Below are 48062 nucleotides of genomic sequence, written 5' to 3' on the forward strand. Positions count from 1 at the left end.
GTTGTCGACGGAACCCGCGGGCAGCGAATCCGCCGAGAGACCGATGGACACGTCGGACATGAAAACTCCTGCCCCTTTCGCTAAGGCCAGGTCGGGTGCTCACTTCTACGACCGTTAACCGGTCGTGTGCTCGGTGCCGACCGCCGTCGGAAGCCGGTGCCGAGCCTAGTCTTACCCAGTACCCGATGGGTGCCAAACCAAACGCTGGTGGGCTGCGAATTCGGGGTCAGGTGTGCTCGTCGCGGGTTTCCGGTCTGCGGTGATGGGCCAGCAGTGTGTCGTAGATATCTGCCAGCGCCGTGAGCTGGCCACGATCGAGCACATCCACCATGTGACGCCGCACACTCTCGACATGCGAGGGTGCGGCGGAATCGAGCACCTGCGCGCCCTTTTCGGTGAGGACCGCGGCGGTGCGGCGGGCGTCGTCGGGAATGGATTCGCGGGCGACCAGGCCGCGCTTCTCCATCCGGGTGATCTGATGCGAGAGCCGACTCTGCGACCACTCCAGCACGGCCGCGAGTTCGGCGAAACTGCGCCGGTGGTCCGGGGCGTCGGCGAGCCGGGCCAGCACGGTGTATTCCACGTACGTCAGATTGGATTCGCGGAGGGAGTCCCGCCCGACCGCGGCGGCGATGAGGTCGCGGGTGAATACGAATCCCAGCCAGGCGCGCATCTCGACATCATCGAGCCAGCGGGGTTCGGCCACAGTTCCACTCCCGGGTTCCGTTGTCATGCTAAATCCTCCCCGCCGCCGACAAGCGCATCATGCACAGGTAACACCTGCTCGGTTGAAGGTGCAACATGTACCTGTTCGCGGCATCCTGTCGCGGATTGCGGTGTCGTCGACCACGACCCATGGTGCTCGTCGCCGCGTCGTGCGCAGCATCGAACGCGCTTGCAAACGAGCGAACATGGCCGGGCCTGGTCATCGGCGGGTACGCACGGGTCGGTACAGTCACTCTGCTTGAACCGTCGGCTGACCAGCCCCCAGCCCTGCTCGAGGAGTCCGATTCGTGACCGCGCCTGATTTCCTGTACTCGGATCTGCTGCCCATCGGTACGGACGAGACGCCGTACCGGCTGCTCACCACCGAGGGCGTGAGCACGTTCGAGGCGGGTGGGCGGACCTTCCTGCAGGTGGAGCCCGAGGTGCTGCGCATGCTCACCGCGGAGGCGATGCACGACATCAGCCACTACCTGCGGCCGGCGCATCTGGCGCAGCTGCGCAAGATCATCGACGACCCGGAGTCCAGCGGCAACGACCGGTTCGTGGCACTGGACCTGCTCAAGAACGTCAATATCTCCGCGGGCGGCATCCTGCCCATGTGCCAGGACACCGGCACCGCCATCGTGATGGGCAAGAAGTCCGAGGGCGTGCTCACCGGAGCCGATGACGCGGAATGGATTTCGCGCGGCGTGTTCGACGCGTACACCAAGCTGAACCTGCGCTACTCGCAGCTCGCCCCGATCACCATGTGGGACGAGAAGAACACCGGCAACAACCTGCCCGCGCAGGTCGAGTTGTACTCGCAGGCAGGCGATCCCGCGCATCCGTCCTACAAGTTCCTGTACATGGCCAAGGGCGGTGGCTCGGCCAACAAGTCGTTCCTGTACCAGGAGACCAAGGCGATCCTGAACCCCGATCGCATGCTGGAGTTCCTGGACGAGAAGATCCGTTCCCTCGGCACCGCGGCCTGCCCGCCGTACCATCTGGCGGTCGTCATCGGCGGCACATCGGCCGAATTCGCCCTGAAGACAGCCAAGTACGCCTCGGCGCACTACCTGGACAACATGCCGACCGAGGGTTCGATGGCCGCGCACGGCTTCCGCGACCTCGAACTGGAGGAGCAGGTCTTCAAGCTGACCCAGTCCTTCGGTATCGGTGCGCAGTTCGGCGGCAAGTACTTCTGCCACGACGTGCGCGTGATCCGCCTGCCGCGCCACGGCGCCTCCTGCCCGGTCGCCATCGCGGTGTCCTGCTCGGCCGACCGCCAGGCGCTGGCCAAGATCACCCCCGAGGGCGTGTTCCTCGAGCAGCTGGAACGTGAACCGGCGCAGTACCTTCCGGAGCAGACCGACGCCATCCTCGGCGGCGACGTCGTCGAGATCGACCTGAACCGGCCGATGTCGGAGATCCGCAACGAGCTGTCGAAGTACCCGGTGAAGACCCGGCTCTCGCTGACCGGCCCGCTGGTGGTGGCGCGCGACATCGCGCACGCCAAGATCAAGGAGCGCCTCGACGCGGGCGAGCCGATGCCGCAGTACATGCGCGACATGGCCGTCTACTACGCCGGTCCCGCCAAGACGCCCGACGGCTACGCCTCGGGCTCCTTCGGTCCCACCACCGCCGGTCGCATGGACTCCTACGTCGACCAGTTCCAGGCGGCGGGCGGCTCACACGTCATGCTGGCCAAGGGCAACCGCTCCGCACAGGTCACCAAGGCGTGCAAGGAGCACGGCGGCTTCTACCTCGGGTCGATCGGCGGTCCCGCCGCGCGACTCGCGCTGGACTGCATCAAGTCCGTGGAGGTCCTCGAATACCCTGAGCTCGGCATGGAAGCCGTGTGGAAGATCGAGGTCGAGGACTTCCCCGCCTTCATCGTCGTCGACGACAAGGGCAACGACTTCTTCGCCGAGACCTCGAAGCCGATCGCCCTGCGCGTGCGCGAGCGGTCCAAGGAACGCGTCTGACGCCAGGAGGCATGCGAATGCGGAGGGCCCACCGGATCGAAATTCGGCACCACCCCGATCCGGTGCCTTCCGCCCGGCGTCGCGGCGGCCGCTACGCGGTTCTCGCGCTGGCCGCCGGGGCCGGAATGCTCTGCGGCGCACTGCCCCTCGCGCACGCCGCACCCGCGCCCGCCGTGAGCAGCGGCCCGCTCGCCACCCCGGTCGCGAGCGAAACCGATGGCCTGGACCCGTGGCTGGCGCTGGCCTACAAATTCGCGCTCGCCGAGGCGCAGGGTCAGGGTGTGCCGCTGTGGATCGTCTCCGGCTACCGCACCCCCGCCGAGCAGCAAGCCCTGTGGGAGGACGGAATTCGCACCTACGGGAGCCCCGGCGCCGCCCGTCGCTGGGTGCTGCCGCCCAGCGAATCCACCCATGTCACGGGCCGGGCCATCGACGTCGGCCCGCGTGAGGGCGCGGCCTGGCTCGAGGCGACCGGCAACCGGTGGGGCCTGTGCCGCATGTACGACAACGAATGGTGGCACTTCGAACTGGCCACCCTCCCGGGCTTCGCCTGCCCGGCCCGCCTGCCCGACGCGAGCAGCCGGCGACCATGACCGTCGAGCCAGGAGACAAGTGGATGCGTGCGCGGAGCCCTGACCTCTCGACCGCCCGGCGGCGACCGCCGGGAACCCGCAGGGCGGCCGCCGTGGCCGTCCTGGCCAGCGCCGGTCTGATGGGCGGCTCACTCACCGCGGCACACGCTGCCGCCCAACAGCTTTCGGACTCGGCACCCACCGCCGATGGCCTGCCCGCCGCCAAAGCCGTCGCCGCCGGCACCGACGGCCTGGACCCCCGCCTCGCCGCCGCCTACAACGACGCCGCCACCGAAGCCCACAATGCCGGCGTCTCCCTCTGGATCACCTCCGGCTACCGCAGCCCCGCCGAACAGGAAGCCCTCTGGGAGGACGGCCTCCAGACCTACGGCAGCCCCGAGGCCGCCCGCCGCTGGGTGCTCCCCCCTAACGAATCCACCCACGTCACCGGCGAAGCCATCGACGTGGGCCCCCGCGAGGGCGCACAGTGGCTGGAGGACAACGGCTCCCACTGGGGTCTGTGCCGCATGTACGACAACGAATGGTGGCACTACGAACTCGCCACCAACCCCGACGGCCCCTGCCCCGCCCGCCTCCCCGACGCCAGCGACCGCTGACCCCCTCGTCCCATGGATCGTGGGCGCACTGCCGCCGACGGGTGAGACCGACGCCCTTCCACCAGCTTTCGACTGTGCGAAAACCAACTTCGCTGTGCCCGTGGATTATTTCGCACGACACGGCTCGGCCCGGGTGCGCAGCAGCGTCCACACACCACACGCCACCCGCCAGCACTCCGGGCGGCATGAGGGTGGCCCGGCGGGTGAAGGATGGGTTGGGGCCCGCGAAGGGTGTGGGCAATGGGCAACCGTCTATAGATTGCAGTAATCGGCAGGATCGATATCAAGTCTTGGACACTATAGCTAGAGCTCAGGCAAGGTGGAGCAGGTCGGCCCACAGGGGTCGTCGAGCCTCGGAGAGGAGTTCCCATGCCGAATCTCGCAGCCGGTCTCGGGCGGTTCCAGCGCGATGTCTTCCCCGCCAAGGCCGGGCTGTTCGCCCGCCTCGCCGGTGATCACCGGCCGGGCGCGCTGTTCGTCGGGTGCTCCGATGCCCGCGTGGTGCCGGAACTGATCACCTCCGCCGAGGCCGGGGAACTCTTCGTCATCCGCACCGCCGGCAATCTGGTGCCGCCGCACACCCCGGGCGCGACGGACGGTGTGGTGGCGAGCATCGAGTACGCGGTGGGTGTCCTCGGCGTCACCGACATCGTGGTGTGCGGGCACTCGGCCTGCGGCGCCATGACCGCGCTGTCCGAGGGGCAGGACCTGTCGACGCTGCCCGCGGTCGCGGGCTGGCTGGGGCACGCCGACGCCGCCCGGGCGCTGGTCGACCCCGACATCACCGGCGCCGCAGCGGTATCCGCGCTGGTTCGCCACAATGTGGTGGCACAGCTGGCCAACCTCGCCACCCATCCCGCGGTGGCCCGGGCGCGGCGCTGTCCCGGCGGACCCTCACCCTGCACGGCTGGGTGTACGACATCGGCACCGGCCGCGTCGAGGCGCTCGGTGCCGGGGGCGAGTTCAGCACTCTCGCCGCCTGATTCCCCGCTCTCTCCGAAATCCGACCTCCGATTTCGCTTCCGCGAAACGGCTTCCCGAAAGGAGGCACCGCCATGGTGCACGCACAGTTCGATCCGACCGCCCGCGAGGCGCTGGCCGATGCGGCCGTCGCCGCCAAGATCGCCAAGGACCTGACCTGGCAGCAGATCGCCGACGCGGCCGGCCTGTCGGTCGCCTTCGTCACCGCCGCGGTGCTGGGCCAGCACCCGCTGCCGGAGAAGTCCGCGCTCGCGGTGGCCGAACTGCTCGAGCTCGACGACGACGCCGCCCGGCTACTGCAGACCATCCCGCTGCGCGGCTCGATTCCCGGTGGCGTGCCGACCGATCCGACCATCTACCGCTTCTACGAGATGCTGCAGGTCTACGGCACCACGCTGAAGGCCCTGGTGCACGAGCAGTTCGGGGACGGCATCATCTCCGCCATCAACTTCAAGCTCGACGTCAAGAAGGTCGCCGATCCGGAGGGCGGCGAGCGCGCGGTCATCACGCTGGACGGAAAGTACCTGCCGACCAAGCCGTTCTGAGGCCTGGCCGCCCGGAGATGACCTGAATGTCCGGAACCGGAAGCTGATCGGTCATGTCCGGGCACCTGGCGGTTCAACTGGCGACCGTACCGTCGCGGCTGAGGGATCACGGCGGACGGAGATGTGATGCTGGAACCGCGACTTCGGACCATGTGGCTGGCCAATGCGGCGAGCGGGGCGGCGGCTGTCGCCGTGCGCACGCCGCGCCCGGTGTTCGCCGCCCAGGCGCGGCGGGCGCAGCGCGAGGCCGTGGTGGCCTCGGATCTGGAAGTCGTGACGGTGACCGATCATTCGGCCGTCATCACCTGGACGACCCGGACATGGAACCGGGCGGGGCGACTGCGGCCCGCGCCCGCCGACACCGAGTTGCGCATCGTCCCCGCCGACGGGCGCGGGCGGCCCCGTGTCCTGGTCTTCGAGGGCATGCGAACGGCGTACCACTACGCCGAGGTCCGGGATCTGGAACCGGGGCGCGCCTATCGATTCGAGGCGTACTCCGACGGGCAGCGCGCGGTGCCCGCCCGGACGCTGGTGACGCGACGGTCCGGAACACCTGAATCCACCGGCGTTTTCACCACCTTGACGCCGCCGCCGGGGCGACTGCTGCGGACCCTCGCCCTGGCCAACGACCTGCACTACGGCGAACCGGCCAGTGGGCTGTTCGCGGGACTCTTCGACGGACTGCGGCACAGCACCGACGAGTATCCGGAGTTCATGCTGCAGGCCATGCTGGAGGATCTGCGCCTGCCGGATCGCGGGGCGGACCATTTGGTGGTCGCGGGCGATCTGACCGATTCGGGAACGGCCGAGCAGTCGCGTGGAGTCCGGGACAGTCTGGACCAGTGGGGCAATCTGGGCCGGGATTACTTCGTGTGCAGGGGAAATCACGATGTCCGGCCGCCGGAGGAGACCGACCACTGGGGTCAGGTGTTCCATGCCCGGGACCGGCTCGTCGAATACTTCGTGGGCGGCCTGCGGCTCATCGGGCTCGACACCACCCGGGTGCGCGGCGCCGGCGGCACCCTCGACCCGGCGCAGCTGGCCCACCTGCGCGAACTGCTGCGCGGCGAACCCGACCGGCCGACACTGATCTTCGGTCACCACCCGGTGACCAGGCATGCGGCGGTGAGCAATCCGGGTGGGCCCGGCTTCGTGCTGGACAGGTTCAACGCGGCCGCGCTGCACGCCCTCTACGCCACCGCGCCCGGGGTGTTCCTGCACCACAGCGGCCACACGCACCGGAATCGGCTGAGCCGCCCCGATTCCGGGATCGGTGTGGAATTCCTCGAGGTGGGCGCGGTCAAGGAGTATCCGGGCGGGTACACCCTGGTGCGGATCTACGAGGGCGGCTACATGGTGAACTTCTGCAAGACCCGGTCCGAGGCGGCGCGGCGCTGGAGCACGCGCACCCGCAGCCAGTACCTGGGCATGCACCCCGATCACGCACTGGGCAGTTTTGTCGATCGCAATCATGTCGTCCGGCGTGATTTCTCCGGCCTGTGCGCGGAGCCCTCGGCGAGTTGACCGGCAACACACCGGTTGACGCACCGGTAGGTCCGGTCAATACGCCCACAACTCCCGCGCTGTTCGGCATACTGCCTGATGCGAGTGCGCGCCACCTCACCTGGATGACCTACCCAGGCCCGATCGGATATCGCGATGTCCCTTCGTTCACCGCTGTGGGCGCGCCGCGGGTTCGGCATCCTGGGTTCGGCACTTCTCTAGCAACGGAGGCATGGTGGGCAGGCAGGGCGGGCAGTACCGTACGAATCACGGCACACTCCAGCACCAGCGCCCACCCGTTCGCGTTACCCGGCGCCCCGCCCAACCTGCCCGAGAAGTCGTATTCGCTACCAGCTGGCTGATTTTCGAACTGCCCACCGCGGTACTGCTGGCCGTCTTCGTCGGCACCGGCTGGCTCGGCTACCTCCAGCACGCGGGCACTCCGGCCCAGCCGCGCTCTGCCGTAGTGGTGCCCGCCGATACCGCCCGCCCGGGCGCTCACTGAGCCGGTTCGGTACCAGACCCGGCGATCCGGCCGGTCGCTCGCGACCACGACGATCAACCGCGAGACCGCGGATCAGGCCCGGAAAATGACGCCACCCCGGTGCCGCTGGCTGCGGGTCACCGGGGTGCTGGCGGGCGGATCGGCCGGAGCTGGTGCAGCGGCGGCCGATTCGGCGCGGAGGGTTTCAGTCGTCGAGGGAGCTGCCGTTGCGGGAGCGCGACGCGGCGCGGGCGCGGCGGCGGGCGGCCTGCAGTTCGGCGAGTTCCTGCTCGAGGGTCTCGGCGATCCGGAACTGGCCGGTGTCATAGACATTCAGCGGCGGGACGGGATCGGTGAGATCGGCGAGCGGGGAACGGTCGTCCCCTTCTTCGGTCTTGCGGCTCTTGCCGGTGGCGGAGCGGCGCTCCTTGTCGGCGGGTTTCGCGGTGTCCGACTGGCTTTCGGCCCGGGCAGGTCGGGGCTCGACCACCTCGGCTTCGGCATCGACGGTCTTCTCGGGCTCAGCGGGAGCCGCGGGAAGGGCCGGGGTGGGAGTCGGCACCGCCGAGGGGGAAGGGCGGCCGGGCCAGGAGACGACGGTGGGCATGGAGCGGCGGATCTGTTCGCCCGGGTCCGGCAGATCCCGGATCTGGTCCGTGGCACGCACGATGGCCAGACCGTACCGACCGGCCGCGGCATTGTGGATCAGCAGCGCCACACCGATCATCACCGGTGCGATGGCGTGCACGGCCACTTCATACCAGCTGCCGTTCTTCAGGTACGGGTAGGTGTTGAGCATGACGGTCAGGCCCAGCAGCGCGAACTCGGCCACCACGACCTGGCGGCGGCTGTCGATCACGCCCCACTCGGCAACCTTGTTGGTGCCGATCATGATGATCACGAGGCAGACGCTGATCATGCCTTCGAGCAGGTAGCTGAACCAGTACAGCGGATCGCTCGCCCCGCCCGGGGCGATGTTGTGCTGCACGTTGACCGCGGACCAGAGCATGCCGGCCGCGACCACGCCGGCGAGCGCGCGCTGACTCCACGCCCGATGCTTGTACAGGGACGCCAGTTTGGCGTGCGGGCTCGATTCCCGCCGCTGAGCAGCGATCGCCTTGCGCGCCAGCAGCAAGTCGCGAATGTCGGCCTTCTCAATCTCTATGGTGGTCTGTCGGGCCCGATCGGCCGCTGATGCCGCGGCCTCGGCCTGTTTCCAGCGCTGCGCCCGCTCCTGCTCGCGGATGCGCTCGGCCAGCTCGCGCTCGGCGACGAGCTCGGTCTCCGACAGTGCATCGGTGAGAGCGGGATCGTATTGGTATGCCAGCCGCCCCCGGGCCTTCTCGACCCGTTGCGCCAGCTGGGTGACCTCGTCCTCGCGCGGATGTTCGATCGTCAATTGGTCCCCCGTCCAGGGAGTCCCGATGGCTGACAGGTGATTCCGGTAGGCACGGAGAACATTTCTAGTCGATACACGCCCAACCGCGAAACTGTTGATTTGCCGATGGTCCAATCCTTACGGCGCGCCGCGCTGCGACACGCGGAATTGAGTGGGAGTCAGGGCAGTACGGAGACGTCGTCCGATCGGCTGTCCAGAGGGGTTGCCGACCGGAGTTCGGGCACCACCATATAGGACCCGGTCGCATCGCGCAGGAACCGAGACCCGCATGCGCGAAGCTGCGTGGGCGAAGGATCGAAAGACGGGCGGACGGTGGAGGATTCGGCGTGGGGCTCGGGAGTCAGCTGATCGTCTCGAGTTCCTCGTCCATCGGGATCGCGCCCTCCAGGCCGTGGGGGAGGCGGCGGCGGTTGGGGGAGCCGAGGGCGGTGGTGAGGTCGGTGCCGTCGTGTTCGGCCAGGAGATCGTCGGAGTCCCAGACCAGCAGGGTTGCGCTGACGGTGTTCTCGGCGGCGGAGTGGGCCAGATCGTAGTGGGCGCAGGCGGGGACGTGGGGGTAGGTGATCCAGAGGTCGTAGCCGGTCATGAAGAGGTCGAGATCGAATTGGACGGACAGGCCGAGCAGTTCGCTGCGGCCGTTGTCGTCGACACCGGCGAAGGCCTCGTCCAGGGCCAGCAGGCGGGGGGCCTGCGGGTCGGCCGAATCGAGCATGACGTGGGCGGCGGCGAAGAGCGGAAGGTGCAGGGACACCGACTGTTCGCCGCCGGAGAGGGCGCTGTGCCGGGCGACGGTGAGGCGGTCCTCGGCGCCGTCGGCGGTGACGATGGTGAACGAGAAGACGCGCCAGGCGCGGTAATCGAGGGTGGCCGCGAGGATCTCGGGGAACGAGCGCTCCGGGTGGGCGGCGCGCGCGGTGCGGATCTCCGCGGCGAAATAGGCACGGATGGTGGACAGGTCCTCGGGGGTGAGCTCGGCGGAGTCGCGGTCCAGGAGCTTGCAGACCGCGCGGGCCGGCTCGGCGAGATTGTCGGCCAGCACCCAGTGCACGCCGATGGTGTTGCCGGAGGACATGCGGCGCTGCCTCATCTCCGCGCCCATGCGGGAGATGAGATCGCGGGCGTCGCAGGTGCGTTCGTGGATCTGCTGGGCCAGGCCGGTCAGCAGCGCGTCCTCCAGGATGCGGCGTTCGGCATCGGTGAGCAGCAGCTCCTGGTCGCGGCGGGCCGCGCCGATGCGCTCGGCGAAATCGGCCAGCGCGGACAGGCCGTGGTCGTCGTGCACCTGCACCACGGTGAGGCCGTCGGCGGCATCCCAGTGCAGGCGATAGTCCTGGCGGGCGGCGGTCAGCGCGGCGTCGAACTCCTGCAGGGCGGTGGTGACCGCGCTGCGGGTGGACTTGCGGGCCGCCTCGCCCGCGCGCACCGAAGCGGTTGCGGCGGCGAGATTCTCGAAAAGGGCGGACACCTCGGCGGGCAGCACCGTGGGCTCCTGCTCCGGATCGCCGTTCTCGATCCGGTACAGCAGCTGCTCCGGCGTCGACCACGCGGCATCGCTGCTGGGCCAGCGGCTGTCGACGGGGGCGCCCAGCAGGCTCAGCAGATCCGGGCGCGCGTACGGGGCCAGATGACGGACGTCGGCGAGCAATTCGGTGAGCGCGGTGCCCAGTGTGTCGTGGGCGGCGCGGTGCGCGCCCTCGGCGGTGCCCACGGCCTCGATGGCCTCGGCCGCGGCCTTGCGGGCGGCCTTCTGCTCCGCGCGCGCCGCCTCGATCTTCTCCCGGGCCGCGTCCAGCTCGCGATCGATATCCGCGGCGCCCGCGCCGAGCGCCTCACGCAGTGTCTCCAGTTTGCGCAGCTGCTCCTCGTACCCGGCGCGCGCGGCCTCGGACTCTTCCGCGAATGCCTCGGCCAGGTCCTTGGCTTCCTCGAGCCGGTCCCCGGCCTCCCGGGCCCGCTCGTGCTCGCGCTGATGATCGCCGCGCAAGCGCAGCAGCGCCGTCCCGGCGTTCTCGAAATGGCGGACAGCGGCCGCCAGCGCATCCAGCTCGGCAGGATCGCGCGGCGCGCGATGATCGGCCGCGATGGCCCGAACCTTCTTGTCCGCGTTGGTGTATTCCGCCACGGCCTGATCCAGATCCCGCTCGGCCTGGCCCGCCGCCTCCGAGCGCGAGCGCAGCATGCCCGCCGCCTCGGCGACGCTGCGCAGCGCGGCGGTGACCGCCGTGGTCCGCGGCAGTGCCTTGGCCGCCGCCGAAATCCGCCCCAGCTCCGCGGTGGCGGCCTGTTCGTCGGCTTCGGCGGTATCGGCCTCGCCCACAGCCGTTTCGATGGCAGCGGCCAGCTCAGCCAGCCGCAACTCGCGCCGGCGCGCGCGGGCGGTGGTGCCGATGAACTCGGCGTCGGATTTGACGTGCCGGCCGACCTGCACCCCCTGCCGGAACCGGCCGTCGGTGGCGATGGTGAGCTGCCCCTCCGCACCGACAGGCTGTGCCTCGGTCCCGGTGACAGTGCGCCCCTTGCCATCCGCGCCGCCGGCCATGACCGACCCGGCGACCTCGTGCAGCGCGATGGACGCCAGAATGCCGGAGACGATCCGGCGCGGCACGGTCAGCGTGTCCGAATCATCCTCGACGACAAGCACATCGGCGAGCGTGCGGCCGGTGGGGCGCAACTGCTGCGGCAGCGGCGTGAGGAACTGGTCCGAAGCATGGTCCGGCAGTTCGGCATCCGCGCACACCCAGGCGTCGAGCAGGTTGGCGGCCTGTAGCGCAGCCTCGATCCCGGCTGCCTCGTGCGCACCGACGCCGTCGGCGAAACGCACCAATCGCCACAGCGGCGCGCCCGTCCGATCCGGCCGCGCATCGGTCCGCGCGGCGAAAGCCGGTGGCGCGTCGTCGCGTTCGGCCGCGACCCGCTCCCGCTCGACGCGCAGTTCGCCCGCCCGTGCGGTCGCCTGGGCCGCCCGCGCCCGCGCCTCCTGCCGCCGCGCCCGGATCTCCTCGGTCAGCGGCTCGGTACGTTCGGCGAGCACTTCGGCCGGTGTGGCCGGAACCGAGCCGTCGTCGAACACGTCGCCCGATCCCGGGCCGGTCGCAGCCGTGTCGACCGGTCCGCCGCCATCCGGTCCTGTCGCCGAACGCTTTCCGCCCGCCTTCCCGGTCCCGTCCTGGGCCGCCGTATCGCCGCCGGTGCGAGACCCGGCCCCCATCGCGGCCTTCTTGCCGCCGCCGGCCGGGCGCGGGGCGTGCTCGGCGCCGACGTGCCCGAAGGCGTCGTCGAGCGCCTCGAACAGGCCGTTGCGAATCGGCGCATACACGTCGCGGTGCGTGTCCCACCAGTCGCGCAGGGACACAGCGGTGTTCGACCGGGCCAGGGCCACTGCGGCTTCGGCCTCGGCCAGTTCGGCGGCGGCGGATTCGCGCAGTTCGACCGCGCGCTGTGCGGCGCGTTCGGCCCGGGTGCGTTCGGTGACGGCCTGGTCGACCAGGGTGAGGGCGCGGCGGACGGCACGGACGTCGGCGTCGCGCTCCTCGGCGTGGGAGCGGACGGTGGTGGTGAGGTGCTCGGCGCGGGCCGATTCGGGCAGCGCCGACCAGCCGATGCCGGCTTCCTCTGCGGCGGTGCGGAGTTCGTCCTCGCCGCGGGACAGTGCGGAGGCGGCGTTGGTGACGGCGGCCTGGGCGCGTTCGGATTCCTCGAGCCGCTGGTCCACGGTCTGACGGGACTTGAGGGCCTTGTCGCTGTGCACGGCGGCGGAGGTTTCCAGCCGGCGGACGGCGCCGGCGAGATCGTCGAGCTGCTGCTTGCCCTCGTAAGCGCTGGAACGCTGGAGGGTTTCCCGGTCGGCGAGGGCCTGCTCGTAGGCGCGGTCGGCGTCCTCGGCGCGGGTCTCGGCGGCCGCGCGCTCGGTGTCGCGGCGCTTGCGCAGGGCGGCGGCCGCGTGCAGGGCGGTGCTGGAGTGGGTGACCGCGTCCAGACGCACCCGCACCTGGTCGATGTCCGTCTTCGCCTGCACGGCAAGGTATTTGCGGTAGACGTTGACGAAATCGCGGGTCGCGGTGTCGGCCTGGACCAGGCCCTCGAGGGTGCGCCCGACCTCCTCCATATCGCTGAAGGAGCGGGCGGCGTCCAGGATCAGCTGCTCGTCCAGCGGGCGCAGACCGTCGGTGAGCGCCTGCGAGAGGCCGCGCGGGTCCAGGTTCTTGGCCAGCTGCGGGCGGCGCAGCGTCAGGATCAGATTGATGAGCTGGTCGTAGCGCTGCTGCCCGAGCCCGAACATGCGGGCGTCGATGGCCGCCCGGTACTCGACCGGCCGGTCCACGATGGCGTCGGAGCCGATCTGCTCGGCCAGCTGCTTGCGGGTCAGCGGCCGGTCGTCGGGGCCCAGTAGCGAGAAGTCCACGCCCACCCGGCCGTCGGCGACGAAGTACCAGCGGGTCACCTTGTCGTTGGAGCGGGTGGCGCGCATGCCGATGCCGATGGTGACCGTCTCCGGCCCGGTCCAGCTGCCGCGCGCGAACTCCATCCACACGTACGAGTAGGCCGATTCCTGCTTGCGGTAGAGCAGGTTCGACTTCATGGTGCGCTCTTCACCCGCGAACGGATTGAGCCGCCGCGGCTCGATCCGACCGTCCAGCACGAAGGGGAACAGGACCTCGAGGGCCTTGGTCTTGCCCGAGCCGTTGGGCCCGCGCAGTACCAGCCGCCCGTCGGCGAAGCAGAACTCCTGGTCGCGGTAGTCCCACAGGTTGATGATGCCCGCCCGGGTGGGGACGAAGCGCACTCCACCGTGAATGTGGTCGGCCATCAGTTCCCGGATCCCTTCTCTGTCGAGCTGTCCGCGGGCGCTGTCGAGCTGTCCGCAGGCACGGCGTTCGCGCCGAGTTGTGTGGGGGAGATGAACAATTCGGTCTCCGCGCGGGTGCGGACGGTGACGATCGCGCCCCGGTACCGGGCCAGCGCGGGCAGGATGAGCAGGCCGCCGTCGACCGGCTCCACCAGCCGGAGCCGCTCCAGCAGCGAGACCGCCTCGGTGGTCAGGCCCGGCACATCGGCCTGCCACTGGGCGGCGAAGGTGTTGCCGTAGCGGTCGGTCAGCATCTGCACGGTGTCGCGGATCCAGGACGACTCGAGGAACGGGAAGTCGGGGATCTCGGGCTCGGCCGCTTCCACGTCCGAATCCTCGTGCGGCCCGAAGACATCCACCGGATCCGCGAGCGGAGCGAACACGGTATTCGACGGAATGGCGGTGTCGAGCTGCTCCACCAGATCCAGCAGCGGACGGTCCGGCCGCGGCCGGCGTTCGACCGGATTGTCGATGTCCAGCACCAGATCCGCGATCTCACCCGCCAGCAGCAGCGCCACCTGCGCGAGCGTGCCCGTGCCCGGGAACCGCACATCCGACAGCCGCCCCGAACTGTCGATCAGCGCAACGCCTTCCGCCCGTCGCTCGGCCCGCAGCCCGGTGAGGTACTCGACCTCGGCGACCAGCTTCTCCTGCCCCAGCAGCGAGCGCTGCGGCTCGGCGAGCTCGTCGGCGTAGACCACGGGCTGCTCGACCAGGGCCCGCCGGACCTCGCGTGCCGCCAACGCCAGTGCGGGGGAACGGGTATCGGATCCGCCCGCCTCCTCGCCGAGCAGTCCGGTGACGCTCTGGAGATGCTGCAGCGCCCGGGGCGGCCGGAACAGCGCGAAGACCACCGATCGGTCGATGTCGTAGAGCGCCTCACCGGCCTCCGGGTCGCTCGCCCAGCCCCCGGCATCGCCGTCGGCCAGGGTGACCGCGCCGCGCGCCGCCAGCCAGCCGACCGCGTCGACGAACGCATCCCGATCCGCGGCCCGATCCGGCGCGAGCTCGAGGCCCTCCACCCGTTCGGTGTAGGCGGCCACCTGATCGGCCAACTCCGACAACGTGATCTGATCCCCGGCGCGACCCAGCGCGGCCAGGGCCAAGGCGAGGTAGGCGTAGCGGCGGCGATCGAACAGCCGATCACCGGTGGTCCGCGCAGGCCGTCCGGCGTCGAGGCGATCCAGCACCGGGAAGAGCCGCGCCGTGGTCTCGGTGACCTCCAGCCGATACCCGAACAGCTCGGCCAGATCCTCCCGCAGCTCCGTCGCCCACCGCCGTAGCAGCGGCAGCGCAATGCGATCCGGATACGTGCGGGTGACCAGGTGATTGGCCAGAATCACCCGCGCCGCACGCTGATAACTGTCCAGCGCGAGCGAGTCGATACTTCGCGCGTGCATCAGCCCACCTCCCCGCCGCCGACAGTGCCGCCGGCGGGCGTGACCGAAGGATCCGGCCGATTCGACTGCGCGGCAGGGGATTTGCGACCGCGCAGGGCAGCGGTCTCGCGAACCTCGAGTCGCCGGTTGTTGAGGTGGAGCACGCCCTTGGACGTTCGGACGAGCGTGGACCCCTCATGCTCGGACACGGTGAGTGTCACGCCGTTGTCGGAACCGGAGGTGCCCGGAACCCGCCCGCTCACCGGCACCCACGCCGTGGACGCGGCGTCGAGCAGTTTGAGCAGCACCTCGGTCTCGCCCTCGTCCAGCTCCCGGTCGTAGAGGTCGGCGGCGGCCAGCGAGCGTGCGGCCTCGGCGCGGGCCCGCTGGGCATCGAGCTGTACCTGGCGCAGGCGGCGAATCCCCGCGTCATTGCGTTGCAGCCGGGCGGGCGCACCCGGTGTCGGTGGCCGCCCGGTCTCGGCGAGGGTGCGGGCTATCTCCAAAGGTGGTGCGTCCCACCAGGATCGGATGGCCGGAATCACATCGGCGTCCGGGTGCCGCATGGCCAGATGGCGGGGACGGCCCAATCCGAAGACGGCGTCGTAGAGTGCGTGCGCGGCCTCGGCGGTCGGGGCGGCGGTGAACCATCCGGCGAGGTGTCGCAGCGCCGATTCCCGGCTGACTCCGCCTTTGCGGGTCTCGGTGACCCGGCGCAGCAGTGAGAGCACGGCCGCAATGGCGCTCATGGTCGCTTCGCGTAGGCGCTCGCATTCGGTGAGCCCGCCCTCGTCATCACTGATGAACCAGCCTCGCAGTCCCTGCCAGCGCGCCCGCCAATCCGCTTGGCGCTCAGCGGTATCCAGCAGCACCCGCTCGTCACAGCGGGCCGCGCGTTCGATGAGATCCTCGACCCCGGTGTGCTCCACCTCGCGAATGGCGGCGGCCAGCCGCGGTGCGAAACGCGCCAGGTCCATGGAGAATTCGCGCATGTGCGCCAGCAGCGCGTCCTTGTGCGCGAGGAAGGCTTCGGGGGTGGCCTCGGTGGTCCGCACCAGATCGCCGAGCGTCAGATAGAAGTGCGCCGCTCGCTCGGCCAGATCCGACAGCGCCCGGTCCAGCCGGTTCAGTACCCGGTAGACACGCGGCGCGTCCGCGCTCTTGTTGGCCTCGGCGAGGGTGTGCAGATCCGCCAGCAGCTCCGGCAGCACCAGCCGGGAGAGCGCGGCCTCGTCCAGTCGCGCCTCCAGCACATCCGAAACCGCCCGATATGCCTGATAACCCGCCTGCGAGAACTGATAGACGAAATGCCGGTTCCGATACTCGGCCAGCGTCGCCGCCCGGGTCCCGTCGTAACTGCGTTCCAGCACACCCCACTGGTGCAACTGCTCCAGCAGCGGACCCACCTCGGTGGCGGTCAGTGCGGGCGCGCCCGGGCAACGATCGAGCGAGTCGGCGACGTCGGAGGCGTGCAACAGCACCACGTAGGCGGCGCGGGCGGCGTCGAAGGCCCGCAACACCCACAGGTAATCGGCCCGTTTCTCGGCGGTGGCGAAGGAGAACAGACGCAGTCGGTCGGCGTCGCTCCGCCTCTCCGCGCTCGGAATCTCCTCGGACCCGGCCCCCTTCGGGCCGGGCAGCAATCCGTCAGCGGACTCGGTCACCGGGAGAAGGTTAGTACTCCCTCCCGACCGGTTCGGAATCGTGCCGAGTGTCGGCGCGCCCGATCCGGCCCTCCGATGACCGATTCCTGGTCCGCGATCGCCGGTCAGTTACCGAGCGCGGCCACCCCCGCCTGCGCGAACTTCTCGTCCTGATCACCGCTCGGCGCCCCCGCGACCCCGATGCCCGCGATCGGCGCGCCACCCTTGGCGGCCACCGGGGCGCCGCCCGCGAGGAACAGGGTGCCCTGGATATCGGCCAGCTGCGGCGCACTGTCGAGGCGCTTGGCCAGCTGCGAGGTCGGCGCGTTCCAGGAGACCGCGGTGAACGCCTTCTGCTGCGCGGACGAGTAGGACTGCGGCCCGGCGCCGTCGCCGCGCAACGTGACGACGGTATTGCCGTCGCGATCCACCACGGCGACCGTCACGTGCTGGTTCTCCTTCACCGCGGCATCCAGTGCGGCCTGCGCGGCCTTGGTGGCGGCGGCAATGGTCAGATGGGTGCTCTGCTGCAGGTTGCCATTGGCGACATCGGCCGCCACCGGGGCCTTGCTGCCCGGATCCGGATCCTGTGCGTTGACCGACACCACGCCGATCACCCCGGCGGCCACGACCGCCGCGGCCGCGCCCCCGATGACGAGGCGCTTGCGGTTGGAGCTGGACTGCTGCGGGGTGGTCATGATGTCCTCCACGGATTCTCGGGTGAAAGCTGTTCGCTCTGTTCGTATTCCAGCTTGCTGCCCAGGCCGGCCGGGCACATCGACGCAGCGGCTGGGAATTCACGCGCGGTCCGGCTGATCCCCGTATCAACCGATCGGATGACCCCGGGAGCGGATGGGGCACGGCAGAATGAGGGTGTTTGTCCATGCCACCGAGTGGTTTACCCACGTCGCTGCCGCCGAGGAGGTGCCCGCATGCCGTCTCCGGAGCAGGTGAGCGTGCAGCCCCGTGACGACACCCGGTTGCTGGGCACCATCGTGCACAGCGCTTTCTACGTCCTGCTGGCCGCGTCGATGCTGCGGTTCGTGCTCCGCCACCCCGACAGCGCGCGCATGCCGTGGGTGATCGGACTCTCACTCGGACTGGCCGTGCTCTATGTGCTGAGCGAACTGCGTGCCTCCCGTCGCGTGCTGCTGTTCGCGCTGCTGGTGACCGTGTGGGCGGTATTGGTCGTCCTCGCACCGAGTTTCGCTTGGTGCGCGGTGCCGCTGCTCTACACCGGCCTGCGCATCCTCCCGCTGCGTGTCGCCCTCGCGCTGGTCGCCGGGCTGACCGCGCTCGTGGTCTTCGCTCAGTTGAAACTCGCGGGCTGGGCCGATCCCAACCTGCTGCTGGCCCCGCCCGCCGTCGCCGCCCTCAGCACCGCGCTGTTCGTCGGCCTGATCCGCCAGACCGAACGGCAGGCCGCACTCATCGACGACCTGCGCGCCACCCGGCGGGAACTCGCGGCCACCGAACGCCGCGAAGGCACCCTCGCCGAACGGCAGCGTCTCGCGATGGAGATCCACGACACCCTGGCCCAAGGACTTTCGAGCCAGCGCATGCTGCTGCAGGCGGCCGACCGGATCTGGGACAGCGAACCGGACCAGGCTCGCGAGCACGTGCACAGCGCGGCAGCCGTGGCGGAATACAACCTCGCCGAGGCGCGGCGCTTCGTGCACGACCTCGCGCCCACGGATCTGGCCGCGGCGGGATCGCTGGTCGCGGCGCTGGAGGCGATGGCCGAACGGGAGAGCGGCGACTCGCTCAGCGTGCGCATCCATGTGGAGGGCGCGCCGGTGGGACTGCCCGCGGGCGTGGCGGCGGCGGTCCTGCGAATCGCGCAGGGGGCGTTGGCGAATGCGCGCGAGCATGCGGCCGCGACCGCGGTCACCATCACCCTGACCGACCTCGGTGACCGGCTCGTCCTCGACATCGCGGATGACGGACGGGGTTTCGACCCCGCCGAGACCGCCACCACCGCCGACCGCGGCCACGGCCTGCCCGCCATGCGTGCCCGCCTGCGCCAGCTGGGCGGCACCCTCACCGTCGAATCGGCGCCCGGAGACGGCACCGTCGTCTCCGCCGAAGTCCCCCTGGAGCGTTCGTGACCGAAGCCGAAACGCCTGTCCGCCTGGTGATCTGCGACGACCACGTGGTCGTCCGCGCCGGCCTGCGCGCGCTGCTGGGCAGTACACCCGGCATCGACGTCGTCGGCGAAGCGGGCAGCGGCCCGGAGGTGGTCGCCCTCGCCGAGCGTCTCCAGCCGGACGTCGTGCTCATGGACCTCCAGCTCGGCGGCGACATGGACGGCATCGAGGCCACCCGCCGCATCACCGCGGGCGCTGGTGCGACCCCGCACGTGCTGGTGCTCACCACCTACGACACCGACGCCGACATCACCCGCGCCATCGCCGCCGGCGCGACGGGCTATCTGCTCAAGGCCGAACGCCCCGAGGAGCTGTTCGCGGCGATTCACGCGGCCGCGCAAGGGCGTACGGCACTGTCCCCGCCCATCGCGGACCGGGTGCTCAACCGCATGCGAAACCCGCAGCCCACGTTGACGGCCCGGGAACTGGATATTCTCGGCCAGCTGTCGCAGGGGCTGGGGAATCGGGAAATCGCCCGGGCGCTGCATGTCAGTGAGGCGACCGTGAAGACGCACCTGGGGCGAATCTACGACAAGCTGGGCGTCGACAATCGCGCCGCGGCGGTCGCCGTCGCGAACGAGCAACGGCTGCTGAAGTGAGTCACAGCCCCTTGGGCGCAGCCTGCCGCATGAAACCGAAGTGGTACCCGGCCACGCGCCGCATCGGAATCTCCTCGATGCCCTCGGTTATCCGATAACGCCGGTGATGCCGGTAGATGTGCTCGAACGGTGTGGCGGGAATAGCCGAGCCCGCGGTGGATTTGCATGGCGCGGTCGGCCGCTTCACAGCACAGCCGGTTGGACCATGGTCGGTGGGCATATTGAACGTCCACAGGAATTCGGCGATTCGGAAAACCGGGCGTGCCGACCGGAACGAGGAAGGGGGTGGAGCGCGGGCAGGACGGTCGTCTCCAGCAGATCCGCGAGCGCCGTCAGCAACTCCGGTGCCGTGTTGACCTGCCGAACAATGGATTTCATGCCGGAGGCACGCCATGCAGTACCGGCCCACAACCACGTCGTGCTGAAGGACGTGCGGGTGCCGGCCGACGCGATATTCGGCAAGGAGGGGCGCGGGCTGGCGGTCGTCCAGCACCGGGATGGTACGGGACCACGCGGCGCGATGGCCGTGAATTGCGGGCGTTTGCCCGCAGTTGTGGGTCGGCCCCGCCGGTCGGATTGCGAAGGATGCGTCACTTGCCGCGCTCGTCGTGTGTCGAGTATCGAACCCCGTCGCCGATTCGTGGAATGATCGCCCTTACTGATCATTTGCTGTAGTCGGACCGCGATCGCGACACCGGACAGGTGGTGACAGTGGAGAACCAACCCCAGGACAGCGGCGACACGGAACACCCGGAGCTCGACTACCGGTTCACCCTGGCGAACGAACGAACCTTTCTCGCGTGGATCCGCACCGCGCTCGGTCTGCTGGCCGCCGGTGTCGCGGTGCACACGCTGGTGCAGCCGTTCCATCACGCCGGGGTGCGGCGGCTGCTCTCGCTCAGCTGCATCGTGCTCGCGGTCGTGCTGGCCGCCGGCGCGTACACGCACTGGCGCGACGTCCAGGACCGGATGGTGCGCGGTGAGCCGCTGGGGAACACGATGCTCGTCCCGATTCTCGCGGGCGGCATCGCGATCGTCTCCATCTTCGCGGCGATCGCGACGGTGTGGCCGTGACCGCGCCGCCCGCCTACCCCGCCGAGCGCACCGCGCTGGCCTGGCGGCGCACCGCGATCGCCGCGATGGGGACCGGGGTGCTGTTCGTCAATCATGCGGCGACCAGCGGCTGGCATCCGGCGGCCATCGCGCCCGCTCTCTCGGCGGTCGGACTCATGTTCGTCGCGGGGCTCAGCTTCCTGCGCAACAACTCGCTGCATCACGGGCACTGGGCGCACGGCTCGCGGGTCATCGCCATCGCGACGGTCGCGGTACTGGTGGTGTGCGGGGTGGCGCTCGTCATCGGTCTCACCGATCCCGGTAAGCAGCAAGCCTTTTCGATCCCATCGACGTCGGAGATCCCGGCAGTGACAGGAGGCGGACAGTGAGTGCGGTCACCGAACCGAGCACGGTCATCATCGAGCAGAACCAGCGTGCCCTGAAAGAGCTTCCGTTCGACAACACCGCCGACCAGCAGGACGCCGACCGCGGCTTCATCGCCAAGCTGGAACCCGGAATCGTCAAGGACGACAAGGGGACTGTGGTCTGGGACGACGACTCCTACAGCTTCCTGCAGGGCTCCTGCCCCAGCTCGGTGCACCCGTCGCTGTGGCGGCAGTCGGGCCTGGTGATGAAACAGGGCCTGTACGAGGTGGTTCCCGGCATCTACCAGATTCGCGGCTTGGATCTGTCGAATATGACGATCATCGAGGGCGACACCGGTGTCATCGTCATCGACCCGTTGATCTCGGCGGAGACCGCGAAGGCGGGCATGGACCTGTATTTCGCGCATCGCGGCCGGAAGGCGGTGACGGGCATGATCTACACCCATTCGCACGTCGATCATTTCGGCGGTGCGATGGGTGTGATGACCGTTGAGGATGCCGAGTCCGGGCGGGTGCCGGTGGTGGCGCCGGCCGGATTCCTCGAACACGCTGTCGCCGAGAACGTCTACGCGGGCACCGCCATGGCCCGGCGCGCGGCCTACATGTACGGCGCGGCGCTGCCGCGCGGTCCGAAGGGCCAGGTCGGTGCGGGGCTGGGGCAGACCACCTCGACGGGCGCCGTCACGCTGATCGCTCCGACTCTCGACATCACCCACACCGGGCAGGAGCAGACGATCGACGGAGTGCGCATCGTCTTCCAGATCACCCCCGGCACCGAGGCGCCGTCGGAGATGAACTTCCACTTCCCGGACTTCCGCGCACTCTGCATGGCGGAGAACGCGACCCACACGCTGCACAACCTGCTGACGCTGCGCGGTGCGCTGGTGCGTGACCCGCACGTGTGGTCCACCTACCTCACCGAGTCGATCAACCTGTACGGCTGCGAGAGCGACGTCGTCTTCGCCTCGCACCACTGGCCCACCTGGGGCGCCGAGCGGCTGGTCGAGTACCTGGAGTCGCAGCGCGACCTGTACGCCTACCTGCACGATCAGACCCTGCGCCGGCTCAACCAGGGCTACGTGGGCAGCGAGATCGCCGAGATGATGGAAATGCCTCCGGCACTGGTCGATTCGTGGGCCGCGCACGGCTACTACGGGTCGGTCAGCCACAATGTGAAGGCCATCTATCAGCGGTACATGGGCTGGTTCGACGGCAATCCGGCCCATCTGTGGGAGCACCCGCCGGTCGAGGGGGCCAAGCGGCACGTGGAGTTCATGGGCGGTGCGGACGAGGTGCTGCGCAAGGCGCGCAAGTCCTTCGACGAGGGCGACTACCGGTGGGTCGTGCAGGCGGTCAACTACGTGATCTTCGCCGACCCGTCCAACCAGGCCGCCAAGGCGCTGCAGGCCGACGCCTTCGAACAGCTCGCCTTCGGCGCGGAGAACGGCCCGTGGCGCAATTTCTTCCTCTCGGGCGCCTACGAGCTCCGCAACGGCAAGTTCGGTACGCCGACCAAGGCCGGCTCGCCGTCCATGATGGCGGCGCTCACCGTGGACCAGGTCTTCGACGGCATGGCGCTGCGGCTCGACGGTCCCAGGGCCTGGCACGAAAAGACCGCCAGCGACTGGGTTTTCACCGACGAGAACCGCACCGTCCGGCTGCAGCTGCGCAACGGCGTGCTGTTGCACTGGGATCGCCGCGACGGTGACCAGCTGCCGGCCCCCGACGTCACCTTCACCCTCACCCGGCCCACCCTGATCGGCATGCTGCTCGCGGGCGAGGACCTGCAGGCGGCCGTACAGGCCGGACGGCTCAGGATCGACGGTGATGTCCAGGCCTTCGTCAAACTGGTGGGCCTCTTCGACCAGCCCGACCCGGACTTCGACATCGTGACTCCGTAGTCGCGGCGTCATCAGCAACGTAGCGGCAACGCATGAAGGTTCGCTGAGTTCCGGATCCCCGAGTCACCCGCGACGGGTGCGGCGGGGATCCGTGCTCGGCGCGGCGGTCGCCAACGGTGCTCGGCCGGTTCAGCGTTCGAGGGTGAGCATGGCGGTGAGCGCGCGGCCGACCGCCTCGGAGGCGGCGCGTTTGGACAGGCCGCGCCGGTCCATCAGGTGGTGGCGGTACGGCCAGCCCACGGTGGCGTCGACGAGATCGAGCAGCTGCTCGCCCTCGGCGTGGTCCAGTTCCGGTGCGAAGGCACGGGTGAGCGCGTCCCGAATCCGCTTGTCGGTCAACCGCATCCGGGTGTCCACCGCCGGGGTGCGCAGGGATTCGATGAGCCCGAGCACCCGGGGCTCGCGCTGCAGCGTGAAGATGGCCTCGCTCTGGCGTACCACCGCCTCGATGCGCTGGGCCAGTGGCAGTTCCGGATCGATCTCGGTCAGCAGCGCCTCGACCTGCTCGGACTGCTGATCCACCGCCGCGGTGATCAGCGCTGTCCGGGTCGGGAAGTGCACGAAGATACTGCGTTCCGACACTCCGGCGCGCTCGGCGATGCTGCGGGTGGTGGGGTCGAACTCGCCGTCGTGGACTGCCGACAGCAGGCCCTCGATGATCGCCCTGCGGGTCTGTTCCGGATTGCGCCGCCGCCGTGGGCCGTCGCCTTTGCCCTCGCTCATGACGAGAATCCGATCACATCTGGCCGGAGCGCCTGCACGCAGGTCCGGTGGAGGGTTCACGGGGTCATGGGTGGTGTCACACGGCCACTATATTGCAGCAACACTGCAATAGTGATGTACTGTGGCAGCGACGGCAGAACGGCGGCGAATGATCGGTTACTCCTGCTGTCCGGCATATCGACCGCATGGAGACAGGAGAGCGCTGATGACCGACGCGGACCTCACGAACAACGGCGACGACCGCAAGCCGGGTGGCTTCACGGTGTCGCGGCGGGGGGTGTTCGGGGTGGGCGCGGCCGCACTCGTGGCCGCCGGTGTCGGCGCCGCGGCCGCCGGGTGTGACAGCAACGGCGACAACGGTTCCGCCGCCGAGCGGATCAGCACGGATCCGGTCGATCCGAGCGGTCGCATCGTCGACCAGCAGCATCAGGCGCAATCCGCGTTGCCCTTCGGCGACAAGCAGGACTTCACCGACACCGACAGGGGCTTCATCGCTGAGCTCGACCCGGGCGTGGTGCGGGACGCCACTGGAAAAGTGGTGTGGGACAACGATTCCTACGGATTCATTCAGGGCACCTGCCCCAACTCCGTGCACCCCTCGCTGTGGCGGCAGTCGCAGCTGGTGGTGAAACAGGGCCTCTACGAAGTGGTTCCGGGCATCTACCAGATCCGCGGTCTCGACCTGTCGAACATGACGATCATCGAGGGCAGAACCGGCATCATCGTCATCGACCCGCTGATCTCGACCGAGACCGCCAAGGCGGGCATGGACCTGTACTTCGCGCACCGCGGCCAGAAGCCGGTGACCGGCATGATCTACACCCACTCCCACGTCGACCACTTCGGCGGCGCCCTGGGTGTCATCAGCCTGGAAGACGCTGCCTCGGGCCGGATTCCGGTGATCGCGCCGCAGGGCTTCGTGGAGCACGCGGTCGAGGAGAACGTCTTCGCCGGCACCGCCATGGCCCGCCGCTCGGCCTACATGTACGGCGCGGCGCTGCCGCGTGGTGTGAAGGGCCAGGTCGGCGCGGGCCTGGGCATGACCACCTCGCTCGGCACCGTGAGCCTCATCCCGCCGAACCGGGACGTCACCCACACCGGCCAGGAGGAGACCATCGACGGGATCAAGGTCGTCTTCCAGATCACCCCGGGCACCGAGGCGCCGTCGGAGATGAACTTCTACTTCCCCGACTTCCGTGCGATGTGCATGGCGGAGAACGCCACCCACACCCTGCACAACCTGGTCACCCTGCGCGGCGCGCTGGTTCGCGACGCGCACGTGTGGTCGCAGTACCTGACCGAGACCATCACCATGTTCTCCGACAAGTACGACGTCGCCTTCGCCTCGCACCACTGGCCCATGTGGGAAGCGGACAAGGTCACCGAATGGCTGTCGCTGCAACGGGATACCTACGCCTACCTGCACGACCAGACCCTGCGCATGCTGAACCAGGGCTACACCGGCATCGAGATCGCCGAGCTGATCCAGATGCCGCCGGCCATCGAGAGCAAGTGGTACAACCACGGCTACTACGGTTCGGTCAGTCACGATGTGAAGGCCATCTACCAGCGCTACATGGGCTGGTTCGACGGCAACCCGGCGCACCTGTGGGAGCACCCGCCGGTCGATTCCGGCAAGCGGCACGTGGACGCCATGGGCGGTGCGAGCGGGGCGTTGAAGGTGGCCCGCAAGGCCTACTCCGACGGCGATTACCGCTGGTGCGTCCAGGTTCTCAACTACCTGATCTTCGCCGACCCGGACAATGAGAAGGCGAAGATGCTGCAGGCCAGCGCTTTCGAGCAGCTCGGCTACGGCTCGGAGAACGCCACCTGGCGCAATTTCTTCCTCTCCGGCGCGTACGAGCTGCGCAACGGCACCTTCGGCACCCCGACCAAGGCCAACTCCGCCGGCATGATCAGCGCCCTGAGCGTGGACCAGGTCTTCGACTCCGCGGCGTTCCTGATCAACGGCCCCAAGGCGTGGGACCTGCATCTGGTCAACGACTGGATCATTACCGACCAGAACCGGATCTACCGCACCGAGCTCCGCAACGGCGTGCTCATCCACTACATGATCCCCGCCGACTTCAAGGGTCCGGCCCCGGACGCCACCTTCACCCTGTCCCGGCTGGAGCTGATCGCCACCATGACCGGAACCAAGGACATCGTGAAGGAGATCCAGGCCGGCGCGATCAAGGTCAGCGGCGACCCGGCCAAGCTGAAGCAGTTGAAGGACGTCATGGACAAGCCCGACCCGAACTTCAACATCGTCACCCCGTAGTACTCCGCGCGGTGGAATGCCGCGGCGTGACGGGAGTTACCGGGGGGCGTCACGCCGCGACACACATGAATAGATGTGGGGGTTACAGCGTTCCGGTTGCCTGGGCCGTCTTCCGCGACGAACTGATCAAATCCTGGCCCACCCTGGCCCAAGCTCGGCGTGCCCGAGTGATGCGGGCCCGGCCGGGTCAGTGTGCGCGCTGGGTGTCGATGCGTTCGGTCGGCCGCTCGGATTCGGCTGCCACGGCGGCACGTTCGACCGTCATCAAGCTCTCGGAGTGGTGTTCGGCGTAGTACTTGGCGGCACCGCCGTTGAGCCCGAACAGCGATTTGCTCCACAGCAGCCAGATCACCGCCGCCAGGTTGACGATCAGCGCCGCCGCCCGCAGGAAGGTGATCCTCTCGGTGAGCTCGTAGATCTCCAGCGGCAGGAAGATGCTGGTAGCGATGACCGCGAAGTACTCGCCCCAGCGCTTGACCAGCCAGAGGCCCACCGCCTCGGTGAGCTGGATCGCGGCATAGGCGAACAGCGCCACCGCCACCCAGGTGAGCACGGTGGGGGAGAAGGTGAACGCTTTGTCGATGCCCTTGATGATCTTGGAATGGTCAGGGTTGAAACCGATCTGGTCCGCCAGCTGGCGGATGAGCGGAAGATCCTTGTCCCAGTTGGCCTTCCAGTGCTCGCGCGAACCGCGCAGCTTCAGCACGCCCGCGCCGAGCAGGATCAGCACCAGTGCCCGGACGATCCGCTCGGCCGCCAGCAGCCGCATGATGATCCGGTCGCGCAGCAGATGCCCGCGCGGTACCTCGGGCGCGTCGTCGGCCGGACCGCTGCGACGCGGCTCGCCGGGCACGAAATCCCCGCAACGCAGGCAGCGCCAGGATTCACCCGCCGGGGTGGGGACGTGGAGGCGTGCCGCGAGCTCGGGCTCGGTGGGGGCGTAGGTCTCGTGCCCTCGGGCAGCGCAGGTCCACAGGCTGAAGTCCATGCGCGTGAGCGTAACCGGTGGGCGCGCGCCGAGGGGTGTCCCGGCGCGCTGCGAGGGATGTCTCGGCGTGCTGCGAGGGAAGTGTCAGCCCGCGGCGAGTGCGCGCAGCTGATCCAGATAGGTCCGGGTGCGCGGATCGCCGGGGAAGCGCTCGATCATCTCCCGCGCCGTCTCACCCGCGATCCAAATGAGCGAGGGCAGCGAGCGGCGTTTGCTTGCGAAGGCCCGCACGCCCTCGTCGAGGGCGAGCTCCAGATTGCGATCGCGGATGGCGACCACCGCCAGCGTCAGGTGCGCCTCGGCGACCCGCATGGGTTTGCGGATGCTGCCGTCGGGGCAGGTGGAGGTCAAGATCACCTGCCGGGCATAGTTTTCCGCCAGCCGGTCCTCCCCGGCTACCCGGCAGCAGTCCATGGCGTAGAAGTCGAACTTCTGCGGATCGACCACGAAGTGATTGTCCAGATCGGATGGATGCTCGAGGGTGTCCAGGATCGAACGGCCCTGGGCGAGCGCCTTTTCCACCTCGCGGCGGTCACCGAGCCGCGCCCACGCCTTGGCGCGCTGTGCGGCCAGCTGGACGCCGACGCCCAGGTGGTCGGTGGTGGCGTGCGCGGCCTCGGCGGTCTCGATGGCACCCCGGTAGTTGGCCTGCGTGAGTGCGAACCAGGCGGCCATTTCGGCTCCCCAGCCGATGATTTCGGCGTGCTCGGCCTCCTGGCCGAGGGAGAGCGCGGCCCGGCGGGTCGCCTCGGCGGCGGTGCGCCAGCCGAGATCGTAATCGACGCAACCGATCAGCAGGGCAACCCATCCGGCCAGCACCAGGACCTCCCGATGCTGCGCGAGAGTCAAGCGACCGTCCAGTAGCGAAGTGATGCGCCGCAGCCACGCCGTGCCCTCGGCATGCAACTCGTGCGGATCGGCGCACGGATACTCCGAACACAGCCGATCAGCGGTGATGCGAATGGCGTCGAGCGTAGAGGCGGACACATCGGACATACGTAGCCGCCCAATGAATTCCAGCGTGTCCATCCCCGTGGCCGAGAGCATCTCGTCGTCGCGATTGGGCCGCGCCTTGGGAAAGAAGGCGGCCGTCACCGTATCGAAAGCCGCCGCGATGATCGGAGCGTAGAAATCGTCCGGCCGCGATTCCCCGGACTCCCAGCGCCGCCAGTTGCGCAGAAGTGTGCTGTCCGTTGGCAGATTGTGGCTCGATTTGCCCCGCATGGCACGGATCGCGTCCGCTTGAGACCACCCCCGAGTATCACGTTCGGCACGCATTCGGACGGCCCAGACAGGTCGATCGTCAGCGGCGGACACGCTCTGTAGTATCTCACCAGTTAACGAAGGATGGACCCGGATAGGGCATCTCGATGTCAGTGGGTTGACATCTGCAATTGCATTCGTGATTACACCAAACTGTTCAACAGGGCACATTCATGACAGCGATCCCCAATCCAACGGAGGTTCGGGTGGAAGCGTTGATCTATGGGTACGTGCGTGACGATCTCGCCGACGGCCGCAGCGAAGAGCTGGAGAACGCCATGTGCGGGCTCGCTCGGTCCGCCGGCCTCTGCTTCGCCGCCACGTTCCATGAATCGACCCCCGGCGACGGCACCGCGTTCGCGGAGCTGACGGCCGAACTCAAGCGTGCCGATGCCCATCACGTGGTGGTGCCGTCGCTCGATCACCTTGCGGGGCAGACCATTCCGCGCGACCTGCTGATCGCGAAGCTGGCCCACGAGGCCTCCGTCAAGATCTGGGCCGTAGAGCACTAGCCGTCGAAACGAACGCCGCACCTGCGCGTGAACGCAGGTGCGGCAATGGTTTCGATGCCGGAAGCCCGGTCTCAGAGACCGAAGCCGCCCCGTCCGCGGCGGCGCAGATACTTCTCGAACTCGGCCGCGATGGCGTCACCGTCGATCTTGGCCATGGCGTCGTTGATGTCGACCTCGGCATCGCCGCGCTCCTCGAGCGAGCGCACGTACTCGGCGATCTCCTCGTCGCCGGCGGTCATCTCGTTGACCGCGCCCTCCCACTCCTCGGCCTGCTCGGGCAGACCGCCGAGCGGCACCTCGACATCGAGGACATCCTCGACCCGGTGTAGCAGGGCGATGATGGCCTTGGGGTTGGGCGGCTGGGAGACGTAGTGCGGCACCGCCGCCCAGAAGGAGATGGCCGGGACGCCCGCGCGCACGCACGCGTCCTGCAGCACTCCGGTAATACCGGTCGGTCCCTCGTAGCGGGTCTGCTCCAGGTTGAAGCGCTCCGCGGCTTCCTTGTTGTAAGCGGTCCCGGTGACCGGAACCGGCCGGGTGTGCGGGGTGTCGGCCAGCAGCGCGCCCAGGATCACCACCGTGGACACCCCGAGCTGCTCGACGAATTCGAGGATGTCGTTGCAGAAGCTGCGCCAGCGCATATTCGGTTCGACGCCCCGCAGGAGCACGACGTCCCGATCGCTGCCCGGGGGCGAGCAGACCGACAGCATGGCCGAGGGCCACTGGATCTCGCGGGTCACCCCGTCCACCTGCCGGACCGTCGGCCGGTTCACCTGATAGTCGTAGTAGTCCTCGGAGTCGAGCTCGGCCAGCGGCTGCGCGTCCCAGATCAGTTCCAGATGCTCGACCGCGCCACTGGCGGCATCGGCCGCATCGTTCCAGCCTTCGAAGGCGGCCACGAGCACCGGATCCCGCAGCGTAGGCAGGTCCGATTCGGGTGGCACCGGGGATTCACTGGCGTTCACCCGGTCAGCCTACGGTGTGCGTAGACGCAGTGTGCATGCGACGCGCAATGTAGGAGTTGGGGTGGCGCCCCACACCGACGCAGGGATTGTCCGCGTCTCCCACTACTCTTGAGTACATGTCTGTACGCAGCCGCGCCGAATTCGACACCACCCTCTTGGACACGCTCAGACGGCGTGTCGTGATCGGGGACGGTGCGATGGGCACGATGCTGCAGGCTGCGGATCTCACTCTCGACGATTTCCGCGGCCTCGAGGGATGCAACGAAATCCTCAACGACACCCGCCCCGACGTGCTGCGCCATATCCACCGGGCCTATTTCGAGGCCGGCGCCGACGCCGTCGAGACCAATACCTTCGGGTGCAACCTGCCCAACCTGGCCGATTACGACATCGCCGACCGCATTCGCGACCTGTCCGAGCGCGGCACCCGCCTCGCCCGCGAGGTGGCCGACGAGATGGGACCGTCCGCCGACGGGACTCCCCGGTACGTGCTGGGTTCCATGGGCCCGGGCACCAAGCTGCCCACCCTGGGCCACGCGCCCTACGCCGCCCTGCGCGACGCCTACAGCGAGGCCGCGCTCGGCATGCTCGACGGCGGCGCCGACGCCATCCTCATCGAGACCTGCCAGGACCTGCTGCAGGTCAAGGCCGCGGTCACCGGCAGTCACCGGGCCATGGACCAGGCCGGGCGCCGGATCCCGATCATCACGCACGTGACCATGGAGACCACCGGCACCATGCTGGTCGGCTCCGAGATCGGTGCGGCGCTGACCGCACTCGAGAAGCTCGGCATCGACATGATCGGCCTGAACTGCGCTACCGGCCCGGACGAGATGAGCGAGCATCTGCGGCATCTGTCCAAGCACGCGCAGCTGCCGGTGTCGGTCATGCCGAACGCCGGTCTGCCGATCCTCGGCGCGAACGGCGCGGAATACCCGCTCACGCCGGAGGAGCTCGCGGTCGCGCTCTCGCAGTTCGTCTCCGAGTTCGGTTTGTCGCTGGTCGGCGGCTGCTGTGGTACCACGCCCGAGCACATCCGGCAGGTGGCCGAGGCGGTGCGCGAGGTCCAGCAGGCCAAGCGGGATCCGGTGCACGAGCCGAGCGTGTCGTCGATCTACAGCTCGGTGCCGTTCGAGCAGGACGCCTCGGTCCTGATGATCGGTGAGCGCACGAATGCCAACGGCTCCAAGGCTTTCCGGGACGCCATGCTGGCCGGCGACTGGCAGAAGTGCCTGGACATCGCCAAGGACCAGACCCGCGACGGCGCCCACATGCTGGACCTGTGCGTGGACTACGTGGGCCGCGACGGCACCGCCGACATGACCGAGCTGGCCTCCCGGCTGGCGACCGCGTCCACCCTGCCGATCATGCTGGACTCCACCGAAACCCCGGTGCTGAAGGCCGGTTTGGAGCATCTGGGCGGGCGCTGCGCCATCAACTCGGTGAACTACGAGGACGGCGCGGGGCCGGATTCGCGGTTCCAGCAGACCATGGCGCTGGTCGCCGAACACGGTGCGGCCGTGGTGGCGCTGACCATCGACGAGGAGGGCCAGGCGCGCACCGCCGAGAAGAAGGTGGAGATCGCCGAGCGTCTGATCGCCGATATCACCGGCAACTGGGGGCTCGACGAGTCCGACATCATCATCGACACGCTGACCTTCACCCTGGGCACCGGCCAGGAGGAGTCCCGGCGCGATGGCGTCGAAACCATCGAGGCCATCCGCGAACTCAAGAAGCGGCACCCGAATGTGCAGACCACGCTGGGCCTTTCGAACATCTCCTTCGGCCTGAACGCGGCCGCGCGGCAGGTGCTCAACTCGGTATTCATGAACGAATGCGTCGAGGCGGGCCTGGATTCGGCCATCGTGCACGCCTCGAAGATCCTGCCCATGTCGCGGATTCCGGAGGAGCAGCGGCAGACGGCGCTGGATCTGGTCTACGACCGGCGCACCGAGGACTACGACCCGCTGCAGAAGCTGATGGCGCTGTTCGAGGGCGTGTCGGCGGCCTCGTCGAAGGCGTCTCGGGCCGAGGAACTCGCGGCGCTGCCGCTGTTCGAGCGGCTCGAGCGGCGCATCGTGGACGGCGAGAAGGCCGGCATGGATGCCGATCTGGATGCCGCCATGGCCGAGGTGCCGCCGCTGCAGATCATCAACGAGACGCTGCTGGCGGGCATGAAGACCGTTGGCGAGCTGTTCGGTTCGGGGCAGATGCAGCTGCCGTTCGTGCTGCAGTCGGCCGAGACCATGAAGACCGCGGTCGCCTACCTGGAACCGCACATGGAGGCCACCGACGATTCCGGCAAGGGCCGCATCGTACTGGCCACCGTCAAGGGCGACGTGCACGACATCGGCAAGAACCTGGTGGACATCATCCTGTCCAACAATGGCTACGAGGTCGTGAATCTCGGTATCAAGCAACCGATTTCGACGATCCTGGATGCCGCCGTGGACAAGAAGGCCGATGTCATCGGCATGTCCGGGCTGCTGGTGAAGTCCACCGTGGTCATGAAGGAGAACCTCGAGGAGCTCAACGGCCGCGGTGTCGCGGAACAGTTCCCGGTGCTGCTGGGCGGCGCGGCACTGACCCGCGCGTACGTGGAGAACGACCTCACCGCGGTCTACGACGGCGAGGTGCACTACGCGCGTGACGCCTTCGAGGGCCTGCGGCTCATGGACGAGATCATGACCCTCAAGCGCGGCGGCGCGGCCGACCCGGATTCTCCCGAGGCCATCGCCGCCCGCGCGAAGGCCACCGAGCGCAAGGCCCGGCACGAGCGGTCCAAGCGGATCGCCGAGCAGCGCAAGGCCGCCGAGGTGCCGGTCGAGGTGCCCGAGCGCTCGGATGTGGCCGCGGAGCTGCCGGTGCCGACGCCGCCGTTCTGGGGTTCGCGCATCGTGAAGGGCCTGTCGGTCAACGAGTACTCGAGCCTGCTCGACGAGCGGGCGCTGTTCCTGGGTCAGTGGGGCCTGCGCGGCCAGCGCGGCGGCGAGGGACCGTCGTACGAGGAGCTGGTGGAGACCGAAGGCCGTCCGCGCCTGCGGTACTGGCTGGACCGGCTGACCGCCGAGGGTGTGCTGCAGCATGCCGCGGTGGTGTACGGCTATTTCCCGGCCGTCTCCGAGGGTGACGATGTGATTGTTCTCACCGAGCCGAATCCCGATGCGCCGGAACGCTTCCGGTTCACATTCCCGCGTCAGCAACGCGACAGGTTCCTCTGCATCGCCGATTTCATTCGCTCACGCGAGTACGCGAAGCAGACCGGGCAGGTGGATGTGCTGCCCTTCCAGCTGGTCACCATGGGTAAGCCCATTGCCGACTTCGCCAATGTGCTGTTCGCGGGCGACAATTACCGCGACTATCTCGAGGTGCACGGCATCGGCGTGCAACTGACCGAGGCACTCGCCGAGTTTTGGCACCGCCGGATTCGGGAAGAGCTCACACTGGAAGGACATTCGGTCGCCGACGAGGATCCCGCCGATGTGTTGGATTACTTCAAACTCGGATACCGTGGCGCACGGTACTCGTTCGGCTACGGTGCCTGCCCGGATCTCGAGGATCGGGCCAAACTCGTGGAATTGCTGGACGCCCGTCGGATCGGAGTGATCTTGTCCGAGGAGTTGCAACTGCATCCGGAGCAGTCCACGGATGCGTTCGTGCTGCTGCATCCGGAAGCCAAGTACTTCAACGCTTAGTATCTTCACCAGATTTCCGGGCTTTCGCGCAGAGTTGCAGGGGTGCTCGGCGCGAAAGCCAGCAGGAGGGGCACAACCACATGAGCGCAGACCGGCTGATTGCGGGGCGGTACCGGCTAACGGATCCGATCGGCACCGGTGCTATGGGGGTCGTCTGGCGCGCGACCGATGTTCGGCTGCGGCGCACGGTCGCGGTCAAGCAATTGCTGCTGACACCGGGGCTGACCCGGTCGCAGGCCGTCGAGGCCAGGATGCGGGCGATGCGTGAGGGGCGCATCGCGGCGCGACTGCATCATCCCAACGCCGTCACCGTGTTCGACGTGGCGGAGGAGGACGGCCAGCCCTGGCTCGTCATGGAATACGTGGACGCCGTCAGCCTGGCGGCGCTCATGCGGGAGAAGGGGCGACTCGAGCCGGTCGAGGTGGCGCGGATCGGGGCCAAGGTGGCCGACGCGCTGGCCGCGGCACACAAGGCCGGGATCGTGCACCGGGATGTCAAGCCCGCCAATATCCTGGTGGCCGACGACGGGACGGTGAAGATCACCGACTTCGGCATCTCGCGGGCCACCGGGGACGTGACCGTCACCTCCACGGGGTTCCTGGCGGGCACGCCCGCCTACCTGTCGCCGGAGGTGGCGCGGGGCGAGAACCCGGAGCCGACCTCCGACGTGTTCGCCCTGGGCTCAACGCTTTACGCGGCGGTCGAGGGGAAGCCGCCCTTCGGTGAGGGCGACAACCCCCTGGCGGTGCTGCACTCGGTGGCGCGCGCCCAGGTGCCCCCGCCGACCCATGCCGCGGCGCTCGCGCCGGTACTGATGGACCTGCTCGCGGCCGAGGGCGCGGACCGGCCGACCATGGTGCAGGCGGCGGAACGGCTGCAGGCGGTGGCGGAGGGGCGGGCCCCGGCCGTGCCGATCCAGCAGACCAAGGTGTTGCCCGCGATGAGTGCCGCTGCCGCCGTGGACGGTTCGGCCGCCACGACGGTGATGTCGACCTCGCGCAGCGGCGCGCCCAGCAATGCCACCGACGCCACCGTGCACGTCGACATGGCCCGGGACGTGTCGCCGCTGCGCGGGACGGTGCCGGGCACGCCGCCGCCGGGCGCGACCGGGGGAGCGAAAACCGGTGGCGCGGATCGGAATCCGCGGCGGCTGGTGCTGGTGGCGGCCGGTGTGGTGGCCGCGCTCGTGGTGGCCGTCGTGATCGCCATGTCGGTCAGCCACAACAGCGGTGGCGGCAGCCAGCCGCTGGCGAACAACGGCGGCTCGGTCGGCGCGGGAGCCTCGCCGATTCCAGCGACATCCCCGGACAATATGGGCCAGGCCGACGGCGGCACCCAGCAGCCCACGCGCACCGGCGAGGCGGGTGCGGCCACCCACGCCCCGACCACCACGCCCGCGCCGACTTCGTCGCCCACCTCCTCGGCCCGGCCGAGCACGACCACCGTGCCGCCGTCCTCGACCACACCGTTCGGCCCGCCGCCGGCGACCTCGGTGGCCTCGTTCATCCAGGGCTACTACAGCATGCTCCCCGGCAATGTGAGCGGTGCGTGGTCGATGCTGTCGCCCGGCTACCAGTCCTCCACGGGCGGCTACAACGCGTACGCGCAGTTCTGGGGCGGCATCTCGTCGGTGAGCGTGGGCGCGATCACGCCCAACGGCGACAACCGGGCGGTGGTGGCGCTGACCTACGTGCTCAAGAACGGGCAGGTGTCCACCGAGAATCGGTGGATCCAGGTCGACTCCTCGACCGGGCACCTGATGATCGCGGCCTCGGGTCTGTGATCGGTCCCCGATAGGCTGAACCGGCTCCGCCCCGCGGCGGAGCCGGTTTTTGGTTCAGGTGGTGCGGAAGGAGTTCGAGTCGGTGGCGCGGTTGGACGCGGTGTTGTGGGACATGGACGGAACGCTGCTGGACTCGGAAAAGCTCTGGGACATGGCATTGCGCGAACTGGCCGGCGAGTACGGGCGAGAGCTGACCGACACGGTGCGGCACGCGCTGATCGGCGCGTCCGGTCCGAACGCCTTCCGGATTCTGTTCGAGGGCTTGGGTATCGAGCACACCTCCGAGGCCGTCGCCACGGCCTCGGACTGGATGGAGCGACGGGTCACCGAACTGTTCCACGGCCCGGTGCCCTGGCGTCCCGGCGCGCGTGAAGCGCTGGAAATGGTGCGGGCCGCAGGCATCCCGATGGCCCTGGTCACCAACACCAAGCGGTCGCTGACGGAGTACGGCCTGAACACCATCGGCCGCGAGTTCTTCGGCGCCACCGTCTGCGCCGACGAGGTGCCCCACGGCAAGCCCGCGCCGGACGTCTACCTCCGCGCCGCCGAACTCCTGGGCGTCGCACCGGAAAACGCGGTCGCCATCGAGGATTCGCCCACCGGCTCGATCGCCGCCCAGGCGGCCGGCTGCGCACTCCTGGTGGTGCCGTGCGAGGTCGCGGTCCCGGACGCCCCGGGCCGAACCTTCCGGGAGAGCCTGGTCGGGCTGACCGTGACCGACCTCGGCGATCTCGTCCCCGCCGGAATCGGCTGACTCCGAACACCATGACCCCGCCGGGGTTCCCATTCGTCCAAGGCCGCGGGTCGTTCGTCGCCTAGCCTGCGGGTATGGAGAGCATGCTGGCGTTGCTGCGGGGTGTGTGCACCGGGCTGCCCGAGGTGACCGAGCGGGTCAGTCACGGGGAGCCGTGCTGGTTCGCGGGCGGGAAGAAGATGTTCGTGATGTTCGCGGATCATCATCATGACGAGCGGGTCGGATTCTGGTGTGCGGCACCGGCGGGGGTGCAGGAGGAGTTGGTGGCCGCCGAGCCGGAGCGGTTCTTCGGGCCCCCGTATGTGGGGCATCGGGGGTGGCTCGGCGTGTATCTGGATACGCCCGTGGAGTGGGACGAGATCGGGGAGATCGTCGAGGACGCGTATCGGATGGTGGCGGCGAAACGGCTTGTGGCGGAGCTGGATCGGCGGATGGCTTCCGAATGACGTGAATCGGCCCGGCGGTATCGCCGGGCCGATTCACATTTGCCGGGGTCAGCGCAGGGGACCGAAGAAGGTCTGGAGGTCGCGGGCCAGGTCGGCGGGGGCCTCCATGGCCGGGAAGTGCAGGCCGCGTTCGAATTCGGTCCAATGGGCGTCGGCGGGGGCGGGGACGACGCGGCGGACGGTCTCGTCCGCGCCGAAGATGGCGAAGCCCTGCGGGACCGACGGGGGAGCGCCCCATTCGGTGGAGTGGGACTGCTCGTAGAGGGTGTGGGCGGCCGACGCGCCGGAGCCGGTGAACCAGTAGAGGCTGACGGTGGTGAGGAGTTGGTCGCGGTCGATGGGGAGGTCGGTCCACGCCTCGAATTTCTCGGCGATCCAGGCCAATTGGAGCAGAGGGGAGTCGACCAGGCCGTAGCCGATGGTCTGGGGGCGGGAATTCTGGATGGCCAGGTAGCCGGAACCCTCGCGGCGGAAGGAGTCCATCCGGTCCAGGATGACCTTGTCGATCGGGTCGTTGGGGTCCAGGCCGTCGGCCAGACCGGGCAGGAAGGTGGCGACATTGGCGGCGGTGAGCGGGTCGGTGACCACGTGGACGCCGGTGACGTGCTCGGGGTCCAGGGCGGCGACCAGGCCCGAGACGCCGCTGCCGACATCGCCGCCGTGCACGCCGTAGCGGTCGTAACCCAGGCGGGCCATGAGCTCGATCCACGCGCGGGCGGCGCGGGCCATGGTCCAGCCGACGGCGCTCAGCGGGGTGGACAGGGTGTAGCCGGGCAGGGACGGGGCGATCACATGGAAGGCCGGGCCCTCGGCCGGGTCGGTGAGCAGGCCGATGAGGCCCATGAACTCGGCGATCGAGCTGGGGAATCCGTGGGTGATCAGCAGCGGCCGGGCATCGGGGCGCTCGGAACGGACATGCAGGAAGTGGATGCGCTGGCCGTCGATCTCGGTGGTGAACTGGGGGAAGGCATTGAGCTCGGCTTCCTGTGCGCGCCAATCGAATTCGGTGCGCCAATAGTCGGCCAGCTCGTGCAGGGCGGTTTCGGGGATACCGCGCTCCCAGCCGGTGCCGGGCAGCTGGGCGGCCCAGCGGGCGCGGTCCAGGCGGTCGTGCAGATAGTCCAGGTCGGACTGGGGAACGTCGAGGGTGAAGGGGCGAATCTCGGTGCTCATCAGGCTGTTCCGTTCACTCGGGAGAACCTCGCCGGAGGCTCTGCATCTTCCGCTCGACACCACGGTATGAACTATTGCGGAACAGTTCGTTCCGCAATTCACGGATACCATCGAGAAATGTTGGAAACCTCCGCCCGCCTGCTGCGGCTGCTGTCGCTGCTGCAATCCCGGCGCGACTGGACCGGGGCCGAACTCGCCGCCCAGCTCGAGGTCACCCCGCGCACGATCCGCAAGGACATGGATCGGCTGCGCGAACTCGGCTATCCGATGGAGGCGCGGCCCGGCGTGGACGGGGGATACCGGCTCGGGGCCGGTGGCGCGCTGCCGCCGCTGCTGCTCGACGATGACGAGGCCGTCGCGGTGGCCGTCGGATTACGCACCGCCGCAAGCGGTTCGGTCCTCGGCATCGAGGAGACGTCCCTGCGCGCGCTCACCAAGCTGCAACAGATCCTGCCGTCACGGCTGCGGCATCGGGTCAGTGCCTTCCAGAACGCGCTGCCGGTTCCGATGCGCGGGCCCCGGGTCCGCGCCGACATGCTGACCGCCATCGCCGCCGCGTGCCGCGACCACGAACGCCTGCGGTTCGACTATCGGACCCACTCGGGCGCATCCTCCCGGCGTGCGGTCGAGCCGTACCGTCTCGTCAACCACCGCCAGCGCTGGTACCTGCTGGCGTGGGACCTCGACCGCGGCGACTGGCGCACCTTCCGCGTCGACCGCATGGACCCGCGCCCACCGGCCGGACCGCGCTTCACCCCGCGCCCCCTGCCGCCCGACCCCGAGATCGCGTCCTACGTCGAACGCGGAATCGGCTCGGCGACATGGCATTTCCGTGCCCGCGTGATCGTGCACGCCCCCGCCGCTCACGTCCGCGCCCGCATCCCGATCCCCATCGACATCGAGGAACTCGGCGACAACCGCTGCGCCTTCGAACCCGGCTCCGACCACCCGGAAATGCTCGCCCTCTACCTGGGTCTGCTGGACGCCGACTTCGACATCGTCGATTCCCCCGATCTGGTCGCCGCCCTGCGCACCCTGATCGACCGCTACCAGCGCGCCGTCACCACCGCCGGCCGAGCGACCGCCCGCGACCGTGCTGACCGCCCGCGATAGTGCTCACCGCCCGCGGTAGTGCTCGTCCAGCACGGGCACCGGATCCAGTTCCGACACCTGATGCCCCGCACTGCAGTGATCGGTGAGATCCTTCCCGTCCCGCGCCTGCACCACCCGCAGCTCATCCACGCAATCAACCAGTGACTCGGCAACTTTCGCCGCATGCCGATACCCCGGCGCATCCCGATCGGCGACCACCCACACCCGATGCGCACCGCGCAGCCATTCGGCATGCTCCCGATGCCACCCGTTCGCCCCGCCCGCATTACAGGTGGCGGTCAACCCGGCACGTGTGGCAGTGAGAACATCCGCCTCACCCTCGCAGACGACGATGTCACGGCCGTCCTCCACGGCGTCGATCACCTCCGGCAGATGGAACGGAAGCCGCTCGAATCCGCCGTACTCCCAACCGGTTTCGGTCCGGCGCTGCTGATAGAAGCTCTTCACATACCCTTGCCGATGCAGCGTCCGAACCCGGAACACACAGCCCGCCGGACTGCCATCCGGCCACCGGTAGATATACGCCGCCACCCGCCGCGACCGTCCGATCGGCGGACCGAAGTCACGCTTGTGCATCGAAAGCGCCAGCCCCGCAGCCAAAATGGCCCGATCCGCCAGGCCCGTCTCCACCGTCCCCCGCGTCAGTGGCCCCCGTCGGTCCGCCGGCGCATCGAACAGGTCCCGCACCCGCAGCCCGAGCCGCTCCAGCACCTCCTCATCCGAACACCCGGCGAAACACCGGACGACCGTCCGCTGCCGCTGCAGGTTGTACACGACCCCCAGCGAAGGCCGATGCCGCCGCCCATCCGCCTCGTGAACCGGACACAGATAGGTAGTCCACTCGGTGCCGCGTCTCCCCGGCCCGGACACCCGATTCAGCGCCCGGGTGATGGTCTCCCACGATCCCTGACTGCCCATCACGCCGGTCCTCTCACTACCGGTGTACCCCGTTGAGCAGCATTGTCAACCGTCATGAATCCGGTTGTAGCGCAACCGGAATCAACCGCCCGATGTCCGCGTCGCGCTGGCGCGGGATGGACTCGCCCGGGGCGGTGGAATCGGCTGATCCGGACGGCGTAGAGTCGCCGGAGTCGATGGCGGCCGCCACGAAGCGGACGACCGTTACCGCATGAAACCTGCTGGGGCGCAGGAATAGTGAGAATTCACAATCGGAGTGGAACTCGGGCGTGTCGGCCGTTCGGGCGGCAAGAATGGACCGCATGGTTGCGGTCGGGGGTCGGGCAGACTCGTGGGAAGCCGATGCGGCGGCGGGCGGGGGGCCGGTGCCGGGAGTGGATGTCGGGAAGTATCCGCTGGACTCGCCCGGGACTGCGGCGTGGCTGGCGGCGGTGGGCGAGGCGCGGGCCGAGCTGGCCGCGGATGGATGCTGTGTGCTGCGCGGGTTCATCAGGCCCGAGCTGCTGAATACCCTGCGTGGCGAGGGGGTGGCATTGGCTCCGCACGCGTATTACACCGTGGAGGACGTCAACGCCTACAACATTCCCCTCGATGCCGATCTGCCGCCCGACCATCCGGGGCGGATCGTGCTGCACCGCGGGAACGCGTTCGTGGCAAGGGATCTCATTCCCGCGGACGCGCTGATCCACCGGTTGTACACCGATCGCCGGTTCCAGCGGTTCGTTTCGGATTGCTTCGGCCTGGCCGAGCTGCACGAGTACACCGATCCGCTGGCGGGGTTGTGCCTCAATGTGGTCGCGCCGGGAATGTCGCATCCGTGGCATTTCGATACCAACGAGTTCACCGTCAGCATGCTCACGCAGGAGCCGGAATGCGGTGGGGTGTTCGAGTACTGCCCGAACATCCGGTCGCGGGAGGCGGAGCACCTCGCGGATGTGCGGGACGTGCTGACGGGGCAGGGGGAGCGGTTCATCCGGCGGCTGGAGTTGCGGCCGGGGGATCTGCAGCTGTTCCAGGGGAGATTCTCGTTGCACCGGGTCGCGCCCGTAGGCGGGACGGTGCAACGACATTCGGCGATCTTCGCCTACAGCGACACCCCGGGACTGATCGGCACCGCCGAGCGGACCCGGCAGCTGTTCGGGCGGGTACTGCCGGATCATCTGGCCGTCGGTGAGGTCCGCGGCGATCGACTGCTCGACTGAGAGGGAACAGCGCGTGCCGGTTTCGTTACACAGCTCCACCGGAAAAGCCTCGTTCGACCACATCTACGACCGCCCCGATCCACGCGAGTATTACGCGCGCATGGCCGAATTGGATTACCAGATACCGGAATTGGCCAAACCGCATTTCCAGCGGCTCCTCGCGGAGTATCGGTCGGCCACCGGCATCGCCACCCCCGCCGTCCTCGATATCGGCTGCTCCTACGGCGTGAACTCGGCCCTGCTGCGCCTGGACACCACCATGACCGACCTGGCCGGACGGTACCGCGGTCGCGACACCGACGACACCGCCGCGCTCATCGACCGCGACCGGCAGCTGCTGCACACCCACGATCAGCTGCCCGGCGTCCGCTTCATCGGCATGGACGCCTCCCGCCCCGCCCTCGACTACGCCGGCGCCGCCGGCTTCCTCCAGGACGCCGTGCACGCCGACCTGGAGTCGGGCGACCCGACCGAGGCCCAGCGCCGCACCCTCGCCGCCGCGGACCTGGTCATCTCCACCGGCTGCGTCGGCTACATCTCCGAACGCACCCTGTTGCGGGTGGCCCGCGCCCACGGCGGAAAACTGCCCTGGATGGCGCATTTCGTGCTGCGCATGTTCTCCTTCGACCCCATCGCCGCCCACCTGGAGACCCTCGGCTATCGCACCGAACGCGCACCCGGTGTGTTCCGCCAGCGGCGCTTCGCCTCCGCGGACGAGCAGGCACGGGTACTGAACACCCTGGCGGACAACGGAATAGACCCCGCCGGCGCCGAATCCGACGGGTGGCTCTACGCCCAGCTGTACTTGTCCCGGCCGAAAATCAGCGTCGCGACCGAACACTGAATCGCGTCGCACATCGAATTCACATCCCGGATTCACCTGAAAACTCCCCGCGATTGTTACGGTGAATCGGTGGCACCAGCGAAGATCGTAATTATCGGCGGTGGTTTCGCGGGCGTCGAGTGCGCCCGATATCTGGAACGCCGAGTGCGGCCCGATGAGGCGTTCGTCCAGCTCGTCTCGCCCGACGCCGGACTCTTGTATCTCCCGCTGCTGCCACAGGTCGCCTCCGGCACCCTCAACCCCCGGTCGGTCTCGGTATCCCTGCGCCGGATCCTGCGCCGCACCGAGGTGGTGCCGGGCATGGCGGTCGGGGTGGACCACGACACCCGGCGGGTGGTGGTGCGCCGATCCACCGGGCGCGAAACCGCCCTCGAGTACGACCATCTCGTCCTGGCCCCGGGCTCCATCACCCGGGTGCTGGACGTGCCCGGGCTCAAGGAACACGGCTTCGGCATGAAGACCCTGCCGGAGGCGATGTACCTGCGCGACCATGTGCTGCGGCAGCTGGACGTCGCCGCCCTGCGCGGCGGGCTGGCCGGGGACCGGGAACGGCTCAACTTCGTCACCATCGGCGCGGGCTACGCCGGGACCGAGACCGCCGCGGTCCTGAACAAGGTCTGCCACGCCGCCGCCAAACGCTTCTTCCCCGAGACCGAACGCGGCATGGTGCGGTGGCACCTGGTCACGCACGGCGACCGCATCATGCCGGAGCTGGGCGAGCGGCTCGGCGCGGAGGCGAAAAAGATTCTGGCCGAACGCGGAATCGAACTCATCTCCGGAGCGTCCGCGGCGGAAGTGATGGCCAACGGGGTGAAACTCACCAATGGGCGATTCATCCCCTCCCGCACCGTGCTGTGGACCGCCGGCGTCACCCCGAGCCCGCTGGCCGGGCACCTCGGCGCGGAAACCGACAAGGGACGCATCATCGCGCACGCCGACCTCTCTGTTCCCGGGCTGAAGGGCGTGTGGGCCATGGGTGACGCCGCCGCGGTCCCTGATCTGACCGACGGCGTCGACAAGGTGTGCGCGCCCACCGCCCAGCACGCCATGCGCCAGGGCCGGCACCTGGGCAAGAACCTGCTGGCGACCCTGCGTGGCGGACGATCCGAACCCTACCGGCATCCGGATCTCGGCATGGTGGTCGACCTCGGCGGCCGCGATGCGCTGGCGCGCCCACTCGGCATCGGATTGCGTGGTGTCCCAGCCCAATTCGTGGCACGCAGCTACCACCTGATGGCGCTGCGCACGGTCGTCGCCCGCGCCCGCGTGGCCTTCGACTGGACCGTGCACGGTCTCAGCGGCGACGACTTCCTGCGCATCGGCTACGGCGACTACCAGACCCACACCATCGGCGGATTCGAGCAGTCCGGCTGCTACCTGCAGGCCGACGAGGTGTCGCGGGCGCTGAAAGAGATCGGCGATCCCGGGTGAGTCCGGAACCCGCATGAAAACTATTGTGGCGCAGTAAATCCACATCTGGTCCGGACCGTGTGGTTTCAGGTGAAAGCCTGGCGCTCGGACGGTTTCGATGACAAGAATGGGTGCTGTGACCGCCAGGGGGACGGTCACGCGTGTGCAAATGCCAGGTTGCCCCTATCCGACGACCCACGAGGACACCCCTTGAGCGACAGCACCTTCGCCTTCGACGAGCAGCTGCCCCGCGTCCCGCTGCCCACCCTGGAGGAGAGCTGCACCCGCTTCCTGCACTGGTGCGCGCCCCTGCTGACCTCCGACGAGTACGCCGCCACCGCGGCCGCCGTCGAGGACCTGCTGCGCCCCGACAGCCCCGCCCGCACCCTGCACGCCGATCTGCAGCGGTTCGACGAGACCCCGGGCGTGGGCAGCTGGCTCGACGAGTTCTGGCCCTCCCGCTACCTGGGCCGCCGCGACCGGATCGCGTTGAATGCGAACTTCTTCTTCCTGTTCCGGGACGACACCGCCCTCGCCTCCTCGACCAGCGCCGACCAGAGCGAGCGCGCCGCCGCCCTCATCGCCGCGTCCGTCGGCTACAAGCTGCGCCTGGACAAGGAGGAGATCCCGCCCGCCACCCAGCGCGGCACGCGACTCAACATGGCGCAGAACAAGTTCCTGTTCTCCGAGACGCGCATACCGGACGCGCCACAGGACACCGTGCGGGTGCCCTACAGCGATGCCTGGCCCGGACCCTCGGACGCCCGCCACATCGTGGTCTTCTACCGCGGCACCATGTTCCGCATGGACGTCATCGGCCCCGGCGGCGTCCCCTACACCCCCGAGGACCTCGCCGACGGCCTGCGCGCCGTCATGAAGGCCGGTGCTCGGCGCGCCGCCACCAATACCTCGCCCGGGCACCTCACCACCCTCGCCCGCGCCGACTGGGCGCCGGTCTACGCGGCTCTGCGGCCCGCCAATGCCGCCGCCTTCGACACCATCGAGACCGCGCTGTTCTGCGTCTGCCTCGAGGACTTCGCGCCGCGCGACACCCTGCACGCCTGCGACCAGCTGCTGCACGGCGACAGCGGCAACCGCTGGTTCGACAAGTCGGTGTCGTTCATCGTCTTCGCCGACGGCGAGGCCGGCATCAATGTCGAGCACTGCGGCCTGGACGGCACCACCATCCTGTCCTTCGTCGATACCCTGCTCGAGGCGCCGGTGAGCGACCACGTCGCACAGTCGGGCGCACAGGCGCAGGGCCTGCCCGCCATCGAACCCGTCGAGTTCGTCCTCGGCCCGGAGTCCAAGACCGAGATCGCCTCCGCCGCCGCGTCTTTCGCGCAGTACGCCGCCGACAACGCCACCACCACGGTGTCGTTCGACTTCGGCACCAACCGCGCCAAGCGGCTGGGCATCTCCCCGGACGCCTTCGCGCAGCTGAGCTATCAGCTCGCCCACCGCCGCAGCAAGGGGCTCAACGGCGCCACCTACGAATCCATCGCCACCCGCCAATTCCGCAACGGCCGCACCGAGGCCATGCGCGTGATCACCCAGGAGATGCTGGACTTCGTTGCCGCCATGGAGGATCCGGCCGTGGACCGGGACCGCAAACTGGTGGCCCTGCGCACCGCCGCCGAGGCACACGTGCGCCGCGCCCAGGAATGCCAGCGCGGCGAGGCCCCCGAGCAGCACCTGTGGGAACTGCAGTGGATCCAGCGGCGCCGCGGCGAACAGCTCGGCGCGACGGCCCCGATGGCCTTCTACGACAGCCCCGGCTGGACCGTCACCCGCGACGACTACCTGAGCACCAGCTCCGCGCCGTCGGTGAACATCCAGTACTTCGGGTTCGGCTCCACCAGCCCCAAATGCATCGGCATCGCCTACGTGCTGCTGCCCGACCGCTGGAACCTCTACCTGGCCACGCCCAAGCACGTCGCCCAGCAGATGCACGACTTCGCCGAGCAGCTGCGCGGGGCGGTCACCGAACTCGCCGAACTGCTCACCGTATAACCGATTGCGGGGAGTGTGCGCCCGTCTGAAAGAATCACTCCCCGTGAAATCTTTCGAAGCCCTGTTCGCCGAGCTGCAGGATCGTGCCGCCAACCGCCCCGAGGGGTCGGGCACCGTCGCCGCCCTGGACGCCGGCGTGCATGCGCAGGGCAAGAAGGTGCTCGAGGAAGCCGGCGAGGTCTGGATCGCGGCCGAGTACCAGAGCGATGAGGAACTCTCCGAGGAGATCTCGCAGCTGCTCTACTGGGTGCAGGTGCTGATGGTGGGCCGCGGGCTGCGGCTCGAGGACGTGTACCGACATCTGTGATGCGCCGGTGCGCCGCACGCTGTGCCCATTCAAGGGCTGGGTGCGGCGCACCGTTCCGCTCAGCCCCCTGTCGACACGTCTTCCCTCCCCGTTCCGAAAGGACCTCCCAATGCTTCGCGTCGCCGTCCCCAACAAGGGCGCACTCTCCGAATCCGCCCTCGCCATCCTGTCCGAGGCGGGCTACCGCAAGCGCACCGACTCCCGTGAGCTGAGCGTGCTGGACCCGGTCAACCAGGTCGAGTTCTATTTCCTGCGGCCCAAGGACATCGCCATCTACGTCGGCTCCGGCGAGCTCGACCTCGGCATCACCGGCCGCGACCTGGCCCTGGATTCCGGTGCGCCCGTGCAGGAACGGCTCGCCCTCGGCTTCGGCCGCTCCACCTTCCGCTACGCCGCCCCGGCCGGGCGCGAATGGAAGGTCGAGGACCTCTACGACAAGCGCATCGCCACCTCCTACCCGAACCTGGTGCTGACGGACCTGGCCAGGCACGGCATCGAGGCCGAGGTCATCCGCCTCGACGGCGCGGTCGAGATCTCCATCCAGCTCGGCGTCGCCGACGCCATCGCCGACGTGGTCGGCTCCGGCCGCACCCTGCGCCAGCACAACCTGGTCGCCTTCGGCGAGTCGCTGTGCTCCTCGGAGGGCGTGCTCATCGAGGCCAAGGGCGCCGACCAGCACGACAAGGCCCGCAACCAGCTCGTCGCCCGCATCCAGGGCGTGGTCTTCGCCCAGCAGTACCTGATGCTGGACTACGACTGCCCCAAGGCGCTGCTCGAGGAGGCGGTCAAGATCACCCCCGGGCTGGAGTCGCCGACCGTGTCGCCGCTCACCGATCCCGAGTGGGTCGCGGTGCGCGCGCTGGTGCCGCGCAAGAACGGCAACGAGCTCATGGACCAGCTCGCGGACCTGGGCGCCAAGGCGATCCTGGCCACCGATATCCGGTCCTGCCGCGCCTTCTGATTCCGGTCGGGTCAGGACGGGCCGGATTCCGGTTCGTCCTCGCCGGACGGGAAAGGCGGTGGGGTGCCGCCGAATTCGGGGCATAGTCGCTTGAAATCGCAGTACTCGCACAGCCAGCTCGGGCTGGGCGGGAACTCCCCGGTCTCGGCGGCGGTCACGATGGCGGCCCACAGCGCCGACAGGATCCGCTCGAAGCGCAGCAATTCCTCCGGGTCCGGCGCGTAGGTGAGGGTGACACCGTCGGCGAGGTACATCAGCCGCAGTTCCGCCGGCGCCCGGCCCTGGGTGCGCAGCAGGACCAGGGCATAGAACTTCAGCTGGAACAGGGCCCGGGTCTCGTAGGCGAGGCCCGGGGCGCGGCCGGTCTTGTAGTCGATGACGTGCAGTTCCCCGTCGGCCGAGCGGTCGATGCGGTCCACGATGCCACGCAACGGCGTGCCGTCGGGGAGGTCGGCCTCGATGAAGGTCTCGCACGACTCCGGATCGAAGCCGGACGGATCCTCCAGCCGGAAGTACACGCCCACCAGCTTGCGTACCTCGGCCAGGAACCCGGGCAGCTCCTCGGCCGGAATCAGCGACTCCACCTCGGGCCGCGACTCGCGAACCCCCGTCCACGCGGGTTCGACGAGAGCGGCAGCGGCCTCGGCATCCCGCCCGGTGGCGGGCAGCCCGAACAGTGCCTCCAGTACGGCGTGGACCACCGTGCCGCGCACCGCCGCCCGCGAGGGCGGTTCCGGAATCTGGTCGATGACCCGCAGCCGGTATTTCAACGGGCACTGCTTGAAATCGATTGCGCGCGAGGGGGAAAGGGCGGGGCCACGGGGAGCGAACCGCTCTGTCTCCGGGGTACTGATCACGTCAACCGACATACCTGGCAGGCTAAACGCAAGCACCGACAAGGTGCGGACGAATCCGGCGCAGCGCATTCGCGGCGACGCACGACTTCACCACAACCACGCAGAACGGAGATTCATGACGGCCAGACGGACCGGCCCATTCCAGATCGGTGACCGGGTACAGCTGACCGACGCCAAGGGGCGCAAGTTCACGGTGATCCTGGAGACGGGCAAGGAATTCCACACCCACGCCGGCCACATCAACCACGACGACCTCATCGGCGCCGACGAGGGCTGCGTGGTGAACTCCGCCAAGGGCACCCCCTACCTGGCCCTGCGCCCGCTGCTGACCGACTACGTGCTGTCCATGCCGCGCGGCGCGGCGGTCATCTACCCCAAGGACTCCGCCCAGATCGTCCACGAGGGAGACATGTTCCCCGGCGCGAAGGTCCTGGAGGCCGGCGCCGGCTCGGGCGCGCTGACCTGCTCGCTGCTGCGCGCGGTCGGCCCCGAGGGCAAGGTCATCTCCTGGGAGATCCGCGACGACCACGCCGAGCACGCGGTCAAGAATGTCGAGCGCTTCTTCGGCGAACGCCCCGACAACTGGGAACTCACCCTCGGTGACGTGGCGGACTACGCCGGCGAACAGGTCGACCGCGTCGTCCTCGACATGCTCAAGCCGTGGGACGCGCTCGAGGCCGTCTCCAAGGCCCTGATCCCCGGCGGCGTCTTCCTCGCCTACGTGGCCACCACGACCCAGCTCTCCGAGGTGGTCGAGGCGCTGCGTCGCCAGGGCTGCTGGACCGAGCCCACCGCCTGGGAATCCATGGTCCGCCCCTGGCACGTGGTCGGCCTCGCGGTGCGCCCCGAACACCGCATGCAGGGCCACACCGCCTTCCTGGTCAAGGCCCGCCGCCTCGCCGACGGCGTCACCGCCCCCAAGCCGCAGCGCCGCCCGTCCAAGGGCTAGCGCGCCGGGAGGATACGTCCCGAGGCCGGATCCGGGCTCGCAACGAACGCGCCCCCGCCACGGAGGCGGATTCTGGGGGTCGTCGCAACACCGCTGCTAGTTGGTGGTGGACAAGAGCATAGCGAGACGCTCGGCTGGGTTGTCCCAGTCGAGCGTTTT

At 68.9% G+C, this 48062-nt stretch carries 40 protein-coding genes and 1 pseudogene (1 of these 41 only partly in view); 26 read left to right on the plus strand and 15 right to left on the minus strand.

Annotated features, from left to right (window positions below; translation table 11 throughout):
• A protein-coding gene (locus tag AB0L60_RS25235) for an STAS domain-containing protein (protein ID WP_354832015.1) crosses the window boundary here: on the minus strand, positions 1–60 show its 5' portion. The gene continues 834 nt to the left of window position 1, outside the view; the window shows 60 of its 894 coding nt (coding positions 1–60); its start codon is at positions 58–60; the stop codon falls past the left edge of the window.
• Between the two features lie 166 nt (positions 61–226).
• On the minus strand, positions 227–733 hold the full coding sequence (locus AB0L60_RS25240) for a MarR family winged helix-turn-helix transcriptional regulator (RefSeq protein ID WP_364618088.1): 507 nt from the start codon (positions 731–733) through the stop codon (positions 227–229).
• A gap of 280 nt (positions 734–1013) precedes the next feature.
• On the opposite strand from AB0L60_RS25240, the gene AB0L60_RS25245 reads away from it, so the two are divergent.
• The 7 genes from AB0L60_RS25245 (at position 1014) to AB0L60_RS25275 (ending at position 7413) form a co-directional block, all read left to right on the plus strand.
• The gene (locus AB0L60_RS25245) at positions 1014–2690 is read left to right on the plus strand and encodes a fumarate hydratase (RefSeq protein WP_354832019.1); all 1677 of its coding nucleotides are present in this window, start codon (positions 1014–1016) and stop codon (positions 2688–2690) included.
• A 125-nt stretch (positions 2691–2815) separates the two neighbouring features.
• Positions 2816–3283: a M15 family metallopeptidase gene (locus AB0L60_RS25250; RefSeq protein WP_364618182.1), complete on the plus strand. Its 468-nt coding sequence runs from the start codon at positions 2816–2818 to the stop codon at positions 3281–3283.
• A 23-nt stretch (positions 3284–3306) separates the two neighbouring features.
• Positions 3307–3879: a M15 family metallopeptidase gene (locus AB0L60_RS25255; protein ID WP_364618091.1), complete on the plus strand. Its 573-nt coding sequence runs from the start codon at positions 3307–3309 to the stop codon at positions 3877–3879.
• Positions 3880–4248: 369 nt separating this feature from the next.
• Entirely contained in the window at positions 4249–5016 is a 768-nt protein-coding gene (locus AB0L60_RS25260) for a carbonic anhydrase (protein ID WP_364618093.1), read from the plus strand.
• A complete protein-coding gene (cynS, locus tag AB0L60_RS25265) occupies positions 4935–5405 on the plus strand; it encodes a cyanase (protein WP_364618095.1) in 471 nt (156 codons plus the stop codon). The genes AB0L60_RS25260 and cynS overlap by 82 nt, the downstream gene beginning before the upstream one ends.
• A gap of 126 nt (positions 5406–5531) precedes the next feature.
• The gene (locus tag AB0L60_RS25270; RefSeq protein ID WP_364618097.1) at positions 5532–6929 is read left to right on the plus strand and encodes a metallophosphoesterase; all 1398 of its coding nucleotides are present in this window, start codon (positions 5532–5534) and stop codon (positions 6927–6929) included.
• Positions 6930–7140: 211 nt separating this feature from the next.
• Positions 7141–7413 carry a hypothetical protein gene (locus AB0L60_RS25275; RefSeq protein ID WP_364618099.1) on the plus strand — a complete coding sequence of 91 codons (273 nt, stop codon included), beginning with the start codon at positions 7141–7143 and terminating at the stop codon, positions 7411–7413.
• 184 nt (positions 7414–7597) lie between these two features.
• Here AB0L60_RS25275 and AB0L60_RS25280 read toward each other — a convergent pair whose 3' ends face one another.
• From AB0L60_RS25280 to AB0L60_RS25300, 5 genes are all read right to left on the minus strand, one after another.
• Entirely contained in the window at positions 7598–8791 is a 1194-nt protein-coding gene (locus AB0L60_RS25280) for a hypothetical protein (protein ID WP_364618101.1), read from the minus strand.
• Between the two features lie 340 nt (positions 8792–9131).
• A complete protein-coding gene (locus AB0L60_RS25285) occupies positions 9132–13598 on the minus strand; it encodes an SbcC/MukB-like Walker B domain-containing protein (RefSeq protein ID WP_364618103.1) in 4467 nt (1488 codons plus the stop codon).
• Positions 13598–15037, minus strand: coding sequence for a TIGR02678 family protein (locus AB0L60_RS25290; RefSeq protein ID WP_364618105.1), 1440 nt, complete (start codon positions 15035–15037; stop codon positions 13598–13600). The genes AB0L60_RS25285 and AB0L60_RS25290 overlap by 1 nt, the downstream gene beginning before the upstream one ends.
• Entirely contained in the window at positions 15037–16587 is a 1551-nt protein-coding gene (locus tag AB0L60_RS25295; RefSeq protein WP_364618185.1) for a TIGR02677 family protein, read from the minus strand. The genes AB0L60_RS25290 and AB0L60_RS25295 overlap by 1 nt, the downstream gene beginning before the upstream one ends.
• 197 nt (positions 16588–16784) lie before the next feature.
• The gene (locus AB0L60_RS25300) at positions 16785–17357 is read right to left on the minus strand and encodes a heme-binding protein (RefSeq protein WP_364618107.1); all 573 of its coding nucleotides are present in this window, start codon (positions 17355–17357) and stop codon (positions 16785–16787) included.
• A gap of 234 nt (positions 17358–17591) precedes the next feature.
• Here AB0L60_RS25300 and AB0L60_RS25305 point away from each other — a divergent pair, with 234 nt between their 5' ends.
• Both AB0L60_RS25305 and AB0L60_RS25310 read left to right on the plus strand, forming a co-directional pair.
• Positions 17592–18767, plus strand: coding sequence for a sensor histidine kinase (locus tag AB0L60_RS25305; protein WP_364618109.1), 1176 nt, complete (start codon positions 17592–17594; stop codon positions 18765–18767).
• Positions 18764–19405: a response regulator transcription factor gene (locus AB0L60_RS25310; protein ID WP_364618111.1), complete on the plus strand. Its 642-nt coding sequence runs from the start codon at positions 18764–18766 to the stop codon at positions 19403–19405. The genes AB0L60_RS25305 and AB0L60_RS25310 overlap by 4 nt, the downstream gene beginning before the upstream one ends.
• A 1-nt stretch (position 19406) precedes the next feature.
• Here AB0L60_RS25310 and AB0L60_RS25315 read toward each other — a convergent pair.
• Positions 19407–19608, minus strand: a pseudogene (locus AB0L60_RS25315) (acyl-CoA dehydrogenase family protein); the annotation flags it as partial.
• Positions 19609–20116: 508 nt separating this feature from the next.
• On the opposite strand from AB0L60_RS25315, the gene AB0L60_RS25320 reads away from it, so the two are divergent.
• Genes AB0L60_RS25320 through AB0L60_RS25330 form a run of 3 tightly spaced genes read left to right on the plus strand, consistent with a single transcriptional unit; the run spans position 20117 to position 22745 of the window.
• Complete coding sequence (locus AB0L60_RS25320; RefSeq protein ID WP_354832051.1) at positions 20117–20479, plus strand: DUF202 domain-containing protein; 363 nt, start codon at positions 20117–20119, stop codon at positions 20477–20479.
• Positions 20476–20847: a DUF202 domain-containing protein gene (locus tag AB0L60_RS25325; RefSeq protein ID WP_364618113.1), complete on the plus strand. Its 372-nt coding sequence runs from the start codon at positions 20476–20478 to the stop codon at positions 20845–20847. Before AB0L60_RS25320 ends, AB0L60_RS25325 begins: the two co-directional genes overlap by 4 nt.
• The gene (locus AB0L60_RS25330; protein WP_364618115.1) at positions 20844–22745 is read left to right on the plus strand and encodes an alkyl sulfatase dimerization domain-containing protein; all 1902 of its coding nucleotides are present in this window, start codon (positions 20844–20846) and stop codon (positions 22743–22745) included. Before AB0L60_RS25325 ends, AB0L60_RS25330 begins: the two co-directional genes overlap by 4 nt.
• Before the next feature lie 129 nt (positions 22746–22874).
• Here AB0L60_RS25330 and AB0L60_RS25335 read toward each other — a convergent pair whose 3' ends face one another.
• On the minus strand, positions 22875–23468 hold the full coding sequence (locus AB0L60_RS25335; protein WP_364618117.1) for a TetR/AcrR family transcriptional regulator: 594 nt from the start codon (positions 23466–23468) through the stop codon (positions 22875–22877).
• 205 nt (positions 23469–23673) lie between these two features.
• Here AB0L60_RS25335 and AB0L60_RS25340 point away from each other — a divergent pair, with 205 nt between their 5' ends.
• Positions 23674–25749: an alkyl sulfatase dimerization domain-containing protein gene (locus AB0L60_RS25340; protein ID WP_364618119.1), complete on the plus strand. Its 2076-nt coding sequence runs from the start codon at positions 23674–23676 to the stop codon at positions 25747–25749.
• A 187-nt stretch (positions 25750–25936) separates the two neighbouring features.
• Here AB0L60_RS25340 and AB0L60_RS25345 read toward each other — a convergent pair whose 3' ends face one another.
• Positions 25937–26737 carry a DUF2127 domain-containing protein gene (locus tag AB0L60_RS25345; RefSeq protein ID WP_364618121.1) on the minus strand — a complete coding sequence of 267 codons (801 nt, stop codon included), beginning with the start codon at positions 26735–26737 and terminating at the stop codon, positions 25937–25939.
• Positions 26738–26821: 84 nt separating this feature from the next.
• Positions 26822–27961 carry an XRE family transcriptional regulator gene (locus AB0L60_RS25350; RefSeq protein ID WP_364618123.1) on the minus strand — a complete coding sequence of 380 codons (1140 nt, stop codon included), beginning with the start codon at positions 27959–27961 and terminating at the stop codon, positions 26822–26824.
• 245 nt (positions 27962–28206) lie between these two features.
• Between AB0L60_RS25350 and AB0L60_RS25355 the strand changes: the two genes are divergently transcribed.
• Positions 28207–28512 carry a hypothetical protein gene (locus tag AB0L60_RS25355; RefSeq protein ID WP_040857523.1) on the plus strand — a complete coding sequence of 102 codons (306 nt, stop codon included), beginning with the start codon at positions 28207–28209 and terminating at the stop codon, positions 28510–28512.
• Positions 28513–28583: 71 nt separating this feature from the next.
• Here the strand turns inward: AB0L60_RS25355 and AB0L60_RS25360 are convergent, their stop codons facing one another.
• Positions 28584–29477, minus strand: coding sequence for a PAC2 family protein (locus AB0L60_RS25360; RefSeq protein WP_040857388.1), 894 nt, complete (start codon positions 29475–29477; stop codon positions 28584–28586).
• A gap of 116 nt (positions 29478–29593) precedes the next feature.
• On the opposite strand from AB0L60_RS25360, the gene metH reads away from it, so the two are divergent.
• The 4 genes from metH to AB0L60_RS25380 all read left to right on the plus strand — a co-directional run bounded on the left by metH (position 29594) and on the right by AB0L60_RS25380 (position 36156).
• Positions 29594–33172: a methionine synthase gene (gene metH / locus AB0L60_RS25365; RefSeq protein ID WP_364618126.1), complete on the plus strand. Its 3579-nt coding sequence runs from the start codon at positions 29594–29596 to the stop codon at positions 33170–33172.
• A gap of 80 nt (positions 33173–33252) precedes the next feature.
• The gene (locus AB0L60_RS25370) at positions 33253–34956 is read left to right on the plus strand and encodes a serine/threonine-protein kinase (RefSeq protein ID WP_364618128.1); all 1704 of its coding nucleotides are present in this window, start codon (positions 33253–33255) and stop codon (positions 34954–34956) included.
• A 61-nt stretch (positions 34957–35017) separates the two neighbouring features.
• Positions 35018–35710, plus strand: a complete 693-nt coding sequence (locus AB0L60_RS25375) for an HAD family phosphatase (RefSeq protein WP_364618130.1) — start codon at positions 35018–35020, stop codon at positions 35708–35710.
• A 74-nt stretch (positions 35711–35784) separates the two neighbouring features.
• The gene (locus tag AB0L60_RS25380) at positions 35785–36156 is read left to right on the plus strand and encodes an MmcQ/YjbR family DNA-binding protein (protein ID WP_364618132.1); all 372 of its coding nucleotides are present in this window, start codon (positions 35785–35787) and stop codon (positions 36154–36156) included.
• 48 nt (positions 36157–36204) lie between these two features.
• Here AB0L60_RS25380 and AB0L60_RS25385 read toward each other — a convergent pair whose 3' ends face one another.
• The gene (locus AB0L60_RS25385) at positions 36205–37329 is read right to left on the minus strand and encodes an epoxide hydrolase family protein (protein ID WP_364618134.1); all 1125 of its coding nucleotides are present in this window, start codon (positions 37327–37329) and stop codon (positions 36205–36207) included.
• A 117-nt stretch (positions 37330–37446) separates the two neighbouring features.
• On the opposite strand from AB0L60_RS25385, the gene AB0L60_RS25390 reads away from it, so the two are divergent.
• Complete coding sequence (locus tag AB0L60_RS25390) at positions 37447–38442, plus strand: YafY family protein (RefSeq protein WP_364618136.1); 996 nt, start codon at positions 37447–37449, stop codon at positions 38440–38442.
• Positions 38443–38445: 3 nt separating this feature from the next.
• Here AB0L60_RS25390 and AB0L60_RS25395 read toward each other — a convergent pair whose 3' ends face one another.
• Positions 38446–39360 (minus strand): toprim domain-containing protein, encoded by a 915-nt coding sequence (locus AB0L60_RS25395; RefSeq protein ID WP_364618138.1) that lies wholly within the window; start codon positions 39358–39360, stop codon positions 38446–38448.
• A gap of 302 nt (positions 39361–39662) precedes the next feature.
• On the opposite strand from AB0L60_RS25395, the gene AB0L60_RS25400 reads away from it, so the two are divergent.
• From AB0L60_RS25400 to hisG, 6 genes are all read left to right on the plus strand, one after another.
• Positions 39663–40562 carry an arpA protein gene (locus AB0L60_RS25400; RefSeq protein ID WP_364618140.1) on the plus strand — a complete coding sequence of 300 codons (900 nt, stop codon included), beginning with the start codon at positions 39663–39665 and terminating at the stop codon, positions 40560–40562.
• Between the two features lie 13 nt (positions 40563–40575).
• Positions 40576–41406, plus strand: coding sequence for a class I SAM-dependent methyltransferase (locus AB0L60_RS25405; protein ID WP_364618142.1), 831 nt, complete (start codon positions 40576–40578; stop codon positions 41404–41406).
• 69 nt (positions 41407–41475) lie between these two features.
• The gene (locus AB0L60_RS25410; RefSeq protein WP_364618144.1) at positions 41476–42837 is read left to right on the plus strand and encodes an FAD-dependent oxidoreductase; all 1362 of its coding nucleotides are present in this window, start codon (positions 41476–41478) and stop codon (positions 42835–42837) included.
• A gap of 189 nt (positions 42838–43026) precedes the next feature.
• Positions 43027–44829, plus strand: coding sequence for a choline/carnitine O-acyltransferase (locus tag AB0L60_RS25415; protein WP_364618146.1), 1803 nt, complete (start codon positions 43027–43029; stop codon positions 44827–44829).
• 43 nt (positions 44830–44872) lie between these two features.
• Positions 44873–45136 (plus strand): phosphoribosyl-ATP diphosphatase, encoded by a 264-nt coding sequence (locus AB0L60_RS25420; protein WP_033085388.1) that lies wholly within the window; start codon positions 44873–44875, stop codon positions 45134–45136.
• Positions 45137–45245: 109 nt separating this feature from the next.
• Entirely contained in the window at positions 45246–46097 is an 852-nt protein-coding gene (hisG, locus tag AB0L60_RS25425; protein ID WP_364618149.1) for an ATP phosphoribosyltransferase, read from the plus strand.
• Between the two features lie 11 nt (positions 46098–46108).
• On the opposite strand, the gene AB0L60_RS25430 is transcribed toward hisG, so the two are convergent.
• Complete coding sequence (locus AB0L60_RS25430; RefSeq protein WP_364618151.1) at positions 46109–46966, minus strand: RecB family exonuclease; 858 nt, start codon at positions 46964–46966, stop codon at positions 46109–46111.
• A 103-nt stretch (positions 46967–47069) separates the two neighbouring features.
• Between AB0L60_RS25430 and AB0L60_RS25435 the strand changes: the two genes are divergently transcribed.
• Entirely contained in the window at positions 47070–47903 is an 834-nt protein-coding gene (locus AB0L60_RS25435) for a tRNA (adenine-N1)-methyltransferase (RefSeq protein WP_364618153.1), read from the plus strand.
• The last annotated feature ends 159 nt before the right edge of the window (positions 47904–48062 follow it).

This window comes from Nocardia sp. NPDC051981, from assembly GCF_040680715.1.
Classification (GTDB): Bacteria; Actinomycetota; Actinomycetes; order Mycobacteriales; family Mycobacteriaceae; genus Nocardia.

Bases quoted from the DNA above. Each gene is read 5' to 3' on its own strand.
- AB0L60_RS25390 (WP_364618136.1), top strand. From the start codon at position 37,447: ATGTTGGAAACCTCCGCCCGCCTGCTGCGGCTGCTGTCGCTGCTGCAA.
- AB0L60_RS25270 (WP_364618097.1), top strand. From the start codon at position 5,532: ATGCTGGAACCGCGACTTCGGACCATGTGGCTGGCCAATGCGGCGAGC.
- AB0L60_RS25345 (WP_364618121.1), bottom strand. From the start codon at position 26,737: ATGGACTTCAGCCTGTGGACCTGCGCTGCCCGAGGGCACGAGACCTAC.
- AB0L60_RS25275 (WP_364618099.1), top strand. From the start codon at position 7,141: ATGGTGGGCAGGCAGGGCGGGCAGTACCGTACGAATCACGGCACACTC.
- cynS (WP_364618095.1), top strand. From the start codon at position 4,935: ATGGTGCACGCACAGTTCGATCCGACCGCCCGCGAGGCGCTGGCCGAT.
- AB0L60_RS25300 (WP_364618107.1), bottom strand. From the start codon at position 17,357: ATGACCACCCCGCAGCAGTCCAGCTCCAACCGCAAGCGCCTCGTCATC.
- AB0L60_RS25290 (WP_364618105.1), bottom strand. From the start codon at position 15,037: ATGCACGCGCGAAGTATCGACTCGCTCGCGCTGGACAGTTATCAGCGT.
- AB0L60_RS25250 (WP_364618182.1), top strand. From the start codon at position 2,816: ATGCTCTGCGGCGCACTGCCCCTCGCGCACGCCGCACCCGCGCCCGCC.
- AB0L60_RS25435 (WP_364618153.1), top strand. From the start codon at position 47,070: ATGACGGCCAGACGGACCGGCCCATTCCAGATCGGTGACCGGGTACAG.
- AB0L60_RS25370 (WP_364618128.1), top strand. From the start codon at position 33,253: ATGAGCGCAGACCGGCTGATTGCGGGGCGGTACCGGCTAACGGATCCG.
- AB0L60_RS25285 (WP_364618103.1), bottom strand. From the start codon at position 13,598: ATGGCCGACCACATTCACGGTGGAGTGCGCTTCGTCCCCACCCGGGCG.
- AB0L60_RS25305 (WP_364618109.1), top strand. From the start codon at position 17,592: ATGCCGTCTCCGGAGCAGGTGAGCGTGCAGCCCCGTGACGACACCCGG.
- AB0L60_RS25340 (WP_364618119.1), top strand. From the start codon at position 23,674: ATGACCGACGCGGACCTCACGAACAACGGCGACGACCGCAAGCCGGGT.
- AB0L60_RS25260 (WP_364618093.1), top strand. From the start codon at position 4,249: ATGCCGAATCTCGCAGCCGGTCTCGGGCGGTTCCAGCGCGATGTCTTC.
- AB0L60_RS25395 (WP_364618138.1), bottom strand. From the start codon at position 39,360: ATGGGCAGTCAGGGATCGTGGGAGACCATCACCCGGGCGCTGAATCGG.
- AB0L60_RS25240 (WP_364618088.1), bottom strand. From the start codon at position 733: ATGACAACGGAACCCGGGAGTGGAACTGTGGCCGAACCCCGCTGGCTC.
- AB0L60_RS25335 (WP_364618117.1), bottom strand. From the start codon at position 23,468: ATGAGCGAGGGCAAAGGCGACGGCCCACGGCGGCGGCGCAATCCGGAA.
- AB0L60_RS25255 (WP_364618091.1), top strand. From the start codon at position 3,307: ATGCGTGCGCGGAGCCCTGACCTCTCGACCGCCCGGCGGCGACCGCCG.
- AB0L60_RS25400 (WP_364618140.1), top strand. From the start codon at position 39,663: ATGGTTGCGGTCGGGGGTCGGGCAGACTCGTGGGAAGCCGATGCGGCG.
- metH (WP_364618126.1), top strand. From the start codon at position 29,594: ATGTCTGTACGCAGCCGCGCCGAATTCGACACCACCCTCTTGGACACG.
- AB0L60_RS25380 (WP_364618132.1), top strand. From the start codon at position 35,785: ATGGAGAGCATGCTGGCGTTGCTGCGGGGTGTGTGCACCGGGCTGCCC.
- AB0L60_RS25385 (WP_364618134.1), bottom strand. From the start codon at position 37,329: ATGAGCACCGAGATTCGCCCCTTCACCCTCGACGTTCCCCAGTCCGAC.
- hisG (WP_364618149.1), top strand. From the start codon at position 45,246: ATGCTTCGCGTCGCCGTCCCCAACAAGGGCGCACTCTCCGAATCCGCC.
- AB0L60_RS25350 (WP_364618123.1), bottom strand. From the start codon at position 27,961: ATGCGGGGCAAATCGAGCCACAATCTGCCAACGGACAGCACACTTCTG.
- AB0L60_RS25430 (WP_364618151.1), bottom strand. From the start codon at position 46,966: ATGTCGGTTGACGTGATCAGTACCCCGGAGACAGAGCGGTTCGCTCCC.